We start from the raw sequence: 57,671 nt of genomic DNA on the forward strand, positions 1-57,671 counted from the left end.
AAACCTCGGGGTAGATATTCGCTATGAAACCAAAATTGATCATTTAATTATTGAAAATAATAAATTTATTGCTGCAGTTGCACAAGATGGTACACGCTTTGAAGGTAAGTCCTGTGTACTTGCGGCGGGTGGTTTTGAGTCAAACCGAGAATGGTTACGTGAAGCATGGGGCCAAAACGAAAATGGTGAATGGCCAGCAGATAATTTTATTATTCGTGGTACACGCTTCAATCAAGGTAATTTACTTAAATTTATGATGGATCAAGGTGTCGATATTATTGGTGATCCATCACAATCACATTGTGTAGCTGTAGATGCTCGAGCCCCTTTGTATGACGGGGGAATTTGTACGCGTATTGATTGCGTTTCGCTCGGGATTGTGGTCAATCAAAATGCACAACGTTTTTATGATGAAGGTGAAGATTTTTGGCCGAAACGTTATGCCATTTGGGGGCGTTTGGTTGCAAAACAACCCAAACAAGTGGCGTATTCTATTATTGACTCTAAATCGGTTGGACGTTTTATGCCGCCAGTTTTTGAGGGAACAAAAGCGAATAGTATTAAAGAGTTGGCAAAAAAACTCAATTTGGATGAAAGCATTCTGTGCAAAACAGTTGAAGATTATAATGAGGCCTGTGTTAAAGGTGAGTTCAATCACACCATTTTAGATAATTGTCATACTGAGAATTTAACACCTTCTAAAACGCATTGGGCCGTTCCTTTAGATCAGCCCCCATTTTATGCATATGCACTTAAACCCGGTATTACTTTTACTTATCTTGGATTAAAAGTCGAAGATGATGCAGCTGTGCGCTTTAAAAATCAGGCAAGTCCAAATTTATTTGTTGCGGGTGAAATGATGGCAGGAAATGTGCTAGGGCAGGGATATACCGCGGGTGTAGGGATGTCGATAGGTACAACCTTTGGACGAATTGCTGGAAAAAATGCAGCTTTATCTGCATTTAAACAAGGAGCTTAAGGTATGAATGCCAGTCCAAGAATCATCATTCCCGTTGTTCAATTAACAGAGAACGAAGAACAGGTTAAACAGGCCTTACAGATTTGTAATGCTTGCCGATATTGTGAAACTTTTTGTGCGGTCTTTCCTGCAATGACTAAACGCTTAGAGTTTACACAGGCCGATATTCACTATATGGCAAACCTTTGTCACAATTGTGGTGCTTGTTTACATGCTTGCCAATATGCGCCTCCACATGAATTTGGAGTCAATATTCCTCAAGCTATGGCACAGGTTCGCTTAGAAACATATCAAGAGTTTGCTGTACCGGCATCTTTTGGCCAGATTTATAAAAAAACAGGCATTACTTTGGTGTCTGTGATGACGGTTCTTTTCTTCTTGCTGATGTTGGCTGGAACATGGTTAAACGGCACTGATTTGTTCGGTAAATATCAAGGTGATTTCTATGCCATTTTCCCGCATAACTTTTTAGCTGTTTTATTTGGTTCGGTATTTGTGACTGCTTTTATATTGCTAGGTTTAGGAATCATTAAATTCTGGAAGCAAACTTCCGACATTATTCCAGAAGGGGTTGCACAAACCGATATTATTCAAGCATCAAAAAATGTCCTCACTTTGAAATATCTAGATGGTGGGCATGGTAAAGGCTGTAATGAAGAAGATGACCGCTATACACAAATTCGTCGTGTTTTCCATCACTTCACCATGTATGGATTTTTACTGTGCTTTTTAGCAACCATAGTGGCAACGATTTACCATTATTTCTTTGGTTTACAAGCACCGTATGCCTATACGAGTCTACCTGTGATTTTAGGAACACTGGGCGGTTTAGGTTTGGTGATTGGTCCAATTGGCTTGCTTTACTTAAATATTAAACGTGATCCGATGCATGGTGATGCCAAGCAAAAACCGATGGATCGCGGATTTATATTTTTACTCTTGATTGTCAGTATTACAGGGCTTGCTTTAATGGTCTTTCGTGATACTACGGCTATGGCATTGCTATTGATTATCCATTTAGCCACAGTCATGACTTTCTTTTTAACCATTCCTTTTGGCAAGTTTGCCCATGGATTTTACCGAAGTGCTGCATTGTTAAAATTTGCAGTAGAGGAGCGGACTGCAAAAAGTAAAACAAAATAAAGACCCAAACCTCAATTTTGACCATGGAGGTCGATGATGGCTATAGGCAAAGAAATGAACGGAAAAGTGAACTATAAGGATGTAGCAGTGATGAGAAATTTAAAGTTAGTGGCTTTAGTCGGTGTAAGTGTTGCGATCGCAGGTTGTAATAACAGTAATGCTTCTAAAGAAGCAGGCTATCCTAAGCGCCCTGAATGTATTGCACCTGCAAAACCAGGCGGTGGGTTCGATATGACCTGTAAGCTTATTCAATCTGGGTTTAAAGAAACACAGGTCTTAAATGATCCAATTCGCGTGACTTATATGCCAGGCGGAGTTGGGGCAGTTGCTTATAATAAAATTGTAGGGAATGACCCTGCAAATAATAATGCTGTAATTGCATTTTCAACTGGCTCATTGCTTAATCTTGCACAAGGCAAATTTGGTAACTTTACAGAAAAAGATGTGAAATGGTTATCTGGCGTAGCAGTTGATTATGGTTTGGTTGCCGTGCATAAAGACTCACCTTATAAAAACTTGAATGATCTGATGCATGCATTAAAGGCTAATCCGAGAAGCATTAGTTTTGGTGGTGCGGGCAGTGTTGGTGGACAAGACTGGATGCAAACAGCCTTGTTAGCTAAACAAGTTCAGGTGAATGCAGCTGACATGAGTTTTGTGGCACTTGAGGGTGGAGGTGAAGTATTAACGTCTTTACTAGGTCAACATATTCAGGTTGCAGTAGGAAATGTAAGTGAAGTTGGGGCAAATTTAGAAACCGGTAAAATTCGAGTATTGGCTGTATTTTCGGATAAACGTTTAGAAGGTAAATTTTCTAACCTTCCTACGGCAAAAGAACAAGGATATAACCTTGAGTGGCCAGTAATACGCGGCTTTTATATGGGTCCAAAAGTCAGTGAAGACTCATTTAACTGGTGGAAAAAATCATTTGAAAAAATGATGGCGGATCAAAAATTTGAAGCCGTTCGTACCAATCAAGATCTACTCCCGTTTGCAATGACTGGAGATGAGCTATCTGCTTATGTCTATAAGCAGACTGAGCAAATGCGTCAATTGTCTGAAGAAAATAAATTGTCGAAATAATCAGAAATCCTGAGCCGAGAGTACTCACTTTTGGTCTCGGGATATTTTTTAAAGGAAAGATTATGAAAGCAGAACGTATTCTAACGGCAATAATAGCACTTTGTGGATTTGGTTTATTGATCTACGCATGTAGTTTTGATGCACCTATTTCTTATGATTCAGTGGGTCCAAAAGCATTTCCAATTTTATTGATGGGACTTATTACAGCCAGTGCCGTCTATCTGACAGTTCGTCCAGCCATTATGTTTGAACCCGTTGAGCTGGGTTGGACCAAGCATATGTTGGGTAAGCTTGCCTTATGTACTTTAGCTTTAACCTTGTATGCCGCTTTATTTGAATGGCTCGGTTTTATGATTGCCACAATATTTATGACCATTGCTATTGGTAAGTTATTCCATGGAAAAACAATACCCACAGTGATTACGGCGGTTATTTTGGGAGCGAGTACCTATTATTTGTTTGATCGCGTATTAGATGTGCCATTGCCACTTGGACTGTTAGGTTAAGGATGACAACTTTATGGACGTTTTAAATTTTTTAATGGCCGGTTTTGAAGTTGCCTTGCAGCCACAGAATCTTCTCATTGCATTTATTGGCGCATTTATTGGAACAATAGTCGGTTTATTACCAGGTTTAGGTCCAATTAATGGGGTGGCTATTTTACTCCCTTTCGCCTATGCCCTAGGTTTACCCGTTGAAAGTGCACTTATTCTCTTAGCTGCTGTTTATCTTGGTTGTGAATATGGTGGACGCATTTCAGCTATTTTGATCAATGTTCCCGGTGATGCGGGTGCCATTATGACGACCTTAGATGGTTATCCATTGGCACAACAAGGTAAAGCGGGTATTGCACTTTCATTGTCTTCAATGAGTTCCTTTATCGGGAGTACCATAGCATTTATTGGTATTGTCCTTTTTGCTCCAATTCTTGCCAATTGGGCGATTGCATTTGGTCCAGCTGAATACTTTGCCTTAATGGTGTTCGCAATTGTGTGTTTGACAGGTTTAGTCAGTACTCAACCATTCAAAACGTTAATTATGGCATTAATGGGACTTGGATTGTCTACAGTCGGAATGGATGCGATCACGGGCGTCTATCGTTTTACTTTTAACTCAGTTGGCTTGAGTGATGGGATTGCATTTACCACAATTGTCATTGGTTTATTTAGTGTCAGTGAAGTTTTGTTAATGCTAGAGCGAACAACAGTTGGCCAAGTTGTTTTAAAGCAAGGTAAACGATCAATCTTTAATTTAAAAGAATTACTCAGTTCTTTAGCAACGATTATTCGTGGTTCTTTAATTGGTTTCTTTTCAGGGATTTTACCTGGTGCGGGTGCAAGCGTAGCCAGTGCAATGGCTTATACCACAGAGCGTAAAATTGCAGGTGAAAATGGTAACTTTGGTAAAGGCGATTTACGGGGTTTAGCAGCACCTGAAAGTGCCAATAATGCAGCAGCATGTGGTTCATTCGTTCCCATGCTGACCTTGGGTGTGCCTGGTTCAGGTACAACGGCAGTAATGATGGGTGCCTTAACGCTGTATAATATTACGCCAGGCCCACAATTATTTGTTGAACAACCCGTTTTGGTTTGGTCTCTCATTGCATCGCTGATGATCGGTAATATTATTTTGTTGATTTTAAACTTACCTTTGGTGGGTTTCTTTGCAAAGTTACTAAATATTCCAAATTACATATTAATTCCCATTATTGCGAGTGTAAGTTTTGTGGGGGTATATGCCATTCACAGTACAACGTTTGACTTATTGCTCTGTATGGGATTAGGCGTAATTGGCTATATTTTACGAAAATTTGATTTTCCATTAGCCCCGTTGATTCTAGGCTTCGTTTTAGGTGAATTAATGGAGTCTAATTTACGTCGTGCTTTGTCTATTTCACATGGCGAGTTAAGTATTTTATGGCACAGTAATATCAGTATAGGCTTATGGATCATGTCAGGATTATTATTGATTCTTCCATTTGTCCGTAAATATTTATTCGTTAAAAAACGAATGCAACAATAAAATAATGGCCAGTTCTGACTGGCCATTTTTATTTGAGTCTATGAATATAATTATATTAAATCTCAAGGGCCTAAGCTTTGCATTTGCTGGAGCTATTCTAGCCAATGTCTTGGGTTTTCCTTTACCTTGGTTATTAGGACCGCTATTAATTACCGTAATATTCGGAATAATTAAAGTACCGAGTCAATGTGATTTAAGATGGCGTAAATGTGGGCAATGGGTTATTGGAACAGGACTGGGACTCTATTTTACGCCCCTAATGATGACTACACTTTTACTGAATTGGCCAGCATTAGTCATCGGTATTGTTTGGGCATTGATTTTAGGATCAGTATTAGCTTGGGCTCAATATAAATTGATTCATTTAGATTGGGCGACTTCGTGGTTTTCATCTTGCATTGGTGGGGCGAGTGAAATGGTGAATATTGCAGAACGTTATCATGCTCAGGTAGATAAAGTTGCAGCAGCACACAGTTTACGTATTGTGCTCTTGGTGGTATGTATACCCGTCTTTTTAGAGTGGTATTACACTGTAAATCTATCACTTATGCCAACCCCCTCATATGTGGAAAGCACAGCTTTAGAGGTGATGATTTTATTATGTCTCTCTTTTTGTGCAGCTTTGCTGGCGAATAAGTTGAATGTCCTGAATCCTTGGGTATTAGGGCCTCTCGTTCTAATTGGTGGATTAACTGCCTTTGATTTTCAACTGACCAATTTACCCGAGTTTTTAATTCACTTTGGTCAACTTTGTATTGGTTGGTCATTAGGAAGCAAATTCCCATTTAACTTTTTTAGTACCAGTCGAAAATTCATAGTTGGGTGTTTAGTTTTTAATATGATTGGGTTAATCATGAGTACTCTGATTGCAATTGTATTGGCAAGATTTTTAAACTTTAATGAAGCAACCATGATTTTAGGGATTTCACCGGGCGGCATTGCAGAAATGGCTTTAACGGCTAAAGCTTTAGGATTGGCAGTTCCCGTTGTAGTCGCATTTCAATTAACTCGATTAATTGTCATATTGTTAACATGTGACTATTTGTATAACTTGTCTAAAAATAAAATGAAAAGTTTAAATAGATAAAAACGTCTATATCGGCTATGACCCACACTTCATCTTTGGGTTAGTCCGATTATCCGAGATATGGGACATCCTCATTTTGAACGACTTAAATTCTTTTGAACTCATATGTTAAAAGGATAAATAAAGAATTTGATAAATATCTATATCGATTAGAGTCATGCCGAGGTGAAGGGAAAATGAAATCTTGTGACTGAGCATATTCTTTATTAAGTTGCTCTTGTTGATGTGTAATCGGATCAATGCCATTTTATCTAAATGCTTTTCAACAACAACACTTAAAACCCAGACAAGAGAACAACCTGCGACATTTAGACATGAGTAATCAACGCCATCTACGGAATCTCGAGCAGTTAATTTTTATCATTAGGAGCATTTATTCAAAATTGAAATCAACAATACGAGGGAGCAAAACTTAAAAGCATAAATTGGATAAAAAAAAATAACTTTTGAATATTTTAAAATGAGATAAATAGATTCAATAGAACGCTAGGAAATCAGCAGAGTAATGGCTATGGATGCAAATAAATTCGAAAATGACTACGTTACTGGGCAAAAAAATGAAAACTATAATGAAGTGATGTCTCAGATTGAAGCATTAAATCAAGCAGTACTGATCCATAAACAATGGAACAAAGATGTATATTATGGATTCCATGAGCGTGAATGCTTTGATCTTTGTTATGCGGTTGGTAAGGCAAAAGCAATTTTAGTTTATTTACATGCGGGATATTGGCAATCAAGAGATAAAAATCAATTTCATTTTATCGCTGATCATTTGGCTGAGCTTGGCTATCATATCGCCATCATGAATTATCCGCTTTGTCCTGAAGTTAGTATAGAGAGAATAAGACAATCATTAAGTTATGGCTTACTTACAGTCCAAGCCTTTGTGAACAATGACGCTGATGGAAATAATGATGTTAAAAATCTACCGTTGTATATTTGTGGGCACTCTGCTGGTGCACATTTAACCACAGAATTAGTTTTAAATGCGAAGCAAGTAATTAGAGATCAGCTTAATATTCAAGGTATTATCCCCATAAGTGGAATATATGATTTAGAGCCTTTAGTATCGACCAGTTTAAATCATAATCTTCAATTAAATCAGGCACAGGCAATAACCAATTCGCCGCTATTCAGAGTAGTCAATGATTTAGTTCCTGCGGAATTTTTTGTAGGTCAAAATGAAACATACGCATTTATTGAACAGTCGCAAAAAATGAAAGATCAGTGGGAACTGAAAGGCAACAGTGCAAATTTTACTATTCTTAAAGACAGTGATCACTTTAGTTTACTGTTTCACTTTCTAGAAAAAGGTGAAATAGTTCAAGCGATTGAAAAAATTTATCAGTCTACTCATTTATAAATATTCATTTTTTGACTTAAACCACATTTTTAAATGTGGTTTATTTTTATAAATAGATGATATGAAGGATCAATAGGGTTAAAAAAATGATAAATAGAGTTAAAATTTTAAACTTAGACGATGAATTAATGGATTATTTTTTCTATTCTAAGTCTAGTTGGTAATTAATTTAAAGTGAATTAAAGTCCTTTTAGTCGTTGAAATAAAACCAAGATCAGAATTTTTCCTCTCAATTAGTTTGATGATACTAAATAATTTTTTTATAAAAACTGTGTCTCATCAATCACTTGAAAGAGTGAGCAGTGCCGCATCAGCACGATACGTCTTTTATTTTACATTTGTATGTTTTATCTGCTTTTTTGAATAAATATTAACGAAGAAATGCATAGGAAGAATGCTGAAAACTTGGTTGAATGAAAAAAAAGGAGTATGACAATGGAAATGCTTAATCAAAAACACTTATCTTCTTTAGTATTCAGCGAATCGCGTTTAAATAAAGAACTAAAAAATTTGAAATGGAATGTGCTGGGTCATGTATATGAACCGATTATTGGCGGTGACCAACAATCCAGTTTTGCATGGATTTCAAATGATCCTTCAGGTACTTTTGTTCCTCCTCATATGCATCCTGTTCAGGATGAACATGCATTTATTCTTGAAGGTGAATATTCACTTTATTTAGATGGAGAATGGACCACGGCCAAAGCGGGGGATTACCTTTATTGGCCACGTGGAACTACACATGGTTATAAAGTGACTTCAGAAGGACCAGCCAAAGGTATTTTTTGGGTGAGTCCTGGAAATGATTTAGCCAGTTTATTCTCAGAACTGCATAATTTGACAGAACCTCAGGAAGTGGTTCAGGTATCTGCAGCGCGCAATATTCGTTTTATAGATCCAGCAACATTGCCTAACTGCGAATTTTAATTATTCAATAGAATCATTTTTAAATTTTTTCATATAAAAAGCTTTCAAGAGATTGAGGGCTTTTTTGTGTGCTGATGTTTATTTTTTAATGGTAAAAGGTCGAATAAAAAATCATAATTTTAAAATATATTTTGAATGTAAATGCTTTTATTTGTTCATAAATAATAAGTAAAATTAAGTATAGTGAACTTTTAAAAAATACTGATACAGCAGAAGATAACGATATCTTTAATGTTGTGGATATTGTTCAATCTTATGTTAAAGAGCGTAAAGTGTATGACTTAATTCGGGAGGTATATACTTGAAGAGCCAAACAAAAAATGTACCGAATTCATTTGTGGACTCGCTCGGGACTGGCAAAATCAGCGGTCGGGCTTGGCTTATTACGGGAATGTTAATCATCTTTCAAATGATCAACTTTGCCGATAAAGCGGTATTAGGGCTGGTCGCTGAACCTGCAATGCGTGAATTGGGGATGACGAGTCGTCAATTTGGTTTGATCGGCAGTTCCTTTTTTTGTTTATTTGCCATTTCATCTATTGTCGTCGGATTGTTAGCAGCAAAAATTCAAACCCGTTGGATTCTACTTATGATGGGTATTGCATGGGCAGTTTTACAATTTCCGATGCTTTTAGGCGGAGGCATCACTTTATTGTTGGTGACACGAATTATTTTAGGGGCTGCAGAAGGGCCTGCTACGCCGATTACTTTGCAACATATTCATGGTTGGTATGAGCCAAAAGAGCGTGGATTGCCAAGTAGCTTGGTAGCGATTGGATCGACCTTGGGTCCAATTGTTGCTGCACCATTGCTGGCAGCCATTATTGCTCATCCTGCTTATGGATGGAGATGGGCGTTTGGTTTTTTAGGCATCATCGGGCTGGCTTGGAGCTTATTGTGGTTTGTCATTGCAAAAGAAGGACCCTATAGCCATATCAAAGCAAAAGAGCAATTGATTCAGCCAAAGCCTTTGGTTCACCCAAACACCAGTTATATTAACAATAAAAGTATTGCTGAATTTTCAGATTTTTTAAAAGTAGTTCCACTCTTCAAGATTTTTATCTCCCCCATGTTTATCTCCGCTTTTTTAGCAGGTGTTGGCTGTTTCTGGGCGATGGGATTTTTAACCACTTGGTCACCGCGCTATTTATCTGCTGTGATCAGCACTTCTCCACAAATGATCGGCATGATCTCAACCTTACCTTGGATATTTGGTGCACTCACATTGTTGTTTGCAGGTTTTTTATCTAAAATCTTGATGAAAAAGGGAGGTTCTGTCCATAAATCCTTAGGTTGTGTGTTTGGTTGTCTCATTTTATTATCTGGTGTTTTCTTTATGATATTGCCCTATACCACTGGAATTGCAGCCGTCTGTATTCTGACTGTGGCGGCAGGTATGGCGATGACCTTTCCATTGGCACCCATTACTTTGGCTTATAGCATTTGTTCTAAACAGCGTGCAGCCGTTATGGCGACAGTGACTGCTTTGGCTTCTTTAGGGGGAATAATTTCACCCAGTATGGTTGGCATGTTTATGGAATCAGCAGGCTATATTCAACCGATAAAAGGCATGCTTTCAGATACTGCTATGTTAAGTAAACTGGTCATGGGGATGAATTTAAGTTTTTCTTATATTGGTATTTATTTATTTATTGTGGGGATTGTCGCGATTATATTTCTCAATCCAGACAAAACTGCGAAACATCTGCAAAAAGATTTAGAATAAACCCATGATTTATCTTAGCTGAATGATTGAGTAATTAATAAAAAAGAGCACTTTATTTATAAAGTACTCTTCTAGATAAATATAAATGATATAAGAATAAAATCCTGTTTCAAGCGCATCAGCGAATATTATGCAGTGCTATTTATTATTTTTAAGGGTATCAGAAGGAAACTCACCAAAACGAGTTTTATATTCTTGAGAGAAACGACCTAATTGTTGGAAACCACAATCCATTGCAATGCTTGAAACATTTTCCCAAGTTTTAATTTCTTTTAAGCGTTTATAGGTTTCTTCAAAACGTAAATTACGTAGATAGGCCACTGGGGATTGGCCAAAATAAGTGTGAAAATCACGATATAAACGTTCGCGAGAAATACCTAACATCTTTTCAAGTTCACTGAGTTTTAACGGTTGAGATAAATTTTCTTTATATAAACTTTCGATATGATTTAAATAAGAAGGTTTTCCTTGTAAACGACGTTCAAGTTCTAAACTGTAATTATGTGGTTGAGAGTTTAATAAAATAGAAATAAGATTATTTTCAAAATTCGTCCAGATACTTTGAAAATCAATCAGGGTATTATTTTCTAACAAAAAATCCTGAAAACTCATCGCTAAATTAAACCATTTTTTAATCGAACCTTGCATAGGTGCTTGAATATCAAAGATCAGGGGTTGGGTAATTTTATAACCTAACATTCGCATTAAATGATTTTCCATATTTTTTCTAGGAATACGAATCATTTGCTTTTGACAATCTTGCTCTAAAACCATAGAAAAGGGTTGATCAGGTGAAAATATAGCAGCTACATCACAACTTGAATAAATAGTGGAAGTATTAATTTTAATTTCTTGTATACCTTCGAGCGGCACATTAAAAATATAACAATGCTTCAAATTATCAATATGAATATTCACTAGAGTGGAGTAACGAATGACACCAAAAGTGGTTTCACCAATTTGAATTCCTTCATGAAAAAAATCAATTTTTTGAGGGTCTGGAATATGTAAATGATGGGGGCCATTTGCTTTCATTGTCCAGTCTAAGACATCTTTCGATTGATGAAAATGAGCAAAAAATTTCTTGGGTAGCCAGTTTTCATATTTTCCTGAATCAAACATTTCCATATCCTTATATGTATTGATTGAAGAGAATTGTTATTCTTAACTTATATTAAAAAACCATATAAGCAAAATAATTATATAACAACTAAAATTTAATTTATCTAAGGTTTTTGATATAAAAATATACCTTATAAATATAGAGTCGGTAGTTGATTGATATAAAACAGTTCATATTATTTTTACACAACTGAATGGATGATGATTTTATATCAAATCATTTAAAAATCTGACTTTATATAAGATTTAGATTGTTTAAAATGAAATGAGAAAAGCAATTTTATCCAATAATGAATCAATATAAATGCTCTGTTATTTGTAATAATAAAATTATCCTATTCAGACTAAGTCGTTAACTGTTATATTAATCCTTAGAATATTTTAGCTAGGTGAAAATGGAATGCAATCACTAAGCCAACAAGATGTTGAATTAAATCACTATTCGAGTAAAGCTGACTTTGCTCAAAATTTGATGTCAAGTATTTGTGGTGAACATCGTTTAGATACAAGCTGTCGTAATAATTTAGATTTTCATTATGATGGTTTACGCTTACCGCACAAACGCATGGCCATCGGCACTATTTCTTACGGTGCAAATGTCGCAATTAATATTTCTAACCTTAAAGCCTATAGCATTAGTTTACCTTTACAGGGAAAACAAATTTTAAATATGCGTGGGGAACGATATCTCTCAGATGAAAAAAATGGATTAATTGTTTCAAATGCAGATTTGCAGGATTTGACCATTGACCAAGATTGTAAAAAAATTCAGGTGGTTATTCCTGAACAAAGCTTACATCTTGTTTTAGCCGAACTACTGAAACAACCAATTGAAACGCCAATTCTCTTTAATCCAAAAATGGATTTTGATTCGCAGCAGTTAATTACGGCATGGTGGAAAAATATTCAAAATTTTTTGCAGTTTAAATCACAATATATGGGCTTTTATGGTTTAGCCATGTTGTCTGAAGATTATGAAAATTTTATCATTAAGGCATTATTATTATCTCAAGAAAATAATTATTCTGAACAGCTGAAGGAATTTACCACACGCCAACAGCCTCATTATATTCAAAAAGTACGTAATTTTATTGTGAGTCATGCTAAAGAAGATATTTGTGCGGATGATTTGCACCATTTAGCAGGGGTTTCGAAATCAAAACTGTATGAAGAGTTTCAGTATTATTATGGAACCAGCCCAATGTCTTATTTAAAAAAATACCGACTGCAACAAATTTATAAGATTTTAAGCAGCTCAGGTTTAAATCCAAAAATATCGATTTCACAGTTGGCTTTTGAATGGGGTTTTAATCATTTAAGCCGTTTTTCACAAGAATATCGTGAAGAATTTGGAGAAAAACCAAGTGAAACGAAAAATAAAGTCATCAATTTGTAGCTCCTGTGAAAAATAAAAGAAAACCCTGATTTAAAGTTTAATTTAAATCAGGGTTTTTTAAGGTCGATACTTTAATGGTGTTTATGCAAGTTCTTCAATTTTAGCTTGCTGTGGAGTTTTAGATTTTTCATGATAAACCTTTAAGCTGAGTGCAATAAATGAAATAAAAGTGGGAATAGCCAAAATATAGAACAAGCCACTCAAACTTAAATCAAAAGTAAAAATTAATGATCCGAAAAATGCACCTAAAATTGCTCCAATTCGACCAATCCCGTGCATCCATGATACGCCTACCGCACGACATGTTGAAGGATATGAAATAGTGGCTAAAGGTAAAAGTGAAGATTGAGCTCCAGCAAGTAAAGCACCGATTAAGAAAATAGTAATCCCGAAAAAGAGTAAATCTGAACTGAGGAAACCTGCCACAATAAACAAGCCAAAAGCAATAAAATATGAATAGCGAATCACCATGGTTGGATTGGTTTTATCCATGTACCAGCCCATAATGGTTGCACCAATGACACCACCGAAAGGAAAAATCGCAGCAATCAAACTAAATTGTTGAGTACTAAAACCTGCTGTTTTCAAAATAGTCGGCATCCAGCTGGTCAATAGATAAAACACCAGTAAGCTCATGAAGCAACATAACCATAACATGCTAGAGCTAAATAAATATTTTCCAAGTACTTGTTTCACTGGGCTTTGTGTAGATTGAACTTCAGTTTGAGCGAGTTTCAGAATAACTGCTTCTGAAAAAGGCTTACCTTGAATCAGCTCTAAAATACGTTGTGCTTTTTGCTGCTGATTATTTTTAATTAAGTATGGGGTAGATTCAGGTAATTTAAAAATCAGTACAATGACCAGAAGCAACGGGATAATTCCGCCAATAATAATCACTTTTTCCCAACCTAGATTTTCCAGTAAATAAGCCGAAAGCAGACCACCACATGAAATCCCCAACATAAAACCACAACCTGCCAACCCTGTTAAAAATGCTTTACGTTTAACAGGCATATATTCCGACACAATGGTACTGATATTTGGCATTGCTGCACCCAAACCAATTCCTGTAATTAAACGATAAATCATTAATTCTTGAGTCGAGGTTGCGAAACCACACAGCACGGTAAAGGCGGCAAAAAGTAAAGTTGTAAAGGTAATGACTTTTTTTCGACCAAATTTATCGGCCATTGGGCCAGAAAGAATGGCACCAATCGACATGCCGACTAAGGCAGCACTCAACACAGGTGCAAGTTGAGATTTGCTGATACCCCAATCATCTAATAGCGCAGGTGCAATAAAACCAATAATACCTGTATCTAGACCATCGCAAAAAAAGACTAAAAAACCAAGTGCAAATACCAACCATTGTAGGGGTGATAGTTTTTCACGGTCTATCACCGTATTTATATCAATTGTTTTCATCTTTATTCCTTTAAAAATGTTAAAACCTACTGCTGTAACCTAAAAAATTACTTTAAAAACAGTGCAATCCTTAAAGTATGATTGACTCGGTTTTTAATTACACAACAGATTTGGTCATCAAGTTGGCTCTGCTGGATTGTTAAAATTTTTTAAATATCATTTAATCTTTTTTCGAGTTTATGAAAAAATAATTTGATATATTTTGAAGTTAAAACAAAGCTTGCCATGTTATTGATTGAACGCTTTTTACTTGCTTTAAACTATCCATAAATTCCTTGAAAGCATCCATTTTTTCCAAATGGGATCAATGGAGGTTTAAGTTTATTTTACGGAGCATAAAACTGTAATTGGATAGTGCAGACTGGGGGCAGATGAATGAATCAATTTTGGAAGATTTACAAAACGAATATTAAGAGGAATAAAAAATTTGAATTGCGTCGAATTTTCTAAAATGTGGTCTAAATATAAATACAGCAATAAAGTGAAAATTTTGCATAAATCATGGTGAAATGTTCAAGCATGAATCCAGATACAATTGGATTCATGCTTAATTTATGCTGTTCAGATCAAGCACAAACGCGACGACGTTCAACTTCTGCCGAAGGCGCTGTCGCAGTATCTTTAACCAGTACAATGTTAAAGGTAATATGTTTAAACGGTTTGTCGAGGCCACGACGTGCAATTTCACTGGCATCAGTTACATCTACAGCCGTTGCGACTAAACCATCACGTGTTGCAAAAGCAAAGTCATCCCATAAATATTGATCACCTTCAATATTAAATTGGGTGGTCAGTTTTCGGAAATTCGGTGCAGATGCAAAATAATGTACATGCGAAGGGCGATTACCATGTCGTCCCAATTTGTTTAATAAGGCTTGAGTTGTCCCTTCAGGTGGGCAACCATAGCCAACAGGCATTGTGGTTAAAGCCGCATATTTGCCATGTTCATCAGCAAAAATAGTACGACGCAAATTAAACTCCGATTGAGACTTATCAAAGAAGGAATAATTACCTAAGCTGTTTGCATGCCAAATTTCGACTTTGGCATTTTCAATTAAATTGCCTTCTGTGTCGCTCACTGTACCTTCAATAATAAGCGTATCAATTTGATCAGACTCGGAGCCATCATCCATACGCGCAAAACCGACAGATTCGGGTGCTCCCGCTACATAAAGTGGACCTTCAATAGTACGTGGCGTTCCACCAAACAGTCCCGCTTTCAAATCAATTTCATCAGCACGCAAATCTAGAAAATGTTCTAGACCCAAACCTGCTGCTAACAAACCGAGTTCATTGGCTTGACCTGCATCAGTCAAATATTCGAGTCCTTTCCAAACTTCAGAGGGTTGAATATCCAGTTCATCAATGGCTTGGAATAAATCTGTCACTAAACGTACAATAATTTCTTGTAATCTTTTATCGACTTCACCAGTCGCTGTGTCTACATTCATTTTTTTAACGAGTGCGCTGATTTGCTCGCGATTCATACTCTGTTCCTTCAGGATCTGATTTAATGGGTATTGAAATATTTTCACTTAAAGTCTGTGGCAATAAGATTAAGGTTTTAATCTTGTTGCGGTCACACCCAATTCCTTGGGTGTGAAAACTGCAATAATGCTGAACAGACAGCATGGATAATTAACTGCGAGGATTATTGCTCTGTAAAAATTTCTCGCTGTAAATACGATAATTTTGTAGGGATTGATCGCCTAACCAGCTTTTTACTGCCTCAATCATTGGAGGGGGACCACACAGATACATATCAAAAGCTTGCTCTGCGAGTTGATCTTTATTTAAATGATCTTGGATATAACCCGTTTTGCCTGTCCAGTGTTTAGATGCTTGAGTAATGATCGGTTGATAATTAAACTGAGGAATACGTTGGCTATATGCTTGTAAACGTTCTTGTTCACAGAGATCAGCTTCGCTATTCACCCCATAAAAAAGTTGTACCGCTGGGGCATTGGGCTGTTCAGCGATATTGTCGAGCATGCCTAAAAATGCAGATAAGCCTGTTCCGCCAGCAATAAACACCAATGGTCGTTCGACTTCACGTAGATAGAAGCTACCTAAAGGCGCTTCCATCAAAATGGTATCTCCAACCTGACAAGCTTCACGTAAATAATTGCTCATCACGCCATTGGGTAAGAGGCGGATTAAGAATTGTAATTGGTTATTTGCATTCGGTCGATTAGCAAAAGAATAAGAACGCCAATCTTCAGAATTGGGAATTTGTAAACGCGCATATTGACCAGGTAAAAAATGCAAAGGTTGTTGATGATTACTTGCATCTACATGCAAAATAGCCGTCGTTTCTGAAACCAATTCTACCGCAGTCACTGTCGTTGCAATTTTGAGTGTATCGCCTGTATTGCAAATATCAGAATTATGATCGAAATAAAATGCAGCATCGGACTTTACGCGAGTCTGACAGGCCAATATTTTACGCTCTGCTAAATCACGTTGACTTAATGCTTCTTCATCGACATATTCTTGTTCATAAATCCCAGTTTCACACTGACCTTGGCAGGTGCCACAAACCCCTTCACGACAATCTAAAGGTAATGTAATACCTTGACGAATGGCTGCATTCAGCAACAACTCGTCATTCTGTACCGAAATAAAAAAAGTTTTACCATCAGCAAAATTGAGCGCGACTGAATGCGTCATATTAGTGGCCCTTAAACATGGTAAAAGTCGAGGACAGAGTCAATTTTGTCATTCAGCAAGATGGTATGCTGACGGCGAATACGGAAGCTATCTTCATTCTTACGCAATGTATAAGTGGCATGTCCATAAAAATTGCCTTCTAAACCTTGACGGTTATACAAGGTATGCCATGCCACTTTGGCTTCAATTAAACCATCCTCCAATTCTTTGACCCGCACGTTTTTAATCATGTGCAATGTACGTGGTAATGGGGTTGCAGAGGCTGCCTTACCTGTACGAATTCGGAAAATTCGGTCTTCTAATCCAGTACGGTCTTCATAGTAAATATAAGACAAGCCCTGATTTGGATCTTGAACATAATTATGGTCATCAATCCATTGTGGAATATGGTATTCACTGTCTTCATCATAAAGATCAAGATAAGCATCCCAATCATAGTTATCACAAAGCTCAGCTTTTTGAATTAAAAACTGGGAAACCGCAAAGTTAAGTTCAGCAGTCATGATTACACCTCTTCCTTGACAGTGTGTTGCTCGAAAGTCACATCTTGCATTTTTAAGGCTTTTTTGCTTAAGCCATTCAGCATTAAACGTTGCCATTGACCATGTTGATTGACATATAAGCCTTCATGGGTAAATTCACGTCCAGTAATCACAGGTTTAATATCTAAATCCTGGGCATTTTGAGTGCTTCCATATTCCCAAGTATGATGACCTCGTGAAATATCGCTCCAACGTTCAAGACGTGCTTGGAAACCTTTCTGTTGCTCACGGAATTCAACCAAATCATCTGGTGTACCTAAGCCCGATACATTAAAGAAATCTTCGAACTGACGAATACGATTACGACGTGCTTCTGCAGATTCGCCTTTTACCCCAATACACTGGCTAATCACTTCTGTTTTATTCCAAGCAACGGGACGGATAATACGTAATTGCGAGCTAATTTGATCCATAAAAAACAGACTAGGGTATAAGTTCAAGTTTCTTAAACGGTGCATGGCCCATTCTGCACGTTTTTCCCCGTATTTTTCTAAAAGGTAGGGCATGACCGTGCTATAACCCGGACGAACCGTTGGGTTTGGCATATCACTGAATAAAACACTATGACCATTTTTAAAGCTGAACCAGCCATCATCTGTTGCGGAATCGCCAGCACCTAATTTACTGTAATCTAGTGTGTCAAGGTCTGCGCCTTTGTCGATATTGACTTGCTGACGATGCTGAACCGTAGACACGTAGTTATAGTGCACTGTGCTCACGTGGTAACCGTCTAAACCATTTTCGTTTTGGAGTTTCCAGTTTCCTGCAAAGGTATAAGCAGATTTACCTTGTAATACTTCAAGTTCACCTGTTGGAGACTGATCAACCATCAAATCAAGGAAGACTTTTGCATCGCCCAAGAAATCTTCTAAAGAATCTGTAGCTTGACTGTCTAAGCTTACAAACACGAAACCACGGTAGCTGGCGATACGACCTTGTTTAAGACCACGCGTCGTTTTATCAAAGTGTTCGCAATATTCACCTGGTGCTTTGACTTTGATCAGACGGCCATCAGATTTATAGGTCCATGCATGGAACGGGCAGGTGAATGTGGCTTGATTCCCTTTGCTAACACGCGTCAAGGTTGCACCACGGTGCTCACAGGCATTGACCATCGCGTGAAGTTCGCCATTATTGTCACGGCTTACGATCAGTGGTTGACGGCCAATTTGAACAGTGACAAAATCATTATTTTTTGGAATTTCACTTTCGTGACAAGCATAAATCCAGACTTTTTCGAAAATTTGTTCCATCTCTAAATCAAATAATTCAGTTTCAGTGAACATGTCACGGGCAATACGATAAACACCGTCATGTGGACGAAAATCGATACAATTTTTAATAAAATCTTGCCATTCAGTAATGCTGCGTGAGGTCATGGTTTTAATCCTCTAGTCCATTAGGGTATTCCTCCATTGAACCGAAATTCAGCTTGAGCAGCTATCCGAATTCTCCTAATCTTTATCCATTTTTTAGTGAATTAATTTTTTAGAGCAGGATGAATATCAGATTTGTACTTTTATTAAAAATTGATAAAAATAAATAATCTAATCATTTTCGTTCTGTTAAAACAAAAAAGCCTCATTTGAAAATGAGGCTTAATCAACAGAGTGAATTCTTGTCGAATTTATTTTAAGCTTTGGGTAAATCAAACCAAATCATTTGACTGTCTTCAAGTGCTTCAATTTGAGCAGCATCTTCAAAAGCAATTGCATCACCAGCCGACAAGATATGTTCTGCAATTTGGATTGAACCTGAGATCAAATGCACATAATTAAGCGCTTGAGTCATTTCTACAGCTAATGCTTGTCCTTTCTCAATCACTGCACTTTTAACTTCAGCTTGTTGACGAATATGCATCAGCGCATTGGGATTGGGTCCTGCAATTACATGCCATTGATTGGGTTGTTCCTGAGGATCACATTTGACTTGCTGATAATTAGGTTCAGCATTACTTACATCGGGATGAATCCAGATTTGCAACAAATGAACAGGAGCATCGCTATTATTGATTTCACTGTGTTTTACGCCTGTTCCGGCACTCATTAATTGCCATTCACCTGCAGGAATATGACCTTCATTGCCCATGCTATCGCGATGTGAAATCGTTCCGTCTAACACACAGGTCAAAATTTCCATATTATCGTGTGCATGTGTGCCAAAGCCATTTTGGGCTGCAATCCGATCGTCATTAATGACCCGAAGTACACTCACGCCCATATAATTAGGATCATACCAACTACCAAATGAAAAGCTATGTTTTGAGTCAAGCCAGTCGATATTGACATGACCTCGGTTTTCACTGCGATGGATAAAAGCGTTCATGGAGATTCCTTATATTTATTTCACTATAGAGCCATTTTAAGATTGTTGTTTTTATTTAAAAATAGATTAAAAGCAACAAATCATTCTATTAATGCAACGTATCAAAGAACCATGTTCATTGTTAAAAGTAAAACAGCCTGCATTTATGCAGGCTGTTTTACTAGGCTTAAAGTACTCAGTTCAGATTATTCCAAGAACTTGACGGTCACGCCTGATTTAACTTTTTTGCCTAAATCGTTGGCATCCCAGTTGGTTAAACGAATACAACCATGCGATGCTGTTTTAGAAATGGCTGAAGGATTTGGCGTACCATGAATACCAAATGATTTTTTGCTTAATCCAATCCAGATATTACCTACAGGGCCATTCGGGCCAGGTGGTAAAGACAATGGTTTAGTATTTTTACCTTGAACAAAATTACTTGGAGAATAGCTATACCATGGGTTTGGCGCGACACCCGTTACCTTATAGGTTCCTGTTGGAGAGGGTGTGTCAGAACTACCAATAGTGGCAGGGAATGAGCCAATCATTTGGTTGCGACTGTTAAACAAATACAGTTGTTTTGCACCTTTGTGCGCCACAATGAGATGAATATCTTCAGGAACTTCATTACGAATATTGGCTACGACCAGTTTCTCACCGGCTTTTTTGAACGTTGCTTTTGGATTTAACTTTTTCAAAAAGTCTTCATCCATGTGGAACTTTTCACTGAGCATCTCAGTCACACGTGTGTAATACAAGCCTTTCATTTTAGCCTGTAACGCGTAATCGTGTGGAATAGAGGCAGCATACGGGCCTTTCAGATCTGCTTCAGTGATCGTATATTCAACAAATGCTGGTTTAGACCCTTGCTTAGCAAGAAGTGCATCCCAAGTTTCTTGGGTTAATGTACCTGTTGGTTTTAAACCGTTCATTTGTTGGAACGAAGCAATCGCCTTAAGCGTATTTTTACCGCTTGAACCATCAATCGCGCCTGGAGAAGCATGGGCATTATTTAACATGACATGCGCACGTGCATAAGCTGGAAATTGCCCTTTTCCAATGTCTTCATACCATTCAGCATTGTTGATGCCATCAAGCGTCCATGCCGCTTTAGCCGCACCAGTATTTGTGCTTTTTACTGCTGTAGTGGTTGGTGTCGCTGATGTTGAAGCTGTGCCAATAGCCGCACTATTGTCTTCAGCGTTCTCAAGTTCTTGTAAAGTTTTTGAGGCCTTATTCAAGTCTTGCTGTTCTTGTTGTGTAATTTGGCTTTCACCCGTGGTTTTAGCACTTGAGGCTGCTTCAGTGGCAAGTGGATCAATAGGATCTTGCACTGCAGTATCTGTAATCTTAGTAAGATTCAAGGGTTGTTCAGCAGTGGATGCGGCAAATGCTGTACCCGCAAAAATACAACTTAAACTCATAGCGAGTAATGTGCGAACGAACATGTGATTCAACCTTAAGAATTATTCATTAACATGGTGATAAAACAACATAAGTATTGCAGAAAAAATGAGGAGATGCAGTAGTTGTTTTGTTTAAAACTGATTTTAGAAGGAACTGTATAACGTTTTAAATACGCGAGAAGTTATTAAATATGCAGCCTTTTTGCTATGATGGGCCAGAGATTTAAAATGAGATGGGAAGTAAATGACGGCGCTAAAAAATGATCGTTTTCTACGGGCCTTATTACGCGAGCCAGTAGATACCACACCAGTTTGGATGATGCGTCAAGCAGGACGTTATTTGCCAGAATATCGTGCAATGCGAGCCCAAGCAGGGGATTTTCTGTCTTTATGTAAAAATAATGATTTTGCTTGTGAAGTTACTCTGCAACCTTTACGCCGTTATGATCTAGATGCTGCCATTCTATTTTCAGATATTTTAACCATTCCTGATGCTTTGGGCTTAGGTTTATATTTTGAAGCTGGAGAAGGCCCCAAATTTCATAAGACCATTCGTACAGAACACGATGTCGTCAATTTACCTAATTTTAATGCGAAATCTGATTTAGATTATGTCATGAATGCCGTGACGACTATTCGTTCGGCTTTGGGTGGACAGGTTCCGTTGATTGGATTTTCTGGTAGTCCTTGGACACTGGCTACTTACATGATTGAGGGTGGTTCGAGTAAAGATTTTCGCTACACTAAAAATATGATGTATGCGCAGCCTGAAGTTTTACATGCTTTGCTTGATCGTTTAGCTATAGCAGTTATTGATTATTTAAATGCACAAATTGAAGCGGGCGCACAAGCAGTACAGATTTTTGACAGTTGGGGAGGAGCACTTGCCCACCGTGAATACATCGAATTTTCCCTCAATTATATGCAGAAAATTGTTGCTGGTTTAAAACGTGAACATGAAGGTCGCAAAGTTCCCGTTATTTTATTTACCAAAGGTGGCGGGCAGTGGTTAGAACCGATGATTGCGACGGGTGCGGATGCCTTTGGTTTAGACTGGACTACACCGCTTAATGTTGCACGTCAAACCGTAAATGGTCGGGCGGCAATTCAAGGTAATTTAGATCCTGCCACTTTGTACGGAACACCTGCCTCCATTGCTAAAGCCACCAAAGCCATGCTGGATGATGCCTATGCCAATGGTGAGAAAACAGGATATATCGCTAACTTGGGACATGGAATTACCCAGTGGGTCGATCCTGCAAATCCTAAAGCGTTTATTGATACTGTGCACGAATATAGTGCCAAATATTTTTAAGAATGTGTATCAATTCATCTTTAGGGCTACACCGTGATTAACATTTTTAAATCATGTTTTGAATTTTCATTTAAGGCAGCTTCGGCTGCCTTATTTGGAATTTTACTGCTCATCGCTTTTGCACTAACTGCATCTATGGGGGGGCAAGAATTTTACGGCTTTTTTCGTTATGACTATTTATTATTTTACGCGCTTAGCATTCAAGTTTGTCTTATTTATTTAAAATTGGAGTCTTGGGCTGAAGCCAAGGTCATCGCTTTGTTTCATATTATGGCGATGGTGATGGAAATTTTTCTGACTCATCCGCACATTGCTTCATGGCAATATCCACAACCTGCTGTATTAAAAATCATGACTGTGCCCTTATTTGCAGGATTTATGTATTCAGCGGTGGGAAGTTTTTTTGCACGATCCTTAAAGCTTTATCAGGTTTCATTTGAAAAATTACCCAGTTTTTTAAATATGATATGTTTGGCTGTATTCTCCTATCTTAATTTTATGAGTAAGTTTTTTATTCCAGATGTGCGTGTTTTGCTGTTTGTATGGAGCATTATTATTTTTTGGAAAACTAAAATTCACTTTAGATTACAACAGTATGACATCAAACTCCCTGTTTTACCAATATTGGGTATTTTGGCATTTATCATTTGGATTGCAGAAAATATCAGTACATTTTATCAAATTTGGCTTTACCCCAGTCAAGTGGATGCTTGGCATATGGTGGGTTGGGGAAAACTGGGTTCGTGGTATTTACTCCTTCTTTTAAGCTTAGTATTGGTGTTGAAAATTTTAGGCAATCGAACTCAAAATGGAAACTGGACGTTAAAAAATAATGATTTGAAATCATAAAATAAGGCCTAGATAACTTTAATATAAATTGTTTTGCGTTATGCACCAGATGTCGTTATCTTTAAGCAGTGTAATAAAAGTTACACAATAGTGAATAATTAAAAAACACACGGATAATAAACTCTGGAGTATAGCCATGTTAAAAAAATTAGCTTTAGTTGCAGTCGTCGCACTAGGTTCTAGCGCTGCATTTGCAGATCGAGATGTTGGCTGTGGTATTGGTTCTCAAGTGTGGGCAGGTCAGTCTGGTAAAGTGCCTAAAATTCTTGCTGCGACCACCAATGGACTTTTTGCAAATCAATTATTCGGTATTACGTTTGGTACACTTGGCTGTAGCGGCACCGGTACTGTTACGGCTCAAGCCGTGACATTTACCAATGAAAATGCTGAATCTTTGGCACGTGACATGGCGGTGGGTCAAGGTGAAAGCCTCAATGTTTTGGCTGAATTACTGAACATTAAATCTGAAGATAAAGCACGATTCTTTGCGGTGTCTAAACAAAATTTCTCTGAAATTTATTCAGCAGATAACCAAGACTCTTTACAAGTTTTAGCCTCTTTACAAGCGGTCATGGCACAAGATGCTGTGCTTAAAGCCTACGTATAATTTTTTATTAAAAACCCTGTCACATTGATGGGGTTTTTCTCACTTTTTTCTGCATGATAAATATAAGATTTACATGAAACTAATCGCGTTATTTTTTGCTTTAATTTCTTGCACTGTTGCCTATTCAGCAACTCCCGTAAAAAGTGCTCAATTTTATTTAGAACGTGCTGAACAGCATAAACTAGAACAAGATGTGACTTGGCAAAGGCTGATGTATGCCGACGAAAAAAATCACAGTGAAGTGACATATTCAGGCTATTTTATTGCACCTGAAGGAAAAACCAATTTAAAACAAGAATTACAAGCCAATATTCAAGCTTTGTTTGAAACAGCGGTGCCAAATCAATCCATCCGTTGTCGTTTTCCAGCCCGAAGTCAATGGTTAATACAGCAGCTGAATATTCCAAAACAGGCACTGGCTCAGGTGGACTGCCCAGAATTGGATGATTGGATAGGGCAAATTAAACCCTATAAAGCGACCCTGATTTATGCAACAGACTTTATGGGAAATCCAAGCTCTATGTTTGGGCACACTTTATTGCGACTAGATCCTAAAGACCAAAAACAACTGAATTTAGTCTCTTATGCAGTAAATTATGCAGCAACTGTAACAGGGGAAGATGGTTGGTCTTTTGCGTGGAATGGTTTAACAGGACAGTACCCAGGTGAATATTCACTTATGCCATACTATCGTAAAGTCAAAGAATATGGAGATTTAGAAAGTCGCGATTTATGGGAATATGAATTAAATTTAAGTCCAAAAGAAACCCGATTTTTGGTTGAACATATCTGGGAAATGAAACATGTAAATTTTCCTTATTATTTCGTCAGTGATAATTGTGCTTACCGCTTATTGGGATTAATTGATTTGGTCCGTCCTATGCTCAATTTAAAACAACAATTTAAAGTTGCTGCAATTCCTGTAGAAACCATTAAAGCGATTGAACAGGAAGGTTTAGTTAAAGAAACAGTGTATCGCCCCGCTTTAGAAACTCAATTATTGTCACAAGCAAGACAACATGGTCACTCTTTGGCAAAAGTGGCGCATACCTTGGCTTTTGTTGACGTAGATCAGATGCCTATTCTATTGCAAAAATATTCGGAATTAGATCGAGCTAAAATTTTAGAAATGGCCTATGACGATTTATATTTACAATTTACAGGACGTCACGTTGAAGCCAGTGTTGCACAACCTCGTTTACGGCAATTACTGAGTTTACGCAGTCAAATTGAGCTGGAAAAACAACGCCAACCGCCAATTCAACCGAAAGTAGATCCAACCCAAGCGCATGATGCACGCCATTTTTCTGTAAATATGGGAGAAGTGCAAGGTCGAAAAGTGATCGAAATAGAGCATCGTCAGGCTTATCATGACTTGCTTGATCCACAGGGTGGCTTTCGTACAGGAACACAATTATTATTTTGGGATGGTGCAATTCAATATCGTGAAGACGAATTTAAATTAGAGCATTTCGATTTTCTTGCAGTTAACTCTTACAATCCCCTCACACCCTTTAAAACGCCACTGAGTTGGGGCTTTAATTTGGGCTGGCAGCAAGAAGCTTTAAACCAAAATGGACAATTTAGTGAAGATGAGCAACATGGGGTTGCCAATTTAAATGTGCAAATGGGCTATAGCGCTGCTGATCAACAGCGTGAACATGTATGTTATGCCCAAATACAGAATCATCTACAAATAGGTAAAGCACTAGATAAAGGTTGGCGAATGGGTTTAGGGCCGACCTTCGGTTGCCAAAATATTTGGACAGATCAAATCAATAGTTTGGTACAAGTGGAACTGCCTTATTGGCATGACAGCCATCAATGGCAATTTAAATTGAATACTCAAATACAGTATGTATTGAATAATCAAAATGCAATCCGTTTAAATTGGCAATTCCAGCAACAAGCACATCAAGACTGGACTAAAACCAGTTTAGGCTATGTACACTTTTTTTAGTTGGAACGGTATGATAAGAGAAAATAAGGAATTTAAAAATCATAGGTTTTATTGATTGGCTATTTTAGTTGTTTAGATTTTTTTGAAAATAGTGGGATTGATAGCATTGTATTTTTCATTTAAATAAAATTAAGCCCTGATCTTAAATCAGAGCTTAAAGAACGCCATCATTTAGTTTTATTTCTTAGATGTCGTTTTTTTGATTTCTCTTTGCTTGGTTTATCCTTTGATTTTGAATCTTCGGATTTAGAAGACGGCGAACTAGACTTTGAAGTAGAGTCTTTGGTTTTACTCTGCTTGTTCTTCTGATCCTTGGTCTTGGCACTTTTCGTTTTAGTGTCTTTATCTTTAGTTTTTAAATCCTTGGCTTTAGTGTCTTTAGCCTTGGACGTTAAATCTTTACTCTTTATGTCTTTCGCTTTTGAGTCTTTGGTCTTGGTTTTAGATTGAGTTTTCGTTTTAGACGGAGTGTCTTTGCCTTTGGCATTCTTACTTTTAGATTGCGATTTTGAGCTTTTCGTGTCCTGAGCATTGGTTTTTTTAACTGAAGTTTTGGACTTTAGTTCTTGATCTGGAGTTGCTGCTGCTGCATCTTTTTTCTTTGTAGTTGCCATGGGTGAAATTCCTTATATACTTTAATGTAAGAATCAAGCGATTGATTAAATCTAGACTAGTTACTGTATAGGCTTAAACACTAAAATTTTTGAATCCTGTGTTTCTAATTCTTTCAATGTAAAGTTTAATTATATAAGTTATTAATATTATTCTATTTATAGAGTAGTTAAATAATAAAAATTACACGCTATCACAAAGCTCTTACTTAACTTCAGCAGAATTTAAAGCTTAAAGAGACCTTCAATACGGTCATTAAGTCACATGTAGAGAGATAACAATAAGAAAATAGAAAAGGTAGAAGACATAAAAAAGCTCCGAATATTCGGAGCTGTTCACATGTAGATTTAAGGATTCATCCGATTAGAAATTTTCAGGCAAAGCACTTAAAAATTCACGGCGTTCTTCTTTATTGGTTTTAAAATCACCAATAAATGACACTGTACGAGTGGTTGATTCTTGTTTACCCACACCACGCATCATCATGCACATATGCGCAGAATCAATCATCACGGCAACACCACGTGCTTGGGTGACTTCAGCCACAGCTTCAGCAATTTGTTGGGTTAGATTTTCTTGAATTTGCAAACGACGCGCAAACATTTCTGTAATACGGGCAAATTTTGACAAACCCAATACATTGCCTTCAGGCAAATAAGCGATATGTACACGACCATAAAAAGGCAATAAATGGTGTTCGCATAATGAATAAAATTCAATATTTTTGACCAAAACCATTTCACGGTTATCAGAAGGGAAGACTGCATTATTGGTCACTTCTTCCAAAGTCTTGCTATATCCAGACGTTAGATAGGAAAAAGCTTTAGCAGCACGCATTGGCGTATCTTTTAGACCAGGACGATTAAGATCTTCACCAACGGCAGTTAAAATGTTGGTGTAGGATTGCTGCATAGACATAAGACGTGTTCACTTACACTGATATTGAACAAGGACGGCATTGTATCAGAAAACCATTACAATGCCCTGTTTTGGTGAAAAAAACCAATCACTATTTAAATTTAGGATTCTTTTCACTTCGTTTGAGTAAAACTAAAACTGCACCTGTGCCACCTTGTTTTTCTGGTGCACTGACAAATGCTAAAACATCTCGGTGTTGACGAAGCCAACCATTGACATAGGTTTTTAAAATGGCTTCTGGTCCCTTACCATGCACAATTTTAATCACATTTTGATTTTCATCTTTTGCCATTTGAATAATTTGTAAAACAGCCATTCGTGCGTCTTCAACTGTACACCCATGTAGATCTACTGCTTCAAACCAACGTAAGTTTCCTGCTTTTAAATCTTCAAACACTTTGTGTTGCAGTGTAGCAATCCGATAGCTTAAAGTCGCTTGACTGGCCACTGGATTCAGCATGGCTTGAGTATCTGAAAGTTCTGCATTGTCCGTTTGCATTGGACCTATTGCAGATGCACGCTTAGCCAGCGTTTGGCTATCCAACTTTTTCTTCTTGTCCTTTTCAATCTTTGCAATATTACTGGTGTCCATTTTTTTGACACCGTGCATAGATTTTTTGAACAATGCCTCATCATCTTCTGGTGCTGGTTCAACCTGAACTTTATGCTCAGGTTGTTTGGCAATCGCAGTTGAATGCGGAGAGGTGATTTGCTTTTTAAATGCGTTCAGTAAATCAAACTGAGCTTTAGAGAGCGAAGAATCGTGTTTACTCATAATCTTAATTATTTAAACCGTTTTTGGCTGTCCAAATAATGCAGTAAATGCATGATCTGGTCGAGGCTGTTTCATAAAACTTTCACCCACAAGGAAAGCGTGAATATCATTTGCTTGCATCATATCGACATCAGTTGGTCTTGCTATACCACTTTCAGTGATCAGTAAGCGTGAAGGCTCAAGTAATTTTTTTAAACGAATAGATGTATTTAAATCGACATCAAAGGTTTTTAAATTACGGTTATTTACACCCAATAAGCAACGTTCTGAAAGTCTTAATGCACGTTCAAGTTCATTTTCATCATGCACTTCAACCAGTACATCCAAATTATGCTCAAAAGCAGTTTTCGACATTTCTTCTAATTGCTGATCTGATAAACAAGCCACAATTAAAAGAATACAATCGGCATGTAACGCACGTGCTTCAATCACCCCATATGGATCAATTAAAAAATCTTTACGTAACGCGGGTAGGGCGCAGTGATTTCGTGCAAGAGCAATATTTTCATCTGCACCTTGGAAAAAATCGATATCCGTCAGTACTGATAAACATGCAGCACCTGCTTGTTCATATTGTTGTGCAATTTCAGCAGGATTAAAGTTTTCACGAATAATCCCTTTTGAGGGTGAAGCCTTTTTAATTTCAGCAATCACCCCGGGTTTTTTGCCGAGCAAGCTTTTTGCAAAGCCACGCACAGGTGTCGCAGCCTGCGCTAATTCTTCTACATCTTTTAAGCTGTGTTGTTTTAAACGTGCAGCAAATTCTATCTGTTTACGGTCAACAATTTTACCTAAAATGGTATTTGATATATCTAACATGACATTATTTCCTGTAGAGCTTTAAGCTTCATATTCTTTTAAGGTTTTGGTAAATTCAGACAAAATAGCCATTTTTTCCAAAGCTTGTCCGCCATAAATAATGTCGTGTGCGAGCGCTACACCCTCTTTATAGCTTGTGGTTAAGCCCGAGACATAAATACCAGCACCTGCATTTAAAGCAATCATATTGGCGGCTTTTTCACCTTTTACTGATTTTTTTCGACCCAAAGCATCTTTAATAAGCGCTAAACTTTCAGCAGAATCCTCAACCATTAAACCTGTCAATGTTTGAGACTCAATATCAACCTCTTCAGGATTAATCATCCATTCTGTGATTTCACCCTGTTTTAACTCGGCCACATAGGTTGAAGAAGCAAGGCTAATTTCATCTAAACCATCTTTGGAATGCACCACCATGACGTGCTCAGCCCCGAGCTGTTTCATGACTTCAGCAATAGGACGACAGAGTTCATTGGAAAATACACCTAAGACAAAACGATTTACACCAGCCGGATTCGTAAGCGGGCCAAGTAAATTAAAAATACTGCGAATACCCAACTCTTTACGTGGGCCTACCGCATATTTCATCGCTTTGTGATGATTTGGAGCAAATAGAAAACCAATACCGACTTCACGAATACAGCGTTCAGTTTGTTGCATATTTAAATCAAGATTAATACCCGCTTTTTCAAGTAAATCCGATGAACCAGATTTCGAAGAAACACCACGATTGCCATGTTTGGCAATGGTTGCACCCGCTGCAGCAATAACAAAAGAAGAGGCTGTAGACACATTAAATAGATTTTGACCGTCACCGCCTGTACCGACAATATCAACTAAATGAGGAATATCACTGACATCAATTTTGATCGCAAATTCACGCATCACTCGTGCGGCAGCAGTTATTTCATCAATGCTTTCACCTTTTAAGCGTAAGCCCATCATCAGTGCACCGATTTGAGCATCGGTAGCTTCCCCTGACATGATTGCACGCATGACATCTTCCATTTGTGTCTGAGTCAAATGAATTTGTTTGGTAATATTATTTAAAGCTTGTTGAATATTCATTATTTTCGTTACGCTCATTCTGCATAAATTTCAAGAAAGTTCCGGAAAATTTGATGACCATGTTGGCTCAAAATAGATTCTGGATGAAACTGCACGCCTTCGACAGCTAATGTCTTATGCTTCACACCCATAATTTCTTCCATCTTTCCATCGGTTTGATTGGTCCAGCAGGTGACTTCTAGGCAGTCGGGTACAGTCGCTTGATCAATCACCAGTGAATGATAGCGCGTAGCCGAAAAAGGAGAAGGTAAGTTGCTGAAGATACCAGTATTGCTGTGATACATATCCGATAAACGACCGTGCATCACGGTTTTTGCACGAATAATATCACCCCCGAATGCTTGTCCAATCGCTTGATGACCTAAACATACGCCCAGCAATGGAATTTTGCCTGCGAAATGTTGAATGGCTGGAATAGATATACCAGCTTCACTTGGTGAACAAGGACCAGGACCAATCACCAAATATTGAGGTTGCCATCGTTCAATTTCTTCCAAAGTCACGGCATCATTACGGACTACTTTTACCTCTTGATTTAACTCGCCAAAATATTGGACGATGTTATAAGTAAAAGAATCATAATTGTCGATCATTAGAAGCATGAGCTAACCTATTGAAAATTATGCACATATATGTGCTTTGAATTGTTCAAGAATATCCGTTATTTTACAGTTCTCAGCATTTTTTTCGTTAAAGAATATGCTTAAAACATTTGAAAATATAGAGTGGTAATAATCATAGCAAAAAATCATCATTTTCTGCTGAACTATTTCTATGATAAAGATCTTAAAAGAATATTGCTTTAAGCGTAAACCGATTGATTTAGAGTCTATTTTGAATTGTTTACATGAAAATAAAGGATGGAATTTGAAGAAAGAAATAACTTTAAGAAACACAGGGCTTTTAATGAATTGAGAAAATAAGTTTTTCTGTTTAATTTTGGAATAGATTATAAATGAAAGATAAGTTAGTTTTTTATGTTTGAAAATTTGATATGAGTTTGAAGTAAAATAATGCAGTTGAAAATTAAAATTTAAAATGATCATTAATGAGGCAGAGTACTTTGTTTTGATCTATGCAAAAGCATAATAAATTGATATTTAAAATCAGTCAAAAATTAAAAAATATTTAAAGAAATTTTTGGTTTAACTGAGTTATGTTTATTGTATATTTATGAACAAAATCATAGCTAAGTATAAAGTTTTTTTGTTTTTATAGCGTCATTAAAAGCCTATCAAAGATAGATAAAGTAAGTCATTCAGAATAATAGTTTTCATCTTTTGAAAACAAATTTCGCACTATTTTGGTACATTAATGAATGCTTTTAAAGTAAAAGTAATCAAGAGTGTTTGAATATGGTGCATTTACATTTTCAGACAGTATAATAGCCTCAAAGCAAAGCGCTTAAATCTTCAATTCTGATTAAGAATTCAATATTTTATCTTTGTTTTTTAAAGTTGGTACGAGAATTGCTTAATAGATACCAACTACTAACACGCACTTCACAGGTGCAACAAAAAATCATCGGAGCAAAATGAGCATGGCGAACAAGGTCCTTCAACTCATCCAAGAAAGTGGCGCAAAATGGGTCGATTTTCGCTTTACTGATACTAAGGGTAAAGAACAACACGTAACTTACCCAGCAGATACGATTGACGAAGATACATTTGAAGACGGTAAAATGTTTGATGGTTCTTCAATTGCAGGTTGGAAAGGCATTGAAGCGTCGGACATGATTTTACGTCCAGATGCAGATACCTGTTTCCTTGACCCATTTTTTGCTGAAGCAACTATCGTTGTAACTTGTGATGTGATTGAACCATCTACAGGTCAAGGATATGAACGTGATCCACGTTCAATTGCTCGCCGTGCAGAAGAATATTTAAAGTCTACAGGAATTGGTGATACTGCATTCTTTGGTCCTGAACCAGAGTTCTTCGTATTTGACGAAGTAAAATGGGATATCGATATGTCTGGCGCACGCCATACATTGATCGCTGAAGAAGCTGCTTGGTCTACAGGTAAAGACTATGAAGCTGGTAACTCAGGCCACCGTCCACGTGTGAAAGGTGGTTATTTCCCAGTTCCACCAGTAGATTCTTCACAAGATATGCGTGCAGAAATGTGTGCAAAAATTGAAAGCATCATGGGTCCAGGTCGTGTAGAAGTACATCACCACGAAGTTGCATCTTGCCAGTTAGAAATCGGTGTGAGTTTCAACACCATGGTTCGTAAGGCGGACGAAGTTCAACAGTTCAAATATGCTGTTTGGAATGTTGCACACCAATACGCGAAAACTGCAACCTTTATGCCTAAACCAATGGTGGGTGATAACGGTTCTGGTATGCACGTTCATATGTCGATCTCTAAAGATGGCAAGAACTTGTTTGCGGGTGATGAATATGCAGGCTTGTCAGAAATGGCGCTTTACTTCATTGGCGGTGTGATCAAACATGCGCGTTCATTGAATGCAATTACCAATCCATCTACAAACTCGTACAAGCGTTTAGTGCCACATTACGAAGCACCAATTATGTTGGCTTACTCAGCTCGTAACCGTTCTGCTTCTATCCGTATTCCATACGTATCTAGCCCGAAAGGTAAGCGTATTGAAGCACGCTTCCCAGATCCAATGATGAACCCGTACTTAGGTTTTGCGGCATTGTTAATGGCGGGTATTGATGGTATTCAAAACAAAATTCATCCAGGTGAAGCAGCTGATAAAAACTTGTATGATCTTCCGCCAGAAGAAGAAGCGAAAATCCCTACAGTTGCGCATAGCTTAGATATGGCACTTGAAGCGCTTGAAGCTGATCATGACTACTTGTTAAAAGGTGGTGTGTTCACTAAAGATATGCTAGATGCTTATATCGAACTTAAAACTGAAGAAGTTCGTCGTTTGAATACGACTACTCACCCAGTTGAATTTGATATGTACTACAGCTTGTAATTCGTTCTCGAATTTAAGTGATCAAAAACCCGCGCATGTCGCGGGTTTTTTTATGCCTCGTTGTAATCTCTGAGCTTACATGTACATTCGTCATACTGCGGCTGATATCTCAATAGGTTTTAAAGATTAGTACTCTTAATGGTTAGAGCCCATCAATCCATAGAGATTAATTTTCATTCTTTTATAAACATTATTGCTAGATACCTAAAGTACATTGCAACATTGTCACAATTATTTTACTAATAAAGTCATTCATCAAAGTTAAAACAAGTCGTTTCGACTGATACGCTCTAGGTAAAATGAGGACATTCAAATGCTAGGCTTGAAAAACAGCGATTTATTTCAACAAAATGCGTTTATTAATGGAATTTGGCTTGATGCCCAAGATCAAAACCGTATAGAGGTAATCAATCCTGCAAATGCACAAGTGATTGGTTCAGTTCCAAATATGGGCAAAGCAGAGGCAGAACAAGCTGTTGAAAGTGCTTCTGAAGCATTACAGTCTTGGAAAGCATTAACGGCTCAAGTTCGTGCAGATTTGCTCTTGGCTTGGTACGGTCTAATTTTAGAAAATGCTGATGATTTAGCACGGTTGATGACCATTGAACAAGGTAAACCTCTGGCTGAAGCGTTGGGTGAAGTCAAATATGCGGCTTCATTTATTCAATGGTTTGCAGAAGAGGGAAAACGTATTTATGGGGATGTTATTCCAACTACTAATGCAGGCCAGCGCTTCTTGGTGATTAAAGAACCAGTGGGGGTGGTCGCTGCAATTACTCCATGGAATTTCCCTTTAGCTATGATTACACGTAAAGCTGCACCTGCACTTGCAGCAGGTTGTACAATTGTGATTAAACCTGCGAATGAAACACCCTATTGCGCATTGGCACTTGCAAAACTTGCTGAGCAAGCTGGCCTTCCTAAAGGTGTAATTAATATTGTTACAGGTCACTCTGCAGATATTGGTTCGGTCTTTAGCTCGCATGAAAAAGTAAAAAAACTCACCTTTACTGGTTCAACACCTGTGGGGCGTTTGTTGATGGAGCAATGCGCACCAACGATTAAAAAGCTTGCGCTTGAACTCGGTGGAAATGCACCTCTGATTATCTTTGAAGATGCTGATTTAGATAAAGCTGTAGAGGGCGCGATATTGGCAAAATATCGTAATGCTGGTCAGACCTGTGTATGTGCCAATCGTATTTATGTGCATCAGAATATTTACCAAGCATTCAGTGAAAAATTTATCGCTGCTGTTAAAACACTAAAAGTCGGTGATGGTTTAAATGAAGGCACAAAAATTGGTCCATTAATTAATGAAAAAGCCGTAGTTAAAGCAAAAAAACTGATTGATGATGCTTGTACTAAAGGTGCAAAAGTCGCTTATGGCGGTAAACAGCATGAATTGGGATACAATTTTTTTGAACCGACCGTTTTAACGCATGTTGACCAATCAATGGATATTGTTCATGAGGAAATTTTTGGTCCAGTTGCTCCTTTGATTAGCTTTGAAACAGATGAAGAGGTGATTGCGCAAGCCAATAATACTATTTTTGGTTTGGCGGCTTATATCTATACGGAAAATATTTCACGGATTTTCAAAGTTTCTGAACAGCTTGAATATGGTATGGTGGGCATGAACTCCACTGCAATTTCAAATGAAGTGGTCCCTTTTGGTGGTGTGAAGCAATCGGGTATTGGGCGTGAAGGGTCTAAATATGGTTTAGAAGAGTTTATGACCATTAAATATTTATGTCTTGCCGTATAGTTTTATCTTCGTTTTTTAAATGCGTCTTATATTAATGATCTTATCATTACAGGATCATTAGCATTTAAACCACATTGAATCGGTATTTGATATATCGATTCAATGATGAAACATTTCAAAAGTACATTTAAAAAGAATAATCTATGGGTGACATAAGAAAATATACATTCAAAATTAATTTTTAAAATACTTTGTTTGTATTTTTCTAACTGCTTTATCTGTAATTTAGTCAATATAAAGTGCTTTAGGCTAAAAATAATGATTGATTTCAGTTAAACTGCTGATGAAATTTGAGTATAAAAAGAGAATGTTACTATGCAGGTAAAACCAATGTTAAAGCCAGAAATAAATCCTGAGCTTAAGACATGGTTATATGCATCGGGTTCACTTACACAACAACTTACCGATTTGGCCAAAGGCAGCTTTAAAGTCCTGCCGACACAAGAGCATTTCCAAAGACTTCATTTTATAGACAGTCAGTGGATGAACATGCCGCCACAGCATACGTCTTGGGTACGTGAAAGCTATTTATATGGTTGTGATGAACAACCTTGGGTCAAAGCCAAAAGTATTTTTCCTATTTTAAGTTTGCAGTCTCGTGCACGTATATTTCAACATATTGGTAAAAAACCAATTGGATGGTTTTTATTTCATCGAACCAATCCAAATTGCCAGCGTCGTGTGATTTTGCTTGAAGAGGGGTGGACACGACAAAGTTGTTATACTTGGCATGGCTGTAAATTTATCGTTCAGGAAACATTTTTACCTGCATTTGAGCAATTTATTCAGCAAAAAAAAGCTCAAGAAAATATTTAAGTGTTACTTGGTAAAGGATAGACATGCACACAGCGCAACAAACTACATGGCGTGAGCGTTTAGAAGCCTATTATTATTTATGTCGTTTTGATAAACCGATTGGAACAGAGTTAGTTTTTTGGCCCACGATGTGGGCTTTGTGGATTGCAGCTGAAGGTGTTCCAAATTTTACCATACTGATGGCGATAGTATTGGGGACCATCTTTATGCGTGCTGCTGGCTGTGCGATTAATGATTTTGCTGATCGTAAAGTAGACGGGCAAGTAGAAAGAACCAAAAATCGACCATTAGCGACAGGCGTGATTTCCGCCAAAGAGGCGGTCTGGGTATTTATTACATTAATTGCAGCAAGTGCTTGTACCTTGCTTTTTCTACCTATTGAAACATTTTATTGCGCTCTGGTGGGTTTGCTACTGGCTTTCGTTTATCCATTTATGAAACGTTATACGCATTTACCACAGGTAGTATTAGGAATGGCATTTTCTTGGGGAATTCCGATGTCATTTACTGCTGTCGGTAAACCGTTAGATTGGACATGTTGGCTGCTTTATTTTGGTAATTTGGCTTGGACAGTGGCTTATGATACGCAATATGCGATTACTGACCGTGAGTATGATTTAAAAATTGGGGTAAAATCGACAGCTATTCTGTTTGGAAAATATGATATTGAAATCATCTCCTTATTACAGGCGATCAGTGTATTGCTGATTGGAAGTGCCTTATACCGTGAAAATTTACTTCTTCCTTTTGGTTTAATTGCCTTATTACTGGTCATTGCTGATTTTATCTATCAATGGACAAAAACCAAAGATAGAAATCCAGAACGCTGCTTTTGGGCATTTCGCCATAATCGCTGGGTAGGATTGATCATTTTTATCGGTATTTTTTTGGCATTCCTTTAATCATAAATTTGACCTTAAGGTCAAATATTTAAAAGCATCCTAGTCAGATGCTTTTTTTTATGTTTAATTAAAATGTCATCATTTTGACATGATAGAAAATAAAAAAGGAAAGGACTATGAAGCAGAAATTTAATAAAACGGCTCTCACCATCTTATGTTCATCTATGTTGTTTTTAACGGCATGTGGTAGTGGTGATGGTGACTCGATTTTTAGCTCGGATAAAAAAACTTTCAATGTAGATGCAGACGTTAAAAGTCTGGTGAATGTACATGATGTATTTACCTATACCATGCCAAGTGTGAATAATCGGGATATTCAAGCGACAACTTTGGTCTTTACCCCAAAAGGTACACCGCCAGTAGGAGGATGGCCAGTGGTGGTTTGGGCACATGGAACAACGGGTGCTGCCGACCAATGTGCGCCGTCTAGAAATGCTTTAGATGGTTTGGAAAAAGGTTTGATTTTGGCTTTAATTCAAAAAGGGTATGCTGTCGTCGCACCAGATTATGAAGGTCTGGGAAATAACAATGTTGCTCATCCTTACTTAAACTTGACCAGTGCAGCGCAATCTATTTTATTTGCTGTATTAGAAGTCAATAAAAAGTATGACAACTTATCCAAAGACTGGAGTGTGATTGGTTGGTCTCAAGGTGGCCATGCGGCATTGGCAGCAGCAGAATTTAACAAGGCCTTAGTGGGTTATAACTTTAAAGGCACTGTCGCGATTGCACCTGCTTCCTATTTGGCTGAAACTTTAGATTTAGGTATGGCTGTTGCAAATAAAACAGCGACTGATGGAGATGTGCCTAAAGCAATATCAATTGGTGCAACTTTATATACCTATGCGGCTATTGTCAGTTCTGGTATAAAAGCAGAAAAAACCAGTTTTAATTATAATCAGGCATTTTTAGATACAAAAGTTCCAATTGCTCAGCAAGCAGAAACTTTATGTTCACCTGAATTAGGACAAGTATTTGGGAATGACATTCAAACTACTGTAACTGATAGTGGGAGATATAGTGATTACAAAGCTTTACAGGCAAATTTTAAAACTGATCCAGATATTGCCAAGTATTTAAATAATAGTATTCCTGCGCAGACTAAACTGGATCAACCTGTTTATATTTATCAAGGTAAAGCAGATACCACTGTTCCTTACCCAATTACTGAGAAGCTCGTCGGTAAAATGTTAAGTGTAAATACAGATGTTGAATTAATTCTCAAAGAAGACCAAACACATAGTGAAGTTGTTTCTAAAAATATCCCTGAATTGGCCCGTACTGTCGATATGTTAATGAAAGAATAAAATAGAGGGAGCCATCAAGGCTCCCTTTTTGAATAAATATCTTTGTGCAATTTTAGAATGGAGGAGATTACAGGGTAATTCACTATGCAATGATCTACTTTATGCAGCATTGAGTTTCTAAATGTACCTGCTATCACTTTATTTTAAAAATCATTCCTTGCAGAGAGGATATGGTTAAAAATTCAAAAAAGGCTATATAAATTTATATTCTAAATTTATTTATGCACGTGTTCAGCTCATCTAAGTCTAGCAATCAGTATTGAAAGGCAATCTGTTTGGCACTGCTTTAGATTTTGAATGTGAGTAATAAGTTAAAAGGAGAGTCGCCGATCTTCTGTATAGAAAACTGAATATTACCTAATTCGATTAACGTTTATATTTCGCAGTAATATTGCGAAAAAGAATCGCAATTAAAGCAATCAATAGGCTGAACCCGAATACAGGAAGCAATATTCCTATCACAATCATAACCGTCACGAGCTTAATTCGCTGTGAAATACCATTTTGAGTCCAAATTATGATTGCTTGATCCGCAAATTGTAGAATTGCTTGTTTTAAATTTGTCCTTTTGTACATGGAAAAATATGCATAAAAAATCATGATACAGAGTGCAATTGAGTAGATGATGAGAATCAGTTGATTGATCCAGCCAAATAAAATACCGATATGTGCATCGACTCCCCATCGGGTCAATTTTGCAATGAGTGGGTAATCTTTAAAGTAAAGTTGATCAATGACTTGGTGATTTTGAACATCTATTGCAATGCTGTCAGCTTGTGTTGGCCAATGACGTTGAATTTCAGAAACACTCCAAGCTTGATACTCTTCTGACGGTGGTTTGATTTGTATTTGAGCTGCATCTAGACCATGTTCTCGAGCGAGACCTAAAGCAATATCAAAATCGTGAGAAGAGGTTGGCGTGACATGCTGGTGCTGAACTACTGTATGATCTTCATGATGCATTATCTCAGCTGATGGTATTCTTTCTTTAAGAGATGTCTCTAAAACGGGCGTTTGCCAACTCAGCGTTTGTCGAAGTATACCGATATTTTTGCCTGCCCATTCTGACCAGGTTAAACCCGTAATTGAAATAAAAAGTAAGAGTGGAAACAGCACTAAGCCAATGCTGCTATGTTTTTGAATGGGTTTGTTATAAATGTTTTTGGCTATTTTACGACGTTTATACCATTGATAAACACCCGTAAAAATTAAAACAGCCAACCAACTTGCTGCTAATTCACTATAAAAACGTCCCCAACTGCCTAGCAATAAATCACGATGTAGATGATCGAGTGTTGTTCGAAATGGTAATAAGCCACTCGTCCCATAGACAGCTAATTGCCCCTTAATCTCAAGTGTATATGGATCAATAAAGAGAGCTTCATTTTGTTGCTCTAGATATGGATCGGAGAAAATAACGCGTGTAGTCTGATTAGGCGCGGGTGCTGGACGAATTTCGGTAATTCGTGCACTCGGTGATAGGGCGTGTTTAGCTGTTTCAATTTGTTGGCTGAGAGGTCGTATTTTTGAATGGCTTTCCTGAGTGTATAAGACATCACGATAAATGAATTGTTCTATTTGAGGCGTGGCTGCATAAAAAAGCCCGGTGAGGGCAGCAATAAAAATAAAAGGAGCAATAAAAATTCCCGCATATACATGTAATAAACGGAAGAATGTTTGCCAGAATTTAAAGTTCATTTTTTAATGCAACGCCATGTTTAGTTAAATAAACTCAGTGAATGTAAAGAGAAATACAGCCATCTCAGTTGAATAAAGTTGAAAGTGAAAGGGCACTACTCAGACCCTTTACATACTTTATAGAGGATGATGAACCTTTATTTTATTGCTATATCGACTATAGAAAAAAATCACTAAGCCTATTACATATAAACAGCCTGAGAGTAGCAAGAGTGAAATGCCAGCAGCATAGAGTAACCAAGAGGCATAAATCACAGCAACCAGAGCAATCGAGATATGTTTAGCGCGTTTATTTTTCCATGATTCTTTTAAATAAAAAGCTGAAACTAGAAAATAAGGCAATAAAATCATAACAGAAGAAATTAACAATAATTGAGTATAATTTTTGTCGAAAAAGCATACTGCAATCAATGAAATTTGAACCACGATTGATGTTAACCACAATGATGCAATGGGGACATTATTTTGATTGGTTTTCAAAAAAATCTGAGGAAATGCTTTATTTTTTGCAGCGAGAAATGGGATTTCTGTGGCAAAAAGTGTCCAGCTCAAATAAGAAGAACTGACTGAAATAATTAGTCCTAGAGTAATAATAATTGTACCGGGTAAGCCAATCAGCTGTTCTAAAATGGTGGCCATTGAAGGATTATGCATACTCGCTATTTCTGGGCGGCTCGTCACCCCATAAGATAGAACCGTTACCAGAACGTAGAAACTCAATGCCAGTAATACGCCCAGTACCGTAGCAAGGCCAATATCATTTCGATTTTTTGCACGAGAAGATAAAACGACAGCACCTTCAATCCCTGTGAAAACCCAAAGGGTAATCAGCATTAGATTTCTAACTTGTTCCCAGACAGGCACTTGCAATGAAAAATCAAAATAATTGAGTTTAAAAAGATCGAGTTTAAAGGCGAGGAAGGTAAAGACAATAAAGATGACGATGGGAACGATTTTGGCTATGGTCGCGATTAAATTGACCAATGAGGCTTCTTTAATTCCTCGACTGACTAACCAATGAATCATCCAGACAAAAATGGAAGAGCCAATCAGTGCATAGAGTGTATTTCCATCACCAAAATAAACATGATCAGGTCTATCTGTGAACATACCTATACCAGAGAAAGCAATCACGACATAGCCGACAATACCAATGGTGGTACACAGCCAGTAGCCCCAGGCAGAACAAAAGCCAATAAGTTCACCGAAACCTTCACGTGCATAATTATAAATACCGCCGTCTAGGTCTGGCCGCTGCCGAGTTAAATAGAGTAGTGCAAAGGCCAGAAATAGAATTCCAACACCTGTAATTAGCCAAGCGATTAATAAAGCTTGGCCATTGGCGACAAAAGCCATGTTTTGAGGAAGGCTGAATACGCCAGAACCGACCATTGAACTGAAAACGAGGGCTGTTAAAGAAAGTAAGCCAATTTTAGTGGTAGACATGAGTGAAACTTACTGCTTGAAAAATTTTGAAAGTGCTGAAATATGTTCTGGGCCTATTCCACAACAGCCACCAATCAATGAGGCACCTGCTGCTTGCCATTCTTGAGCAAATTTTAAATATAAATCAGGATCTAAATCGGCACGTACTTCATCTAAGCCATCATTTGCCGTGGCTTCACTGTTTTGTGGTGGAAATGCATTGGCATAAGCACCAATTTGAACATGTTCTGGCAAAAGTTTTTTAATTTCTAAGATCGCTTGTAAAATAACTTCAGGCTGACAACAGTTAAACAGCACGGCATGAGCATTTAAACGCTTCAGCAATTCAGCCACTTGCTCAATACTTTCTCCAGAACGTAAAAGCGGTTTTTCTTGATGAATTTCATCTTGTAGAGTAAAAGAAACCCAAAACTCACGACCATCATCAGGCAACAAGGCATGTACTGTTTCAACTTCTGCTATACATGATTGTGTTTCGGCAAGCCAGAAATCAACCTGTGGAGAAAGTGTTTCTATAATTGGGATTGCTAATTGTTTAGCTTCATCTGCTTGAAATAAATCAGCACGATAAGAACCAAAAAGGGGCGGTAAACAACCTGCAATGAGAACTTTTTGGCCACTTTCTGTAACGGCCAATTTGGCTTGGTTTATAGCAACTTGGACTAAATCTTTAACTTCTTTGTCAAAGCGGTCTTGACCAATATGAAATGGAACCACAGCATAATTGTTGGTGGTAATGACTTCAGCACCCGCTCGAATAAAATCTAAATGAACTTCTTTTATAATATCAGGTGCTTCGGTTAATGCTAAAGCAGACCACTCAGGTTGACGAAAAGGTGCGCCTCTACGTGCAAGTTCTCGACCAAAACCACCATCTAAAATTTTCATAAAGCTCAATCATATTCATTCTTAAGGCGGTGATTATAATAGAACTGTATTCAGTGTTGAGGATTAAAAAGACCAGATCTTCTTATATCTTTTGCACTTAAAATTGATAAGTCACTGAAATGAATCTTTTGAAAATTGAGAGCTAAGAAAAATCATGGGTTGTTAGGTTAAAAATAAAGTCGATGAATCACAGTAAAAATGATTTTATTGATAGGAATGCCAAATAGAATATAAGTATTTAATTTATATTAATTTTTATAAAAATAATTGAATGAAAATACAGAGAAATAAAAAGTAGCCTGACCAAATTAAGTCATGCTGAAATTGCACAACTTCTTTAGGAAATCTACATATAGACAAATTGCCCATATGTAGAATCGATTATTCTTTGGTCGTTAAGAAAAATAGAGGAAAGACGGAACTTTATTAATACTTAAACTTTACTGCAAAATTTACCTGACGTGGATTACCAAAGGCGACAACACGATTATCGATCACACCTGAGTAATAGTTTTTATCAAACAGATTACGAATGGATAACTGCGCTCCCCAATGTTCCGTATCATAGCCAGCAGCTGCGTTGTAAATGGTATAAGCAGGTAATTCCACATTTAAACCTGCTAACTCAGTTGCACTTGCACCGGTAATGCCAGCACCTACATACCAACCTAAAACACCTTGGGGGCGATAGCGTGTCATCAAACTGTATGTATGCTCAGGTGTATTTTCAAGACGTTCACCAATAGCTGTTAGTTCAGTACTCTTGGTGGTTTTTGAATCATAGGTGTAGGCATAGGCAACAGAACTCGTCCAGCGATCACTTAGCGCTGCATTCACTTCAGCTTCAATTCCTCGAGTCGTTTGCTCGCCTTCAGTAATTTGATAGTTTATATCCGTTGGATCATTCACTAAAACATTCTGACGACGTAGGTCGAACCATGAAAGTGCTCCTTGTATTTGTTGATCTGCACTTTGAAACTTCATGCCTATTTCATATTGTTTGCCTTTTTCAGGTTCGAACAAAGCATCGTTTTTATCTGTACCAATATTTGGAATAAAAGAAGTAGCATAACTGATATAGGGTGCGACGAATTGATTCGCTAGATACATAACAGATGCATTGCCAGTAAAAGCTTGATCATCTTGCGGATCAGTTTTTGTTCCTTTTAACACATTTTCTGAAGATGATTTTGCCCAATCATATCGCCCCGACAAGTTTATAATCCATTGATCACCCAAATCTATCCGATTCCGGGCATAAAGACCCATATCTTGCAGCTCGGTAATACTATGACTATTCAAACTTAAAGCTGTGATACAACCTTGATTGTAGTGAGGCTGAAAAGGATTAATACTAGCAAAGTTACAACGGTCAGCAAGAGTTTCACGCTTCTCTTGCATGACATCCAAACCCAACAGTAATTCATGTGTGGTTTGACCAAATTGAAAGGTTTTTTGTAAATTCTGATCAATTGTGTAGTTGGTATAATCCCAATCTTGAACTTCCAAACGACGTTTTACGGCTGTTTCGGTTCCACCCGCTTGTAAGGAAATGAAGCCGCCATTCATCTCTGTTTTTTGCACGGCTGCATTTTGTCGAAATACGAGCTCATTGCCAAAATCATACTTAAAATTCCAACCCGCACGATATACATCAGCTTTATAAGGATCAGATGCAGGGTCACCACTAAAAAAAGAAGAATCGATTTTCCCTAAGGAGCTTGGAAGTAATGTGCCGACTAACGGTGCACCTTGATAGCGTTGATATTCACGGTGTTGATAGCTTGCGATAACAGACAGATCGGCATGTTCCCCTAAATCAAAATTGTAAGTGGGGGAAATGTACAGGTTTTTGAAATACACATAATCCACAGGATCATCTTGATCTGCATAACGTCCACTCAAGCGGAATGCACCTTTTTCAGTATTCTGAGGTGCATAATTCAAATCAAAGGTGGCTTGTTTGAAATCATAACTGCCATAGCTTAAATCAGTACGCGAAAAATTTTCTGCTTCTGGCCGTTTCGTGACTAAGTTTACCAAACCACCAGGCGCAACTTGCCCAAAGTTTACAGATGCAGGGCCTTTCAGTACTTGTACTTGATCAATACCTGATAAATCAACAGCAACCGCAGACCGAGCAGATGTTCTAAGTCCATCAATGAAAATTTGATTATTTGCACTTTGCCCGCGAATATTAAAATCATCCCAACCACGACGTCCACGTTGGCCAGACACCACACCAGCTATGCCATTAATGGCTTCGGCTAAGGTTGTTGCTTGCTTCTGATCTAGTTGTTCACGAGTAACTACACTGACAGCTTGCGCTGTCTCAAATAGTGGAGCATCAGATTTGAGTAGAGATGCTGCATTTTGAGCCACATAGGGATGATCTATTTTCTGCGCTTGTATACTAATAGTCGGAAGTATAGAGGAGTCAGTGTCACTTTGATTTGAATCAGATTGTGCATAGGTTGCCGTGACAATAAATGGGAGAATAGCAAGTGCAAGAAGCGATTTTCTATAGAACATGAATGTGGAAGCAAAATAAATATTAATGAGAATTGTAATTGTTTTTATTTATAATTAAAACTGGGTTTTATTCATTTTTGGAATGAAAAATTGCAGGGAAACTCAAGCTTTAATATTGAAGAGTGTTAAAAATATTTTTGCACTGTTGAGTAACTGTATGACTACAACAGTGCCTTTTTTAAAATTTCAATTGTACAGAGAGGGATGCATTTAAAGGGTCACCGGGCTGTATCCAGAGATCACTATAGCTTGCAGTATAATAGGTTTCATCGAATAGATTATTTAAATGAAGTTGATAGCGTAATTGGTCATTTGGTGCATAGTAAGCATTTAAATTAACCAAGGTATATTGAGGTAAATTAAATCCATTATCTGAACTATGTCCACTTCTTTCACCTACATAAATTGTAGTTGCACCTAAACCCAGTTGCGCGCCATCAGTTAAATACCATTCATAATTTGCACTTAAAGAACCGCTATTTTTAGGCACGTTACTGAGACGTGATCCTTGTGGAAGAATTTGATCTTTTTCAACTTGAGCATCTGTATAGCTGTAATTTGCGCGAATGGATAGTTGATCAGTCAGTTGTGTTTGTAAATCAAGTTCAATCCCTTGGCTAGAGACTTCACCTGCTGTTATTTGGTGGTTGCTATCGCTTGGGTCTGTTGTCAGTACATTTTTCTTATTCATTTTGAATAAGGCTATACTGACTAGACTTTGCGAATTAATCTGATATTTGCTTCCAATCTCATAACTATCCCCTTTTTCTGGAGCAAAGACTTGATTATATTTATCCATTCCACTGTTTAAGGCAAAAGATTGCCCGTAATTGCTATAGACCGACCAGCTATCATTAATGCGATAATTTAGGCCAAATCGGGGACTAGTATGTTGAAGATTTTTACGGTGAGATGAGTCTAAACGTTTGTTGTGAAAATCTTGAGTTACATGATCAAAACGAGCTCCAAGCAAAACACTCCATTGATCATTTAAAAATAGTTGATCTTGAATGTTGAGGGAAAAATACTGCTGTTCTTCTTCTGTGTTGATGAATAATGGAAGTTCAGGTAAATATTTTCCATAGATAGGATTAAAAATATCAATCATATTTGGATTATCTAAACTATGATTGCGCCGCAATTGAAGCTGTCGATAATCCATTCGCCCGATTTCAGAATTTAATAATATTTCATGTCGAGCCCAATCGTGTTGGACAGTACCTAGAAATTCTGTCTGAAATAAAATGTCATCACTTTTATTGTCACGATAACGACGCTGCCGTTCTAAGGTCTTCCCATCGCTTTGAATTCGTCGTGGTTCACTCGAAAATCCTTTGAGCTGAGTATCCTTAATACTCAATGCACTGTTTAACTTCCATGCATCGTTTATTTCATGTTTTAAATGAAGCTGATAAAAATTGTCTTTTTGTAGATGGTCACCGTCATTCGGTTCTCCTGTAAATGTTTTAGGAGACATCACAAACTGTTGTTGATAAGTGCTTATACCACGATCAAATGTACCGGTTTGATGCGTAAATTCACTGTCAAAGTCAAGTTGTGTACGATCCGAAATTTTCCAGCTAAGCTGTGGTGAGAAAAACCAGCGTTTACTACTCACATGATCACGAAAGCTTTGATTATCTTCATGTGCTATAGCAAAACGATAGGCAAAATCATCGTTTATAGCATCAGTATGTTCAAAGCTGGTGCGGTATTTTTCTAAGCTATTCAGGCGCAGGTTAACCTCAGTTGATGGCTGCCATTGGGGTTTTTTGGTATTAATATTGAGCAGTCCACCTGCTTCACCACGACCGTACAATGATGCCATGGGACCTTTTAAGAAATCGAGAGATTCAATATTCACCATATCCCGAGGTGCACTTAAGCCGCGATTGACACTTAATCCATTTCGAATGATTTGAGCACCAATATTAGGGTCGGTACCGAAACCTCGGAAAGAAAAGTTATCCCAAAAACCGCCTCCATAATTGGTTTGGCTATAAACACCACTGACTTGGCTGAGTGCATCATCAATACGTTGTACATCTTGCTGTTTTAACGTTTCTTTAGAGATAAAACTTCGACTGAAAGGAACGTCGATAGCATCATGCTTAAACTTGGTCGATGCTGAACTGTTGACTAAACTGTCAGTAGAATATTGCGCTTCAATAACAAGGGTCGGAAGGGGGTTAGGAAGATCTGAAGTTTGGGCCCAAGCAAAATGTGAGAGTAACGTACATGAAGACAGTAAATAGAGTTTTGAAGACATGATTTATAACATTAATTGAAATGTTATAATATTACATATTAATTGTATTGATCTTGCAAGTCATTTAGAACCTAAATGAATAGAAATTTTTAAATAACTTATTTACTGTACTGATTTAATCAATTGAAATCAGTACAGTAAATGACTCAGATTCCGCTTTTATTATCTACAGAATATTATTTGATTCTATAAATACTTAAGAATGCGAATATGCTTGTTTCTATGTTTAAAGTCCGAAAACTTCAGCATGAGTGGATAAAGCAAAATACTGAGCATAATAGAAATCAGCCATAAAGATGAAACATGATCGACGCCAAAATACGCGCCATGAGTTTTGCCAAACACTTCTATTGCCAGTAAATAGAGTGCTTTGAGTACATATAAGTGTACGATATAAAAAAACATGGGAACGGAACCGAAAATGATCAATGGTTTAATCCAATTTTTATTTTCCACTTTTTGAATGAACACCAAAAGTATTAATCCAAGACCGACATTCCATAAGATAAACAGCAATGATGGCGGATACTTGGTCAGATTCATAAAACTCATAATCGTTTCAAGGGAGGTTGGCATCATTGACCAAGCTTGATCGCCATACACATTCATAGTTCTCAAAATAAAAAATAAACAGATACTACTCAAGCCAAAGCCCATCAATATTTTATTTCTTTTCGCAATATCTTGAGCGGAATTAAATACCGTGTAGCCAATACAATAACCCAGTGTAATAACGCCAATCCAAGGCAGCAAAGGATAAGATGTTCTAAAACGAATATGCTCACCCAATTCGATCCAGCCTCGTTCATGCAAAATAAACCATATATTTTGAACAATAGGGAGATGCTCAAAGGACACTTGATCCAGTAAGTTGTGACCAAAAATAATGCTGAGACTGATCACCCAGAGCAATGGTTGTGAAAAGCCAATTAGACCAGCCAGAACCACCATACTTAAACCAATTGCCCAAATAACCTGCAAATAAATAACATCAGGCGGGAACTGTCCTGTCCATGCAAAATTGATCACAATGAGTTCTAAAAAAATAAGGAAAAGGCCACGTTTAAGTAAAAACATGCGCGTCATTGCAATACTGTTATTTTTAGCTTGATACAGATAAGCCGATAAACCCGTTAATACTACAAAAACAGGCGCACATAAATGCGCCAAAATTCTGCTAAAGAAAAGCGATTCATCTGTTCCTGATATCAGCATCGGATCAGGAACCTGATGATGCAGATAAAATGTTTCTCTGACATGATCGACCATCATAATTAAAATGACGAGTCCTCTTAAGGCATCAATTGCTTGTAAGCGTTGTGAAGGTATAGACATAAAAAGAACTAAAAATTAATTGTTATGATATATCGTAACATTAATTTGGGCATTTTTTTAGTATTCGCATACATTTGTGGATGCAGATCAATTTAATTTTTAAAAGAATGAAAATGAATTGATGTTCTAAAAGTGATTGAGGTGATTGCTTTAAATTAATGTAATATAGCTTTTAAGCGTATAGCTATTTAGATGTGCACTGCACATACTTAGGATGCGTTTAGATAATAAAGATGATTTTTGAAATCTACTATACATCGATAACCAATAGTACTGAGTTGTTAATAATCTTGAGATCGTGAAAAAGAGAAAAACTAGAATATAAAACCACAGATAAGAAAAAACCCACTTAAATAAAGTGGGTTTTTAAAATTTGGCTCTCCAACCTGGGCTCGAACCAGGGACCTGCGGATTAACAGTCCGTCGCTCTACCGACTGAGCTATTGGAGAATCTGAAACGGATTCTATTGACCTAAAAGGTTTTGGTCAAGTCTCTTTCTATAAAAATTGCTAAAACTGAGTTTAACTGTTTCTAAAATCGGCATTTTGGATCAGATGAGGCGCGATATTTTAGTTTCAATGTTTGATTTAAAACAAGTAGGCTGTTTTTTAAAAAAAGGAATAAAAAAAGCCTACTCATTTAATCAAGTAGGCTTTTTAGAATCTTGGCTCTTCCACCTGGGCTCGAACCAGGGACCTGCGGATTAACAGTCCGTCGCTCTACCAACTGAGCTATGGAAGAATAGATGGCTCTCCAACCTGGGCTCGAACCAGGGACCTGCGGATTAACAGTCCGTCGCTCTACCGACTGAGCTATTGGAGAATCTGAAGCGCATTCTAGGGATGAAAACCTAGCTCGTCAACATGTAAAGCTAAAGAAATGAATCATTTGCCTTATAATTATGCAGATCAGGCTGAAAAATGAAAAAACCACCCCAAAAGGGTGGCTTTTTTACACAAAAATAAAATTTATTTTAAATCTTATTTTTCAACGCCAGCTTCTTGGCCAGCATATTTTGCATTCGCATAATCCCAGTTCACTAAGCTTTCTAGGAAAGTAGAGATGTATTTAGGACGTGCATTACGGAAGTCGATGTAATAAGCATGTTCCCAAACGTCAATTGTCAATACTGCAACTTTACCATGTGCCATTGGAGTATCAGCATTTGCAGTTTTAAGAATAGACAAGTTACCGTTTACTTCGTCAGCGACTAACCAAGCCCAACCTGAACCAAATTGAGTAGTGGCAGCAGCAGCAAATTCTTCAGCAAATTTTTCGTAAGAACCGAAGGCTTCGTCAATTTTAGCCGCTAGAGTACCAGTCGCTTTACCGCCACCGTTTTTAGCCATACAGTTCCAGTAAAAAGTATGGTTCCAAACTTGAGCAGCATTGTTGAAAATGCCTGCTTTCGCTGCATCGCCTGCAGTTGCTGTAATAATTTCTTCTAAGGTTTTGCCTTCAAGCTCAGTTCCTTTGATGAGATTATTGATGTTAACCACATAGGTATTGTGGTGTTTGTCATGATGGTATTCTAAAGTTTCTTTGCTGATGTGTGGAGCAAGATCTTCATAACCGTATGGAAGTGCTGGTAAAGTAATGGTTGTCATGTTTTCAATTCCTTGCGTTTTTGCTGGGTTTTGACATTAAGTGCTTTATTGTAATGGATTATTGAGGCAAATTGCGCATTGCGTATAAATAACAATACAGAATAAAACCTGAATTTATACGTATAAAGAAAAAAGCCAAACACAGCGGTTTTTAAAATCAAATCGGATTGTTTAATTCGAAATAACTATACTCAATATTGAACTGTTCTGAAATAGCTTTTCCAAGGCGTTGTACCCCAAAACGCTCGGTGGCATGATGTCCGCACGCGTAATAATGAACATTCAATTCCTTGGCTTCATAGAAAGTGCGTTCACTGACTTCGCCAGAAATATAAGCATCACAATTTTGCTCCGCAGCTTTAACAATGAAATCTTGTGCGCCTCCAGTACAATATCCAATTTTTTGAATGCTGGCTTTTTCTGCAGCAAGATGAGTCACATCGAATTTTAAGCGTGTCGATACATAGTGTTTAAAGTCTGTCGCAGACATGGGCTGTTTTAAATAACCGATATTGCCAATAGGATGGCGTTCAGAAGGATCTAACGCTTCAATATTTTCTAATTCTAAAAGATCTGCAATTGATACATTATTTCCTAAAGTAGGGTGGCTATCTAATGGTAAGTGGTAAGCCAATAAGGAAATGTCATGTTGAATTAAACGTTTAATTCGTTTACCACGCATTCCTGTAATCGGGTACGGTTCACCTTTCCAAAAATAACCATGATGTACCAAAAGTAAATTAGCGCCTTGTTCAATCGCGGCCTCAATGGCATCTTGTGATGCTGTTACCGCACATAAAATTTTATTGACCTCTGCGTCTCCTTCAATTTGTAAGCCATTGGGTGCATAGTCTTTAAATTCATGTGATTTCAAAGTGTGGTCACACCATTGAATAATCTCGCTGAGCTTTGCCATAAATGTTCACATCCCTCACTATCAGTAACCATCAAAACATATTTTGAATTGTAACTAAAGCATGACAAAACTCTTGAACTATTTTTATGTTTCTTATTGTGTTTCATTTTACAATGGCACATAAATTACTTAGTCATCAACGAATTAAAATATTTTTAGAGGATATTAACGTGCGCCGCACATTTTCATGGTTACCTTGGGTTTTACTCATTTTAGTTACTCTGGGTTTTCTCGGATGGCAACAATATCAAAAGCCCAAAGCACCTGTGGCTGCTGATGGTATAAAAATGCCTGCAGAAAAATTAGAGCCATTGATTGACACAACTCGAACAGGTGGGGTTGATTCTTATAGTGCGGCTGTGAAAGTGGCAGCACCAGCAGTGGTCAATATTTTTACCATGCAGAAAGTAAAGAAAAACCAGCATCCTTTATTAAATGATCCTGCATTTCGTGAGTTCTTTGGTGATCAACTTCCAGATCAATTCGCTCAGGAACAGAATGAAAATAGTCTTGGATCGGGGGTGATTGTTCGTTCTGATGGTTATATTTTGACCAATAATCACGTCATTGCACAAGCTGATCAGATTGTGGTGGGCTTAAATGATGGGCGTCGTGCAACGGCAAAAATTATTGGTACCGATCCAGATTCTGACCTTGCTGTGATTAAAATTGAACTCGATAAATTACCTGTTTTACCGTTTAAATTAAGTGGTAATGAAGTCGGTGATGTGGTTCTTGCGATTGGTAATCCGTTCGGAGTGGGTCAAACGGTTACACAGGGCATTATTTCTGCCACCAATCGTTCAGATTTAGGGATTAATACCTATGAAGATTTTATTCAAACTGATGCTGCAATTAACCCAGGAAACTCGGGTGGTGCACTCATAGATGTGGCAGGTAACTTAATTGGGGTGAATACGGCTATTTTTTCTCAATCTGGCGGTTCATTGGGTATTGGTTTTGCCATTCCTGCCAAAGTATGTCAACAAATTCTCAATTCAATTTTAAAAGATGGTCGAGTGGTACGTGGTTGGCTGGGAATCAGTCTAATGCCTGTACAGCAGGATAATATTCTTGAGCCTAAGCAAAGTGGCGTGGTCGTTGCAGACGTTTTAGCTGATGGCCCCGCGGCAACTGCGGGAATTAAGAAAGCAGACAAGATTATTCAAGTGAATGATGAACTGATTAATTCAGCATCACATTTAATTAATTATGTCGCATTACAAGCACCAAATAGCACGATTAAGGTGAATGTGATTCGTAACGAACAGCCTTTAACTTTAAACGTGGTGGTTGGGGAACGCAAAGCACAAAATAATAGTTCGCAATATATTCCTTTACCACAACGCTAAAGCTTTGAGGGGTATTTACTCATTTCCAAATATAGGTTTAAAGCGCATTTCGATGCGCTTTTTTCTTTTTAAATTTTAAAAAATCCAATTAAACTTCTTTCCAGCATAAGCTGGAAGTCAAATACTCAATAAGTCAGTTTAAAAACAAATAATTTAAGCAAAAAAAAGCCCACTTTAATGCTGTGGGCTTTTTCGTATTTGGCTCTCCAACCTGGGCTCGAACCAGGGACCTGCGGATTAACAGTCCGTCGCTCTACCGACTGAGCTATTGGAGAATCTGAATGCGATTATAAGGAGATTTTGTAGACGGTCAAGCTAAAAATGTCACGATAGCTTCATTTTTGTGTTGTATGCTTTTATTTTAAGCAAATAAATTAAAAGTCTTAAAAAAACTTGCACAGCCAAAATAGGCTTGTTAGATTAAATACATAACAGAGGGTTTGAATGAAAGTTCAACCAGTGTGGATTTAAACCAACTTGCCAGCACTAAAATGGCTAAACAGGAGAAAGCGAATGCATACGCTGACGATTGCCGAAATCTTTTCAAATTTTTCTTTTTATCAAAATCATTATATTTCGATTATTCAAGATCCAGAACGCTATCAGACTGCGGTTGAAGATGCTTATATCCAAGTATGGCCTGTCGGAACACAGCCTTTGTATTTAGGTGATTTGCTGCAACTTTGGTTCAGTGATAAATGGTTGATTAATACTCCATGCCAATTACTTCTGGATAGTTATTCAAATGGACGCAAGCAATCTTTGCAACGCGATCACGATTTATACTTATATCAATTAAATGGGAGCGCGTTATCTGGACGAAATAATTCAAAAGTTTGGTCTCGGTCAGAGCAAAAAAAGCTTTCTGTATCATTGGATAGTGTATTTAAATATTTGTGTATTTATAAAGGAACGACACGTCCAGAAGATACGTTGATTATCGAAAAACCTTTAAAATCTGCTGGCTAACTAGTACTGTTCAAACATGAGAGCTTAGGCGAAATGCTTAAGCTCTAAAAATACTTGAATCTCAATTTTCATATTTTAAGGTCGAATAATCATGCAGGTTGCAGTTGCATGTGCATAAATTTTCCCATCTTCATCGGTAATTTTACCTTCTGAGATGCCTAAATTCTTACTAATATTAATGACGTTACCGACAGCTTGAAGTTCTTTATTCTGTGGAATAGGGCGGCACATTTTAATATTTAAATCGATGGTGCCATATCCGACGCCCGCTTCTAACATACTGTGCACTGCACAACCTGTTACCGAATCTAGAACCGTGGCTGCAAAGCCTCCATGAACACCACCAAGCGGATTCAAATGGCGTTGATCTGCTTTGACTGTAAAGCGAACAGTTCCGTGAGTGACTTCATACGGTTGCATTGGAATGGTTTCACTAATACTGGCCGGTGGAATTTTTCCTACACACATTGCCTGTAAAAGTTGCAGTCCTGTCATTTCTTTTGGGTTCATTGTTTTTTCTCAATTATTAAAGATATTAAAATAAGAATCTACCAGTAACTTAATGCGCTGTTTTATATTCGTCAAGCTAAGCAGGGAAGATGATTGAAAAAGCTGAACATACAAATTAGTGATTGATATTAATCTAGAAGAAGCAGTTTTCGTATTTAGTATTTATGTAGATAATTAAAAAAACCCACGAATATCGTGGGTTTTTGTAATTTAAAGATTGAAACTCTTATCGATTATTTTTCAGCAGCAATTGAAGCAATTGCAGCGTCTACGCCATCGATTGAGTCGGCTGCTTTCTTAATACGTGCAAGCGCATCTACAAGGACTTCATCAGCAGTGGCATATGAAATACGCATGAAACCACCTAAGCCGAATGCATCACCAGGAACCACTGCAACACCCGTTTCTTCCAATAACCATTCAGAGAATTCTGTGCAAGATTTTAGACCTTTTGCACGAATAAGAGGTTTGATGTTGGCATAAGCATAGAATGCACCATCAGCAGGTAAACAAGAAATACCATTGATGTCATTTAAGCCTTGAATCACTAAGTCATGACGACGCTTGAACGCTTCAATCATAGGTTTAAGAACATCTTGAGAACCATTCAAGGCAGCTTCAGCAGCAACTTGTGAAATAGACGTTGGATTTGAGGTTGATTGCGATTGAATTTTTTTCATTGCGCCAATCAGTTTTGCAGGACCCGCTGCATATCCAATACGCCAGCCTGTCATTGCATAGGCTTTAGACACACCATTTAACACGATAGTGCGGTCATAAAGGTCAGGTGCAACTGTTGCGATGTTATAGAATTGGTCGTCCCAACGAATTGGTTCGTACATATCGTCAGAAGCGATATAGACTTCTGGATATTTACGAAGTACTTCAGCCAGAGCTTCTAATTCCGCTTTGGTATAGATCATACCTGTTGGATTTGATGGGCTGTTGAGCACCACTAAACGCGTTTTGTCTGTAATTGCTGCTTCTAGTTGAGCAGGGGTGATTTTAAAACGTTGTTCTTCACCACATTTTACAATAACAGGTACGCCTTCAGCGATAATGACCATGTCTGGATAGCTCACCCAAAATGGTGCAGGGATGATGACTTCATCGCCTTTGTTTAACAAAGCCAAGGCTAAGTTAAAAAATGACTGCTTACCACCACAAGAAACCAAAATTTGGTTCGCTGCATAATCCAGATGATTGTCGCGTTTGAATTTTGCGATAATCGCCTTTTTAAGACTTGGAGTGCCATCAACAGCGGTATATTTGGTAAAACCGTTGTTAATTGCTGCAATTGCTGCATCTTTGATGTGTTGAGGAGTATCAAAATCTGGTTCACCTGCACCTAAACCAATCACGTTTTTACCCGCAGCTTTAAGTTCAGCGGCTTTATTGGTCACAGCAAGTGTAGGGGACGGTTTGATGGCATTTACACGATCAGAGAGACGTACGTCCACGGCAGTATTCCTTCTTATGGGGGATTAAAAATAAAAAGCACACTATCTTAGCTTAAAAATAATGAAAAGGGGGCGTAGGCTGGGATGTCAGTTAAAAAAATATGGTTTTATTGAAGAAAAAGTGATTGTGAAAAAGACTAAAAATATTCTTTTATATTGATTGATTTTTTTATTTTATAAAAATGCTTCAAGAATGGTTAGGTTGAGATAACCATTCTTAAAAGTTCAAATGAATCTTTATTGCACGAAGCGTGATAAATCTTCTTCAGGGCGCGCAGTAAGAACTTCGACGCCAGTTTTAGTCACTAAAAGGGTGTGCTCATATTGAGCAGATAAACTATGATCTTTAGTCACGACAGTCCATTTATCACCGAGAAGTTTGGTTTTCCAATCACCCCCATTAACCATAGGTTCAATGGTGAACGTCATGCCTTCTTCAAGAATCATACCGCTATTGCCTTGACCATAATGCAACACTTGAGGTTCGTCATGGAAAACAGTTCCAATCCCATGACCACAATATTCACGAACTACGCCAAAACGTTCAGATTCGACATATTTTTGAATGGCATGACCAATATCCCCAATAGTCGAACCTGGTTTCACTGTTTCAATACCTAGATACATCGCTTCTTGAGCAACTTTACATAAACGATCAGCCAAAATAGAGGTTGTACCACCTACGATGTACATCATATTGGTATCACCGTGATAACCATCCTTAATCACGGTTACATCAATATTGAGGATGTCGCCTTTTTTGAGCTTTTTCGCATCTGATGGAATGCCATGGCACACCACGTGGTTTACAGATGTACAAATTACATGTTGAAACGCAGGGCGACCCGGCGCTGCTCCATAGCCTAAGCAAGCTGGGATAGCATCTTGTTTATTCACAATATAATCATGACAAATTGTATCAAGTTCTAAAGTGGTTACACCTGGCACAATATGTGGTTTGATCATATCCAAAACCTCAGCTGCCAGTCGTCCAGCAACCCGCATTTTCTCAATTTCATCTGGGGTTTTAATCAGGCGACGCGGAGCTTCGTAAGTACTGTTCATGATCTCTAAAAACTTTTGGAAATTTATGTGTGACTATGGTATAAATAGCCGCCCATTTTATCAAATGCTTTTTCGTGAATAAATTTCACGGGCTTTGTTGGATGGGGCAACAAAATCCGCACATATATCGACACATTTCTCTGGGTGCCCTTTGGGGTGGAGGATGAGGATATATGGAGGCCTAACCCAAACTTTAAGGTAAAGAAAATGGCAGATTACAACGTAAGCATGCGCGACCTTCTTCAAGCTGGCGCACACTTTGGTCACCAAACTCGTTTTTGGAATCCAAAGATGCGTGAATACATCTTTGGTGCGCGTAACAAAATTCACATCATCAACCTTGAGCATACTGTTCCTGCGTTAAATGATGCTTTGAACTTTGTTAACAATCTTGCTAGCAAAAAGAACAAAGTATTGTTCGTTGGTACTAAACGTGCTGCTTCTAACATCATCCGTGAACAAGCTCAACGCGCTGGTCAACCATATGTAGATCACCGTTGGTTAGGTGGTATGTTGACGAACTGGAAAACTCTTCGTCAATCGATCAACCGTTTGAAAGACCTTCAAACTCAATCTCAAGACGGTACATTCCTTAAGCTGACTAAACGTGAAGCTTTAGAACGTACGCGTGAGATGGAAAAACTTGAACGTGCTTTAGGCGGCGTTAAAAACATGGGTGGTTTACCTGACGCATTATTCGTAATTGACGTTGATCATGAATCAATTGCAATTAAAGAAGCGAAAAACCTAGGTATTCCTGTAATTGGTATCGTTGATACAAACTCTAATCCAGACAACGTAGATTACGTTATTCCGGGTAATGATGATGCGATCCGTGCAGTAACACTTTATGCTTCTGCTATGGCTGATGCGATTCTTGCTGGTAAAGAGTACGCTCAATCACAAGCAAATGCACAAGCGAAAGGCGAAGAAGCTGCTAAAGAAGTTGCTGCTAAAGAAGCGCCAGAGGCTTAATGCGTTTTGACGCAGGCTTGTCATTTTTGCGACATGTAATCGTGGCAAATTAAGCGTCAAGAAAGCAGAACGGCCCAGAGAACACTTTGGGCCGTTTTTGTTGAACAGATTCATTTTTCTACCGTATTTAGGAGAACAACATGACTGCAGTTACTGCGAGCATGGTAAAAGAATTACGTGACCGTACTGGTCTTGCCATGATGGAATGCAAAAAAGCATTAACAGAATCAAATGGTGATGTTGAATTAGCGATTGATAATCTTCGTAAATCAGGTCAAGCAAAAGCTGCTAAAAAAGCGGGTAACATTGCTGCTGATGGCGCGATCACAATTGCCCAAGAAGGTAATAAAGCACTTCTTTTAGAAGTTAATTGCCAAACTGACTTCGTTGCAAAAGACGAAAACTTTGCTGGTTTCTCTGCAAAAGTTGCTGCTGCTGCGCTTGCTGCTAACGTAACTGATGCTGCTCAAATTTCTGAATTGAAACTTGAAGACGGCGTGACTGTTGAAGAAGCACGTATTGCTTTGGTTCAAAAAATTGGTGAAAACATCCAAGTACGTCGTGCAAAAATTGTGGAAGGTGAAAACCTTGCAGTTTATAAACACGGTTTAAAAATTGGTGTTGTTGTATCTTTTGCTGGTGATGCTGCAACAGGTAAAGGTATTGCAATGCACGTTGCTGCATTCAATCCGGTTGCTGTAAATGCTGAAGGCGTATCTGCTGAGCTTATTGCGAAAGAAAAAGAAATTGCTGAAGCAAAAGCAATCGAATCTGGTAAGCCTGC

Annotated in this window: 48 protein-coding genes and 4 tRNA genes (2 of these 52 cut by a window edge); 23 read left to right on the plus strand and 29 right to left on the minus strand. The window is 37.7% G+C overall.

What is annotated here, in order from left to right; all coding sequences use genetic code 11:
* The 9 genes from tcuA to GA0116959_RS01850 all read left to right on the plus strand — a co-directional run.
* Positions 1 to 979, plus strand: partial view of an FAD-dependent tricarballylate dehydrogenase TcuA gene (gene tcuA / locus GA0116959_RS01810; protein WP_092717739.1) — the 3' portion only. The gene continues 416 nt to the left of window position 1, outside the view; 979 of the gene's 1,395 nt are visible here — the last part of the coding sequence; its start codon lies off the left edge, out of view; it ends in the stop codon at positions 977 to 979.
* 3 nt (positions 980 to 982) lie between these two features.
* Positions 983 to 2,122: a tricarballylate utilization 4Fe-4S protein TcuB gene (gene tcuB / locus GA0116959_RS01815; protein ID WP_092717742.1), complete on the plus strand. Its 1,140-nt coding sequence runs from the start codon at positions 983 to 985 to the stop codon at positions 2,120 to 2,122.
* Between the two features lie 36 nt (positions 2,123 to 2,158).
* A complete protein-coding gene (locus GA0116959_RS01820) occupies positions 2,159 to 3,205 on the plus strand; it encodes a Bug family tripartite tricarboxylate transporter substrate binding protein (RefSeq protein WP_092717745.1) in 1,047 nt (348 codons plus the stop codon).
* Between the two features lie 59 nt (positions 3,206 to 3,264).
* Entirely contained in the window at positions 3,265 to 3,711 is a 447-nt protein-coding gene (locus GA0116959_RS01825; protein ID WP_092717748.1) for a tripartite tricarboxylate transporter TctB family protein, read from the plus strand.
* Positions 3,712 to 3,724: 13 nt separating this feature from the next.
* On the plus strand, positions 3,725 to 5,227 hold the full coding sequence (locus tag GA0116959_RS01830) for a tripartite tricarboxylate transporter permease (RefSeq protein ID WP_092717750.1): 1,503 nt from the start codon (positions 3,725 to 3,727) through the stop codon (positions 5,225 to 5,227).
* A 40-nt stretch (positions 5,228 to 5,267) separates the two neighbouring features.
* Positions 5,268 to 6,314: an AbrB family transcriptional regulator gene (locus GA0116959_RS01835; RefSeq protein WP_092718076.1), complete on the plus strand. Its 1,047-nt coding sequence runs from the start codon at positions 5,268 to 5,270 to the stop codon at positions 6,312 to 6,314.
* Between the two features lie 505 nt (positions 6,315 to 6,819).
* Positions 6,820 to 7,680: an alpha/beta hydrolase gene (locus GA0116959_RS01840; protein WP_244878551.1), complete on the plus strand. Its 861-nt coding sequence runs from the start codon at positions 6,820 to 6,822 to the stop codon at positions 7,678 to 7,680.
* 435 nt (positions 7,681 to 8,115) lie between these two features.
* Positions 8,116 to 8,607 (plus strand): cupin domain-containing protein, encoded by a 492-nt coding sequence (locus GA0116959_RS01845; protein WP_092717754.1) that lies wholly within the window; start codon positions 8,116 to 8,118, stop codon positions 8,605 to 8,607.
* 337 nt (positions 8,608 to 8,944) lie between these two features.
* The gene (locus tag GA0116959_RS01850; RefSeq protein WP_425304195.1) at positions 8,945 to 10,333 is read left to right on the plus strand and encodes an MFS transporter; all 1,389 of its coding nucleotides are present in this window, start codon (positions 8,945 to 8,947) and stop codon (positions 10,331 to 10,333) included.
* Positions 10,334 to 10,471: 138 nt separating this feature from the next.
* Here GA0116959_RS01850 and GA0116959_RS01855 read toward each other — a convergent pair whose 3' ends face one another.
* Positions 10,472 to 11,455, minus strand: coding sequence for an AraC family transcriptional regulator (locus GA0116959_RS01855; RefSeq protein WP_092717763.1), 984 nt, complete (start codon positions 11,453 to 11,455; stop codon positions 10,472 to 10,474).
* A 400-nt stretch (positions 11,456 to 11,855) separates the two neighbouring features.
* Between GA0116959_RS01855 and GA0116959_RS01860 the strand changes: the two genes are divergently transcribed.
* Positions 11,856 to 12,851 carry an AraC family transcriptional regulator gene (locus GA0116959_RS01860; protein WP_092717765.1) on the plus strand — a complete coding sequence of 332 codons (996 nt, stop codon included), beginning with the start codon at positions 11,856 to 11,858 and terminating at the stop codon, positions 12,849 to 12,851.
* Positions 12,852 to 12,932: 81 nt separating this feature from the next.
* On the opposite strand, the gene GA0116959_RS01865 is transcribed toward GA0116959_RS01860, so the two are convergent.
* The 7 genes from GA0116959_RS01865 to GA0116959_RS01895 form a co-directional block, all read right to left on the minus strand.
* Positions 12,933 to 14,276, minus strand: coding sequence for an MFS transporter (locus tag GA0116959_RS01865; RefSeq protein ID WP_092717768.1), 1,344 nt, complete (start codon positions 14,274 to 14,276; stop codon positions 12,933 to 12,935).
* Between the two features lie 566 nt (positions 14,277 to 14,842).
* Complete coding sequence (gene catA / locus GA0116959_RS01870; RefSeq protein ID WP_092717771.1) at positions 14,843 to 15,763, minus strand: catechol 1,2-dioxygenase; 921 nt, start codon at positions 15,761 to 15,763, stop codon at positions 14,843 to 14,845.
* 151 nt (positions 15,764 to 15,914) lie between these two features.
* Entirely contained in the window at positions 15,915 to 16,946 is a 1,032-nt protein-coding gene (gene antC / locus GA0116959_RS01875) for an anthranilate 1,2-dioxygenase electron transfer component AntC (protein WP_092717774.1), read from the minus strand.
* Positions 16,947 to 16,957: 11 nt separating this feature from the next.
* On the minus strand, positions 16,958 to 17,449 hold the full coding sequence (antB, locus tag GA0116959_RS01880; RefSeq protein ID WP_053579913.1) for an anthranilate 1,2-dioxygenase small subunit: 492 nt from the start codon (positions 17,447 to 17,449) through the stop codon (positions 16,958 to 16,960).
* Positions 17,450 to 17,451: 2 nt separating this feature from the next.
* Positions 17,452 to 18,867, minus strand: a complete 1,416-nt coding sequence (antA, locus tag GA0116959_RS01885; RefSeq protein WP_092717776.1) for an anthranilate 1,2-dioxygenase large subunit — start codon at positions 18,865 to 18,867, stop codon at positions 17,452 to 17,454.
* A gap of 253 nt (positions 18,868 to 19,120) precedes the next feature.
* The gene (locus tag GA0116959_RS01890) at positions 19,121 to 19,813 is read right to left on the minus strand and encodes a pirin family protein (RefSeq protein ID WP_092717779.1); all 693 of its coding nucleotides are present in this window, start codon (positions 19,811 to 19,813) and stop codon (positions 19,121 to 19,123) included.
* A 185-nt stretch (positions 19,814 to 19,998) separates the two neighbouring features.
* Complete coding sequence (locus GA0116959_RS01895; RefSeq protein WP_092717782.1) at positions 19,999 to 21,243, minus strand: L,D-transpeptidase family protein; 1,245 nt, start codon at positions 21,241 to 21,243, stop codon at positions 19,999 to 20,001.
* A gap of 202 nt (positions 21,244 to 21,445) precedes the next feature.
* Between GA0116959_RS01895 and hemE the strand changes: the two genes are divergently transcribed.
* The 4 genes from hemE (at position 21,446) to GA0116959_RS01915 (ending at position 25,932) form a co-directional block, all read left to right on the plus strand.
* Positions 21,446 to 22,516: a uroporphyrinogen decarboxylase gene (hemE, locus tag GA0116959_RS01900; RefSeq protein WP_053579917.1), complete on the plus strand. Its 1,071-nt coding sequence runs from the start codon at positions 21,446 to 21,448 to the stop codon at positions 22,514 to 22,516.
* Between the two features lie 36 nt (positions 22,517 to 22,552).
* Entirely contained in the window at positions 22,553 to 23,365 is an 813-nt protein-coding gene (locus tag GA0116959_RS01905; RefSeq protein WP_244878553.1) for a DUF817 family protein, read from the plus strand.
* 136 nt (positions 23,366 to 23,501) lie between these two features.
* Positions 23,502 to 23,972: a DUF3015 family protein gene (locus GA0116959_RS01910; RefSeq protein WP_053579919.1), complete on the plus strand. Its 471-nt coding sequence runs from the start codon at positions 23,502 to 23,504 to the stop codon at positions 23,970 to 23,972.
* Positions 23,973 to 24,045: 73 nt separating this feature from the next.
* A complete protein-coding gene (locus tag GA0116959_RS01915; protein WP_092717787.1) occupies positions 24,046 to 25,932 on the plus strand; it encodes an Lnb N-terminal periplasmic domain-containing protein in 1,887 nt (628 codons plus the stop codon).
* A gap of 167 nt (positions 25,933 to 26,099) precedes the next feature.
* Here GA0116959_RS01915 and GA0116959_RS01920 read toward each other — a convergent pair whose 3' ends face one another.
* From GA0116959_RS01920 to GA0116959_RS01945, 6 genes are all read right to left on the minus strand, one after another.
* Positions 26,100 to 26,546 carry a hypothetical protein gene (locus GA0116959_RS01920; RefSeq protein ID WP_092717790.1) on the minus strand — a complete coding sequence of 149 codons (447 nt, stop codon included), beginning with the start codon at positions 26,544 to 26,546 and terminating at the stop codon, positions 26,100 to 26,102.
* Between the two features lie 361 nt (positions 26,547 to 26,907).
* A complete protein-coding gene (folE, locus tag GA0116959_RS01925) occupies positions 26,908 to 27,456 on the minus strand; it encodes a GTP cyclohydrolase I FolE (RefSeq protein ID WP_171256850.1) in 549 nt (182 codons plus the stop codon).
* 97 nt (positions 27,457 to 27,553) lie between these two features.
* Positions 27,554 to 28,237 carry a Smr/MutS family protein gene (locus tag GA0116959_RS01930; RefSeq protein ID WP_053579923.1) on the minus strand — a complete coding sequence of 228 codons (684 nt, stop codon included), beginning with the start codon at positions 28,235 to 28,237 and terminating at the stop codon, positions 27,554 to 27,556.
* Between the two features lie 12 nt (positions 28,238 to 28,249).
* Positions 28,250 to 29,056, minus strand: coding sequence for an indole-3-glycerol phosphate synthase TrpC (gene trpC, locus GA0116959_RS01935; protein WP_092717797.1), 807 nt, complete (start codon positions 29,054 to 29,056; stop codon positions 28,250 to 28,252).
* Positions 29,057 to 29,077: 21 nt separating this feature from the next.
* Complete coding sequence (gene trpD, locus GA0116959_RS01940) at positions 29,078 to 30,124, minus strand: anthranilate phosphoribosyltransferase (protein WP_092717802.1); 1,047 nt, start codon at positions 30,122 to 30,124, stop codon at positions 29,078 to 29,080.
* Positions 30,125 to 30,138: 14 nt separating this feature from the next.
* Positions 30,139 to 30,726, minus strand: coding sequence for an anthranilate synthase component II (locus GA0116959_RS01945; protein WP_092717805.1), 588 nt, complete (start codon positions 30,724 to 30,726; stop codon positions 30,139 to 30,141).
* A gap of 932 nt (positions 30,727 to 31,658) precedes the next feature.
* Between GA0116959_RS01945 and glnA the strand changes: the two genes are divergently transcribed.
* The 5 genes from glnA (at position 31,659) to GA0116959_RS01975 (ending at position 37,864) form a co-directional block, all read left to right on the plus strand.
* The gene (gene glnA, locus GA0116959_RS01955) at positions 31,659 to 33,074 is read left to right on the plus strand and encodes a type I glutamate--ammonia ligase (RefSeq protein ID WP_171250328.1); all 1,416 of its coding nucleotides are present in this window, start codon (positions 31,659 to 31,661) and stop codon (positions 33,072 to 33,074) included.
* A gap of 313 nt (positions 33,075 to 33,387) precedes the next feature.
* Positions 33,388 to 34,839, plus strand: coding sequence for an NAD-dependent succinate-semialdehyde dehydrogenase (locus tag GA0116959_RS01960; protein WP_092717811.1), 1,452 nt, complete (start codon positions 33,388 to 33,390; stop codon positions 34,837 to 34,839).
* Between the two features lie 315 nt (positions 34,840 to 35,154).
* On the plus strand, positions 35,155 to 35,655 hold the full coding sequence (locus GA0116959_RS01965; protein ID WP_092717814.1) for a chorismate--pyruvate lyase family protein: 501 nt from the start codon (positions 35,155 to 35,157) through the stop codon (positions 35,653 to 35,655).
* Between the two features lie 23 nt (positions 35,656 to 35,678).
* Positions 35,679 to 36,557, plus strand: coding sequence for a 4-hydroxybenzoate octaprenyltransferase (gene ubiA, locus GA0116959_RS01970; RefSeq protein WP_092717817.1), 879 nt, complete (start codon positions 35,679 to 35,681; stop codon positions 36,555 to 36,557).
* A 116-nt stretch (positions 36,558 to 36,673) separates the two neighbouring features.
* Positions 36,674 to 37,864, plus strand: coding sequence for an alpha/beta hydrolase (locus GA0116959_RS01975; RefSeq protein WP_092717820.1), 1,191 nt, complete (start codon positions 36,674 to 36,676; stop codon positions 37,862 to 37,864).
* Between the two features lie 366 nt (positions 37,865 to 38,230).
* Here the strand turns inward: GA0116959_RS01975 and GA0116959_RS01980 are convergent, their stop codons facing one another.
* The 11 genes from GA0116959_RS01980 to GA0116959_RS02030 all read right to left on the minus strand — a co-directional run bounded on the left by GA0116959_RS01980 (position 38,231) and on the right by GA0116959_RS02030 (position 50,556).
* Entirely contained in the window at positions 38,231 to 39,562 is a 1,332-nt protein-coding gene (locus tag GA0116959_RS01980; protein WP_092717823.1) for a PepSY-associated TM helix domain-containing protein, read from the minus strand.
* Between the two features lie 117 nt (positions 39,563 to 39,679).
* A complete protein-coding gene (locus tag GA0116959_RS01985) occupies positions 39,680 to 41,008 on the minus strand; it encodes a basic amino acid/polyamine antiporter (RefSeq protein WP_092717826.1) in 1,329 nt (442 codons plus the stop codon).
* A 9-nt stretch (positions 41,009 to 41,017) separates the two neighbouring features.
* Positions 41,018 to 41,896 carry a homocysteine S-methyltransferase family protein gene (locus GA0116959_RS01990; protein ID WP_092717829.1) on the minus strand — a complete coding sequence of 293 codons (879 nt, stop codon included), beginning with the start codon at positions 41,894 to 41,896 and terminating at the stop codon, positions 41,018 to 41,020.
* A gap of 426 nt (positions 41,897 to 42,322) precedes the next feature.
* Entirely contained in the window at positions 42,323 to 44,428 is a 2,106-nt protein-coding gene (locus GA0116959_RS01995; protein WP_092717832.1) for a TonB-dependent siderophore receptor, read from the minus strand.
* A 178-nt stretch (positions 44,429 to 44,606) separates the two neighbouring features.
* Positions 44,607 to 46,697, minus strand: coding sequence for a TonB-dependent siderophore receptor (locus GA0116959_RS02000; RefSeq protein ID WP_092717835.1), 2,091 nt, complete (start codon positions 46,695 to 46,697; stop codon positions 44,607 to 44,609).
* 186 nt (positions 46,698 to 46,883) lie between these two features.
* Positions 46,884 to 48,032 (minus strand): acetyltransferase domain-containing protein, encoded by a 1,149-nt coding sequence (locus GA0116959_RS02005; protein WP_092717838.1) that lies wholly within the window; start codon positions 48,030 to 48,032, stop codon positions 46,884 to 46,886.
* A gap of 374 nt (positions 48,033 to 48,406) precedes the next feature.
* Positions 48,407 to 48,482, minus strand: a tRNA-Asn gene (locus GA0116959_RS02010).
* A gap of 216 nt (positions 48,483 to 48,698) precedes the next feature.
* Positions 48,699 to 48,774: transfer RNA gene (locus GA0116959_RS02015), tRNA-Asn, on the minus strand.
* A 5-nt stretch (positions 48,775 to 48,779) separates the two neighbouring features.
* Positions 48,780 to 48,855: transfer RNA gene (locus GA0116959_RS02020), tRNA-Asn, on the minus strand.
* Positions 48,856 to 49,013: 158 nt separating this feature from the next.
* Positions 49,014 to 49,640: a superoxide dismutase gene (locus tag GA0116959_RS02025; protein ID WP_092717841.1), complete on the minus strand. Its 627-nt coding sequence runs from the start codon at positions 49,638 to 49,640 to the stop codon at positions 49,014 to 49,016.
* A 157-nt stretch (positions 49,641 to 49,797) separates the two neighbouring features.
* Positions 49,798 to 50,556 carry a Nif3-like dinuclear metal center hexameric protein gene (locus tag GA0116959_RS02030; RefSeq protein WP_092717843.1) on the minus strand — a complete coding sequence of 253 codons (759 nt, stop codon included), beginning with the start codon at positions 50,554 to 50,556 and terminating at the stop codon, positions 49,798 to 49,800.
* Between the two features lie 170 nt (positions 50,557 to 50,726).
* Here GA0116959_RS02030 and GA0116959_RS02035 point away from each other — a divergent pair, with 170 nt between their 5' ends.
* Entirely contained in the window at positions 50,727 to 51,908 is a 1,182-nt protein-coding gene (locus GA0116959_RS02035; protein WP_053580319.1) for a trypsin-like peptidase domain-containing protein, read from the plus strand.
* Between the two features lie 199 nt (positions 51,909 to 52,107).
* On the opposite strand, the gene GA0116959_RS02040 is transcribed toward GA0116959_RS02035, so the two are convergent.
* Positions 52,108 to 52,183, minus strand: a tRNA-Asn gene (locus tag GA0116959_RS02040).
* A gap of 238 nt (positions 52,184 to 52,421) precedes the next feature.
* Between GA0116959_RS02040 and GA0116959_RS02045 the strand changes: the two genes are divergently transcribed.
* Complete coding sequence (locus GA0116959_RS02045) at positions 52,422 to 52,877, plus strand: hypothetical protein (protein ID WP_092717846.1); 456 nt, start codon at positions 52,422 to 52,424, stop codon at positions 52,875 to 52,877.
* 75 nt (positions 52,878 to 52,952) lie between these two features.
* Here the strand turns inward: GA0116959_RS02045 and GA0116959_RS02050 are convergent, their stop codons facing one another.
* From GA0116959_RS02050 to map, 3 genes are all read right to left on the minus strand, one after another.
* Entirely contained in the window at positions 52,953 to 53,387 is a 435-nt protein-coding gene (locus tag GA0116959_RS02050; RefSeq protein WP_053579939.1) for a PaaI family thioesterase, read from the minus strand.
* Positions 53,388 to 53,620: 233 nt separating this feature from the next.
* The gene (locus tag GA0116959_RS02055) at positions 53,621 to 54,847 is read right to left on the minus strand and encodes a pyridoxal phosphate-dependent aminotransferase (protein ID WP_092717849.1); all 1,227 of its coding nucleotides are present in this window, start codon (positions 54,845 to 54,847) and stop codon (positions 53,621 to 53,623) included.
* 237 nt (positions 54,848 to 55,084) lie between these two features.
* Positions 55,085 to 55,912 carry a type I methionyl aminopeptidase gene (map, locus tag GA0116959_RS02060; protein ID WP_053579941.1) on the minus strand — a complete coding sequence of 276 codons (828 nt, stop codon included), beginning with the start codon at positions 55,910 to 55,912 and terminating at the stop codon, positions 55,085 to 55,087.
* A 207-nt stretch (positions 55,913 to 56,119) separates the two neighbouring features.
* On the opposite strand from map, the gene rpsB reads away from it, so the two are divergent.
* Together rpsB and tsf are read left to right on the plus strand one after the other, a co-directional pair.
* Positions 56,120 to 56,887, plus strand: coding sequence for a 30S ribosomal protein S2 (gene rpsB / locus GA0116959_RS02065; protein WP_092717853.1), 768 nt, complete (start codon positions 56,120 to 56,122; stop codon positions 56,885 to 56,887).
* A gap of 140 nt (positions 56,888 to 57,027) precedes the next feature.
* A protein-coding gene (gene tsf, locus GA0116959_RS02070; RefSeq protein ID WP_053579943.1) for a translation elongation factor Ts crosses the window boundary here: on the plus strand, positions 57,028 to 57,671 show its 5' portion. The gene runs 232 nt beyond the window's last position; the window shows 644 of its 876 coding nt (coding positions 1–644); it begins with the start codon at positions 57,028 to 57,030; the stop codon falls past the right edge of the window.

It is taken from the genome of Acinetobacter albensis (genome assembly GCF_900095025.1).
GTDB lineage: Bacteria > Pseudomonadota > Gammaproteobacteria > Pseudomonadales > Moraxellaceae > Acinetobacter > Acinetobacter albensis.

Coding starts and splice junctions, on each gene's coding strand:
- tcuB (WP_092717742.1), top strand. CDS start 983: ATGAATGCCAGTCCAAGAATCATCATTCCCGTTGTTCAATTAACAGAG.
- GA0116959_RS01820 (WP_092717745.1), top strand. CDS start 2,159: ATGGCTATAGGCAAAGAAATGAACGGAAAAGTGAACTATAAGGATGTA.
- GA0116959_RS01830 (WP_092717750.1), top strand. CDS start 3,725: ATGGACGTTTTAAATTTTTTAATGGCCGGTTTTGAAGTTGCCTTGCAG.
- GA0116959_RS01835 (WP_092718076.1), top strand. CDS start 5,268: ATGAATATAATTATATTAAATCTCAAGGGCCTAAGCTTTGCATTTGCT.
- GA0116959_RS01840 (WP_244878551.1), top strand. CDS start 6,820: ATGGCTATGGATGCAAATAAATTCGAAAATGACTACGTTACTGGGCAA.
- GA0116959_RS01845 (WP_092717754.1), top strand. CDS start 8,116: ATGGAAATGCTTAATCAAAAACACTTATCTTCTTTAGTATTCAGCGAA.
- GA0116959_RS01855 (WP_092717763.1), bottom strand. CDS start 11,455: ATGTTTGATTCAGGAAAATATGAAAACTGGCTACCCAAGAAATTTTTT.
- GA0116959_RS01860 (WP_092717765.1), top strand. CDS start 11,856: ATGCAATCACTAAGCCAACAAGATGTTGAATTAAATCACTATTCGAGT.
- GA0116959_RS01865 (WP_092717768.1), bottom strand. CDS start 14,276: ATGAAAACAATTGATATAAATACGGTGATAGACCGTGAAAAACTATCA.
- catA (WP_092717771.1), bottom strand. CDS start 15,763: ATGAATCGCGAGCAAATCAGCGCACTCGTTAAAAAAATGAATGTAGAC.
- antC (WP_092717774.1), bottom strand. CDS start 16,946: ATGACGCATTCAGTCGCGCTCAATTTTGCTGATGGTAAAACTTTTTTT.
- antB (WP_053579913.1), bottom strand. CDS start 17,449: ATGACTGCTGAACTTAACTTTGCGGTTTCCCAGTTTTTAATTCAAAAA.
- antA (WP_092717776.1), bottom strand. CDS start 18,867: ATGACCTCACGCAGCATTACTGAATGGCAAGATTTTATTAAAAATTGT.
- GA0116959_RS01890 (WP_092717779.1), bottom strand. CDS start 19,813: ATGAACGCTTTTATCCATCGCAGTGAAAACCGAGGTCATGTCAATATC.
- GA0116959_RS01895 (WP_092717782.1), bottom strand. CDS start 21,243: ATGTTCGTTCGCACATTACTCGCTATGAGTTTAAGTTGTATTTTTGCG.
- hemE (WP_053579917.1), top strand. CDS start 21,446: ATGACGGCGCTAAAAAATGATCGTTTTCTACGGGCCTTATTACGCGAG.
- GA0116959_RS01910 (WP_053579919.1), top strand. CDS start 23,502: ATGTTAAAAAAATTAGCTTTAGTTGCAGTCGTCGCACTAGGTTCTAGC.
- GA0116959_RS01915 (WP_092717787.1), top strand. CDS start 24,046: ATGAAACTAATCGCGTTATTTTTTGCTTTAATTTCTTGCACTGTTGCC.
- GA0116959_RS01920 (WP_092717790.1), bottom strand. CDS start 26,546: ATGGCAACTACAAAGAAAAAAGATGCAGCAGCAGCAACTCCAGATCAA.
- folE (WP_171256850.1), bottom strand. CDS start 27,456: ATGCAGCAATCCTACACCAACATTTTAACTGCCGTTGGTGAAGATCTT.
- GA0116959_RS01930 (WP_053579923.1), bottom strand. CDS start 28,237: ATGAGTAAACACGATTCTTCGCTCTCTAAAGCTCAGTTTGATTTACTG.
- trpC (WP_092717797.1), bottom strand. CDS start 29,056: ATGTTAGATATATCAAATACCATTTTAGGTAAAATTGTTGACCGTAAA.
- trpD (WP_092717802.1), bottom strand. CDS start 30,124: ATGAATATTCAACAAGCTTTAAATAATATTACCAAACAAATTCATTTG.
- GA0116959_RS01945 (WP_092717805.1), bottom strand. CDS start 30,726: ATGCTTCTAATGATCGACAATTATGATTCTTTTACTTATAACATCGTC.
- glnA (WP_171250328.1), top strand. CDS start 31,659: ATGAGCATGGCGAACAAGGTCCTTCAACTCATCCAAGAAAGTGGCGCA.
- GA0116959_RS01960 (WP_092717811.1), top strand. CDS start 33,388: ATGCTAGGCTTGAAAAACAGCGATTTATTTCAACAAAATGCGTTTATT.
- GA0116959_RS01965 (WP_092717814.1), top strand. CDS start 35,155: ATGCAGGTAAAACCAATGTTAAAGCCAGAAATAAATCCTGAGCTTAAG.
- ubiA (WP_092717817.1), top strand. CDS start 35,679: ATGCACACAGCGCAACAAACTACATGGCGTGAGCGTTTAGAAGCCTAT.
- GA0116959_RS01975 (WP_092717820.1), top strand. CDS start 36,674: ATGAAGCAGAAATTTAATAAAACGGCTCTCACCATCTTATGTTCATCT.
- GA0116959_RS01980 (WP_092717823.1), bottom strand. CDS start 39,562: ATGAACTTTAAATTCTGGCAAACATTCTTCCGTTTATTACATGTATAT.
- GA0116959_RS01985 (WP_092717826.1), bottom strand. CDS start 41,008: ATGTCTACCACTAAAATTGGCTTACTTTCTTTAACAGCCCTCGTTTTC.
- GA0116959_RS01990 (WP_092717829.1), bottom strand. CDS start 41,896: ATGAAAATTTTAGATGGTGGTTTTGGTCGAGAACTTGCACGTAGAGGC.
- GA0116959_RS01995 (WP_092717832.1), bottom strand. CDS start 44,428: ATGTTCTATAGAAAATCGCTTCTTGCACTTGCTATTCTCCCATTTATT.
- GA0116959_RS02000 (WP_092717835.1), bottom strand. CDS start 46,697: ATGTCTTCAAAACTCTATTTACTGTCTTCATGTACGTTACTCTCACAT.
- GA0116959_RS02005 (WP_092717838.1), bottom strand. CDS start 48,032: ATGTCTATACCTTCACAACGCTTACAAGCAATTGATGCCTTAAGAGGA.
- GA0116959_RS02025 (WP_092717841.1), bottom strand. CDS start 49,640: ATGACAACCATTACTTTACCAGCACTTCCATACGGTTATGAAGATCTT.
- GA0116959_RS02030 (WP_092717843.1), bottom strand. CDS start 50,556: ATGGCAAAGCTCAGCGAGATTATTCAATGGTGTGACCACACTTTGAAA.
- GA0116959_RS02045 (WP_092717846.1), top strand. CDS start 52,422: ATGCATACGCTGACGATTGCCGAAATCTTTTCAAATTTTTCTTTTTAT.
- GA0116959_RS02050 (WP_053579939.1), bottom strand. CDS start 53,387: ATGAACCCAAAAGAAATGACAGGACTGCAACTTTTACAGGCAATGTGT.
- map (WP_053579941.1), bottom strand. CDS start 55,912: ATGAACAGTACTTACGAAGCTCCGCGTCGCCTGATTAAAACCCCAGAT.
- rpsB (WP_092717853.1), top strand. CDS start 56,120: ATGGCAGATTACAACGTAAGCATGCGCGACCTTCTTCAAGCTGGCGCA.